54 protein-coding genes, 2 rRNA genes, 1 other RNA gene and 1 pseudogene (2 of these 58 only partly in view) are annotated in these 56,867 nt (G+C 53.2%); 47 read left to right on the forward strand and 11 right to left on the reverse strand.

The genetic code is table 11. The annotated features are described in order from the left end of the window. Positions 1-2,121, forward strand: a 23S ribosomal RNA gene (locus ACQYWX_RS04395) (it extends 770 nt beyond the left edge of the window). 116 nt (positions 2,122-2,237) lie between these two features. Then, positions 2,238-2,351 (forward strand): 5S ribosomal RNA (gene rrf / locus ACQYWX_RS04400). A 139-nt stretch (positions 2,352-2,490) separates the two neighbouring features. On the opposite strand, the pseudogene ACQYWX_RS04405 reads toward rrf, so the two are convergent. Continuing rightward, a pseudogene (locus ACQYWX_RS04405) lies at positions 2,491-2,647 on the reverse strand (IS3 family transposase); the annotation flags it as partial. Between the two features lie 96 nt (positions 2,648-2,743). Between ACQYWX_RS04405 and ACQYWX_RS04410 the strand changes: the two are divergent. Next, positions 2,744-3,772, forward strand: a complete 1,029-nt coding sequence (locus ACQYWX_RS04410) for an IS630 family transposase (protein WP_431688012.1) — start codon at positions 2,744-2,746, stop codon at positions 3,770-3,772. Between the two features lie 537 nt (positions 3,773-4,309). On the opposite strand, the gene ACQYWX_RS04415 is transcribed toward ACQYWX_RS04410, so the two are convergent. Continuing rightward, the gene (locus ACQYWX_RS04415; RefSeq protein ID WP_431688013.1) at positions 4,310-4,432 is read right to left on the reverse strand and encodes a transposase; all 123 of its coding nucleotides are present in this window, start codon (positions 4,430-4,432) and stop codon (positions 4,310-4,312) included. A gap of 285 nt (positions 4,433-4,717) precedes the next feature. Then, on the reverse strand, positions 4,718-5,752 hold the full coding sequence (locus ACQYWX_RS04420; protein ID WP_431688014.1) for a PEP-CTERM sorting domain-containing protein: 1,035 nt from the start codon (positions 5,750-5,752) through the stop codon (positions 4,718-4,720). Between the two features lie 562 nt (positions 5,753-6,314). Here ACQYWX_RS04420 and ACQYWX_RS04425 point away from each other — a divergent pair. The 13 genes from ACQYWX_RS04425 (at position 6,315) to ACQYWX_RS04485 (ending at position 17,332) form a co-directional block, all read left to right on the forward strand. Beyond that, entirely contained in the window at positions 6,315-7,859 is a 1,545-nt protein-coding gene (locus tag ACQYWX_RS04425; protein ID WP_431688015.1) for a 2-isopropylmalate synthase, read from the forward strand. 21 nt (positions 7,860-7,880) lie between these two features. Continuing rightward, positions 7,881-8,657: a hypothetical protein gene (locus tag ACQYWX_RS04430; RefSeq protein WP_431688016.1), complete on the forward strand. Its 777-nt coding sequence runs from the start codon at positions 7,881-7,883 to the stop codon at positions 8,655-8,657. A gap of 28 nt (positions 8,658-8,685) precedes the next feature. Next, positions 8,686-9,120, forward strand: a complete 435-nt coding sequence (gene rimI, locus ACQYWX_RS04435) for a ribosomal protein S18-alanine N-acetyltransferase (RefSeq protein WP_431688017.1) — start codon at positions 8,686-8,688, stop codon at positions 9,118-9,120. Positions 9,121-9,123: 3 nt separating this feature from the next. Then, the gene (locus ACQYWX_RS04440; RefSeq protein WP_431688018.1) at positions 9,124-9,783 is read left to right on the forward strand and encodes an energy-coupling factor ABC transporter permease; all 660 of its coding nucleotides are present in this window, start codon (positions 9,124-9,126) and stop codon (positions 9,781-9,783) included. 66 nt (positions 9,784-9,849) lie between these two features. Continuing rightward, on the forward strand, positions 9,850-11,427 hold the full coding sequence (gene prfC / locus ACQYWX_RS04445) for a peptide chain release factor 3 (RefSeq protein WP_279506775.1): 1,578 nt from the start codon (positions 9,850-9,852) through the stop codon (positions 11,425-11,427). 11 nt (positions 11,428-11,438) lie between these two features. Next, entirely contained in the window at positions 11,439-12,221 is a 783-nt protein-coding gene (locus ACQYWX_RS04450; RefSeq protein WP_431689498.1) for a TatD family hydrolase, read from the forward strand. A gap of 230 nt (positions 12,222-12,451) precedes the next feature. After that, positions 12,452-12,880 carry a 50S ribosomal protein L13 gene (rplM, locus tag ACQYWX_RS04455; RefSeq protein ID WP_011399611.1) on the forward strand — a complete coding sequence of 143 codons (429 nt, stop codon included), beginning with the start codon at positions 12,452-12,454 and terminating at the stop codon, positions 12,878-12,880. A gap of 11 nt (positions 12,881-12,891) precedes the next feature. Beyond that, entirely contained in the window at positions 12,892-13,284 is a 393-nt protein-coding gene (gene rpsI, locus ACQYWX_RS04460; RefSeq protein ID WP_127968618.1) for a 30S ribosomal protein S9, read from the forward strand. A gap of 248 nt (positions 13,285-13,532) precedes the next feature. Beyond that, a complete protein-coding gene (petA, locus tag ACQYWX_RS04465; protein WP_279506780.1) occupies positions 13,533-14,114 on the forward strand; it encodes a ubiquinol-cytochrome c reductase iron-sulfur subunit in 582 nt (193 codons plus the stop codon). Then, positions 14,114-15,346, forward strand: coding sequence for a cytochrome b (locus tag ACQYWX_RS04470; protein ID WP_431688019.1), 1,233 nt, complete (start codon positions 14,114-14,116; stop codon positions 15,344-15,346). The genes petA and ACQYWX_RS04470 overlap by 1 nt, the downstream gene beginning before the upstream one ends. Beyond that, the gene (locus ACQYWX_RS04475; RefSeq protein WP_216736729.1) at positions 15,346-16,104 is read left to right on the forward strand and encodes a cytochrome c1; all 759 of its coding nucleotides are present in this window, start codon (positions 15,346-15,348) and stop codon (positions 16,102-16,104) included. The genes ACQYWX_RS04470 and ACQYWX_RS04475 overlap by 1 nt, the downstream gene beginning before the upstream one ends. 111 nt (positions 16,105-16,215) lie before the next feature. Then, positions 16,216-16,848 carry a glutathione S-transferase N-terminal domain-containing protein gene (locus ACQYWX_RS04480; RefSeq protein ID WP_011399606.1) on the forward strand — a complete coding sequence of 211 codons (633 nt, stop codon included), beginning with the start codon at positions 16,216-16,218 and terminating at the stop codon, positions 16,846-16,848. A gap of 61 nt (positions 16,849-16,909) precedes the next feature. Further along, complete coding sequence (locus ACQYWX_RS04485; protein ID WP_127968623.1) at positions 16,910-17,332, forward strand: ClpXP protease specificity-enhancing factor; 423 nt, start codon at positions 16,910-16,912, stop codon at positions 17,330-17,332. Between the two features lie 70 nt (positions 17,333-17,402). Here the strand turns inward: ACQYWX_RS04485 and ACQYWX_RS04490 are convergent, their stop codons facing one another. The 3 genes from ACQYWX_RS04490 to ACQYWX_RS04500 are packed head-to-tail and all read right to left on the reverse strand — an operon-like array spanning position 17,403 to position 20,275. Further along, on the reverse strand, positions 17,403-17,996 hold the full coding sequence (locus ACQYWX_RS04490) for a phosphoheptose isomerase (RefSeq protein WP_279506789.1): 594 nt from the start codon (positions 17,994-17,996) through the stop codon (positions 17,403-17,405). A 48-nt stretch (positions 17,997-18,044) separates the two neighbouring features. Further along, complete coding sequence (locus ACQYWX_RS04495) at positions 18,045-18,419, reverse strand: YraN family protein (protein WP_216736731.1); 375 nt, start codon at positions 18,417-18,419, stop codon at positions 18,045-18,047. After that, the gene (locus tag ACQYWX_RS04500; RefSeq protein ID WP_279506792.1) at positions 18,419-20,275 is read right to left on the reverse strand and encodes a penicillin-binding protein activator; all 1,857 of its coding nucleotides are present in this window, start codon (positions 20,273-20,275) and stop codon (positions 18,419-18,421) included. The genes ACQYWX_RS04495 and ACQYWX_RS04500 overlap by 1 nt, the downstream gene beginning before the upstream one ends. Before the next feature lie 182 nt (positions 20,276-20,457). Between ACQYWX_RS04500 and rsmI the strand changes: the two genes are divergently transcribed. The 18 genes from rsmI to lpxC all read left to right on the forward strand — a co-directional run bounded on the left by rsmI (position 20,458) and on the right by lpxC (position 40,209). Further along, positions 20,458-21,306, forward strand: a complete 849-nt coding sequence (gene rsmI, locus ACQYWX_RS04505; RefSeq protein WP_431688020.1) for a 16S rRNA (cytidine(1402)-2'-O)-methyltransferase — start codon at positions 20,458-20,460, stop codon at positions 21,304-21,306. A gap of 72 nt (positions 21,307-21,378) precedes the next feature. Continuing rightward, an RNA gene (rnpB, locus tag ACQYWX_RS04510) (RNase P RNA component class A) lies at positions 21,379-21,744 on the forward strand. A gap of 436 nt (positions 21,745-22,180) precedes the next feature. Then, positions 22,181-22,585: a division/cell wall cluster transcriptional repressor MraZ gene (gene mraZ / locus ACQYWX_RS04515; RefSeq protein WP_011399600.1), complete on the forward strand. Its 405-nt coding sequence runs from the start codon at positions 22,181-22,183 to the stop codon at positions 22,583-22,585. Positions 22,586-22,589: 4 nt separating this feature from the next. After that, positions 22,590-23,519 (forward strand): 16S rRNA (cytosine(1402)-N(4))-methyltransferase RsmH, encoded by a 930-nt coding sequence (gene rsmH / locus ACQYWX_RS04520; RefSeq protein ID WP_279506796.1) that lies wholly within the window; start codon positions 22,590-22,592, stop codon positions 23,517-23,519. Continuing rightward, entirely contained in the window at positions 23,519-23,914 is a 396-nt protein-coding gene (ftsL, locus tag ACQYWX_RS04525) for a cell division protein FtsL (protein ID WP_279506797.1), read from the forward strand. The genes rsmH and ftsL overlap by 1 nt, the downstream gene beginning before the upstream one ends. After that, entirely contained in the window at positions 23,911-25,683 is a 1,773-nt protein-coding gene (locus ACQYWX_RS04530; protein WP_431688021.1) for a peptidoglycan D,D-transpeptidase FtsI family protein, read from the forward strand. Before ftsL ends, ACQYWX_RS04530 begins: the two co-directional genes overlap by 4 nt. A 1-nt stretch (position 25,684) precedes the next feature. Then, positions 25,685-27,202: a UDP-N-acetylmuramoyl-L-alanyl-D-glutamate--2,6-diaminopimelate ligase gene (locus ACQYWX_RS04535; RefSeq protein ID WP_431688022.1), complete on the forward strand. Its 1,518-nt coding sequence runs from the start codon at positions 25,685-25,687 to the stop codon at positions 27,200-27,202. Positions 27,203-27,244: 42 nt separating this feature from the next. Beyond that, the gene (locus ACQYWX_RS04540) at positions 27,245-28,576 is read left to right on the forward strand and encodes a UDP-N-acetylmuramoyl-tripeptide--D-alanyl-D-alanine ligase (protein ID WP_431688023.1); all 1,332 of its coding nucleotides are present in this window, start codon (positions 27,245-27,247) and stop codon (positions 28,574-28,576) included. A 47-nt stretch (positions 28,577-28,623) separates the two neighbouring features. After that, a complete protein-coding gene (mraY, locus tag ACQYWX_RS04545; RefSeq protein WP_127968633.1) occupies positions 28,624-29,706 on the forward strand; it encodes a phospho-N-acetylmuramoyl-pentapeptide-transferase in 1,083 nt (360 codons plus the stop codon). A 7-nt stretch (positions 29,707-29,713) separates the two neighbouring features. Next, positions 29,714-31,054 (forward strand): UDP-N-acetylmuramoyl-L-alanine--D-glutamate ligase, encoded by a 1,341-nt coding sequence (murD, locus tag ACQYWX_RS04550; protein ID WP_431688024.1) that lies wholly within the window; start codon positions 29,714-29,716, stop codon positions 31,052-31,054. Next, the gene (gene ftsW / locus ACQYWX_RS04555) at positions 31,051-32,244 is read left to right on the forward strand and encodes a putative lipid II flippase FtsW (RefSeq protein ID WP_431688025.1); all 1,194 of its coding nucleotides are present in this window, start codon (positions 31,051-31,053) and stop codon (positions 32,242-32,244) included. The genes murD and ftsW overlap by 4 nt, the downstream gene beginning before the upstream one ends. Continuing rightward, entirely contained in the window at positions 32,241-33,323 is a 1,083-nt protein-coding gene (murG, locus tag ACQYWX_RS04560) for an undecaprenyldiphospho-muramoylpentapeptide beta-N-acetylglucosaminyltransferase (protein WP_431688026.1), read from the forward strand. The genes ftsW and murG overlap by 4 nt, the downstream gene beginning before the upstream one ends. After that, on the forward strand, positions 33,316-34,749 hold the full coding sequence (murC, locus tag ACQYWX_RS04565; protein WP_431688027.1) for a UDP-N-acetylmuramate--L-alanine ligase: 1,434 nt from the start codon (positions 33,316-33,318) through the stop codon (positions 34,747-34,749). The genes murG and murC overlap by 8 nt, the downstream gene beginning before the upstream one ends. 39 nt (positions 34,750-34,788) lie before the next feature. After that, positions 34,789-35,736 (forward strand): D-alanine--D-alanine ligase, encoded by a 948-nt coding sequence (locus ACQYWX_RS04570; RefSeq protein WP_431688028.1) that lies wholly within the window; start codon positions 34,789-34,791, stop codon positions 35,734-35,736. Between the two features lie 123 nt (positions 35,737-35,859). Continuing rightward, positions 35,860-36,690, forward strand: a complete 831-nt coding sequence (locus ACQYWX_RS04575) for a cell division protein FtsQ/DivIB (RefSeq protein ID WP_431688029.1) — start codon at positions 35,860-35,862, stop codon at positions 36,688-36,690. A 29-nt stretch (positions 36,691-36,719) separates the two neighbouring features. Further along, a complete protein-coding gene (gene ftsA / locus ACQYWX_RS04580) occupies positions 36,720-37,952 on the forward strand; it encodes a cell division protein FtsA (RefSeq protein WP_216736744.1) in 1,233 nt (410 codons plus the stop codon). A 91-nt stretch (positions 37,953-38,043) separates the two neighbouring features. Next, positions 38,044-39,207 (forward strand): cell division protein FtsZ, encoded by a 1,164-nt coding sequence (ftsZ, locus tag ACQYWX_RS04585; protein ID WP_127968639.1) that lies wholly within the window; start codon positions 38,044-38,046, stop codon positions 39,205-39,207. A gap of 93 nt (positions 39,208-39,300) precedes the next feature. Beyond that, positions 39,301-40,209: a UDP-3-O-acyl-N-acetylglucosamine deacetylase gene (gene lpxC, locus ACQYWX_RS04590; protein WP_127968640.1), complete on the forward strand. Its 909-nt coding sequence runs from the start codon at positions 39,301-39,303 to the stop codon at positions 40,207-40,209. Positions 40,210-40,214: 5 nt separating this feature from the next. Here lpxC and ACQYWX_RS04595 read toward each other — a convergent pair whose 3' ends face one another. After that, entirely contained in the window at positions 40,215-40,625 is a 411-nt protein-coding gene (locus ACQYWX_RS04595; protein ID WP_279506809.1) for a DciA family protein, read from the reverse strand. Between the two features lie 172 nt (positions 40,626-40,797). Between ACQYWX_RS04595 and ACQYWX_RS04600 the strand changes: the two genes are divergently transcribed. From ACQYWX_RS04600 to ribA, 8 genes are all read left to right on the forward strand, one after another. After that, a complete protein-coding gene (locus tag ACQYWX_RS04600) occupies positions 40,798-41,733 on the forward strand; it encodes a M23 family metallopeptidase (RefSeq protein WP_431688030.1) in 936 nt (311 codons plus the stop codon). A 318-nt stretch (positions 41,734-42,051) separates the two neighbouring features. Continuing rightward, entirely contained in the window at positions 42,052-44,778 is a 2,727-nt protein-coding gene (gene secA / locus ACQYWX_RS04605) for a preprotein translocase subunit SecA (protein WP_431688031.1), read from the forward strand. A gap of 5 nt (positions 44,779-44,783) precedes the next feature. Next, positions 44,784-46,004 (forward strand): bifunctional glutamate N-acetyltransferase/amino-acid acetyltransferase ArgJ, encoded by a 1,221-nt coding sequence (gene argJ / locus ACQYWX_RS04610; RefSeq protein ID WP_431688033.1) that lies wholly within the window; start codon positions 44,784-44,786, stop codon positions 46,002-46,004. 30 nt (positions 46,005-46,034) lie between these two features. Further along, positions 46,035-46,439: an 8-oxo-dGTP diphosphatase MutT gene (mutT, locus tag ACQYWX_RS04615; RefSeq protein WP_431688034.1), complete on the forward strand. Its 405-nt coding sequence runs from the start codon at positions 46,035-46,037 to the stop codon at positions 46,437-46,439. 21 nt (positions 46,440-46,460) lie between these two features. Then, complete coding sequence (moaC, locus tag ACQYWX_RS04620; protein WP_127968646.1) at positions 46,461-46,940, forward strand: cyclic pyranopterin monophosphate synthase MoaC; 480 nt, start codon at positions 46,461-46,463, stop codon at positions 46,938-46,940. Between the two features lie 3 nt (positions 46,941-46,943). Further along, positions 46,944-47,195: a molybdopterin converting factor subunit 1 gene (gene moaD / locus ACQYWX_RS04625; protein WP_431688035.1), complete on the forward strand. Its 252-nt coding sequence runs from the start codon at positions 46,944-46,946 to the stop codon at positions 47,193-47,195. Positions 47,196-47,300: 105 nt separating this feature from the next. Further along, positions 47,301-48,287 (forward strand): GTP 3',8-cyclase MoaA, encoded by a 987-nt coding sequence (moaA, locus tag ACQYWX_RS04630; RefSeq protein WP_431688036.1) that lies wholly within the window; start codon positions 47,301-47,303, stop codon positions 48,285-48,287. Positions 48,288-48,419: 132 nt separating this feature from the next. Beyond that, positions 48,420-49,043 carry a GTP cyclohydrolase II gene (ribA, locus tag ACQYWX_RS04635; protein ID WP_216736752.1) on the forward strand — a complete coding sequence of 208 codons (624 nt, stop codon included), beginning with the start codon at positions 48,420-48,422 and terminating at the stop codon, positions 49,041-49,043. A gap of 84 nt (positions 49,044-49,127) precedes the next feature. Here the strand turns inward: ribA and dxs are convergent, their stop codons facing one another. From dxs to ACQYWX_RS04650, 3 genes are all read right to left on the reverse strand, one after another. Beyond that, positions 49,128-51,059, reverse strand: a complete 1,932-nt coding sequence (gene dxs, locus ACQYWX_RS04640; protein WP_431688037.1) for a 1-deoxy-D-xylulose-5-phosphate synthase — start codon at positions 51,057-51,059, stop codon at positions 49,128-49,130. A 131-nt stretch (positions 51,060-51,190) separates the two neighbouring features. After that, entirely contained in the window at positions 51,191-52,090 is a 900-nt protein-coding gene (locus ACQYWX_RS04645; protein ID WP_431688038.1) for a polyprenyl synthetase family protein, read from the reverse strand. Continuing rightward, on the reverse strand, positions 52,074-52,352 hold the full coding sequence (locus tag ACQYWX_RS04650) for an exodeoxyribonuclease VII small subunit (RefSeq protein ID WP_431688039.1): 279 nt from the start codon (positions 52,350-52,352) through the stop codon (positions 52,074-52,076). Before ACQYWX_RS04650 ends, ACQYWX_RS04645 begins: the two co-directional genes overlap by 17 nt. A 246-nt stretch (positions 52,353-52,598) precedes the next feature. On the opposite strand from ACQYWX_RS04650, the gene pomA reads away from it, so the two are divergent. The 3 genes from pomA (at position 52,599) to ACQYWX_RS04665 (ending at position 55,062) form a co-directional block, all read left to right on the forward strand. After that, positions 52,599-53,357: a flagellar motor protein PomA gene (gene pomA / locus ACQYWX_RS04655; RefSeq protein WP_127968653.1), complete on the forward strand. Its 759-nt coding sequence runs from the start codon at positions 52,599-52,601 to the stop codon at positions 53,355-53,357. 14 nt (positions 53,358-53,371) lie between these two features. Further along, a complete protein-coding gene (locus ACQYWX_RS04660) occupies positions 53,372-54,352 on the forward strand; it encodes a flagellar motor protein MotB (protein WP_216736756.1) in 981 nt (326 codons plus the stop codon). A 122-nt stretch (positions 54,353-54,474) separates the two neighbouring features. Continuing rightward, entirely contained in the window at positions 54,475-55,062 is a 588-nt protein-coding gene (locus ACQYWX_RS04665; protein ID WP_431688040.1) for a hypothetical protein, read from the forward strand. On the opposite strand, the gene ACQYWX_RS04670 is transcribed toward ACQYWX_RS04665, so the two are convergent. Beyond that, positions 55,004-55,792: an NRDE family protein gene (locus ACQYWX_RS04670; RefSeq protein WP_431688041.1), complete on the reverse strand. Its 789-nt coding sequence runs from the start codon at positions 55,790-55,792 to the stop codon at positions 55,004-55,006. The genes ACQYWX_RS04665 and ACQYWX_RS04670 overlap by 59 nt on opposite strands. Before the next feature lie 116 nt (positions 55,793-55,908). On the opposite strand from ACQYWX_RS04670, the gene ACQYWX_RS04675 reads away from it, so the two are divergent. Then, entirely contained in the window at positions 55,909-56,709 is an 801-nt protein-coding gene (locus ACQYWX_RS04675) for a sulfite exporter TauE/SafE family protein (RefSeq protein WP_216736759.1), read from the forward strand. Beyond that, positions 56,706-56,867, forward strand: the 5' end (the start) of a protein-coding gene (gene lgt / locus ACQYWX_RS04680; RefSeq protein ID WP_216736760.1) for a prolipoprotein diacylglyceryl transferase. The gene runs 660 nt beyond the window's last position; the window shows 162 of its 822 coding nt (coding positions 1-162); its start codon is at positions 56,706-56,708; its stop codon lies beyond the right edge, outside the window. Before ACQYWX_RS04675 ends, lgt begins: the two co-directional genes overlap by 4 nt.

Here is a 56,867-nt window from a genome sequence, read left to right on the forward strand (position 1 = left end):
AGGCCAATCAAACTCGGAGATAGCTGGTTCTCCCCGAAAGCTATTTAGGTAGCGCCTCGGACGAACACCTACGGGGGTAGAGCACTGTTTGGGCTAGGGGGTCATCTCGACTTACCAACCCCATGCAAACTCCGAATACCGTAGAGTGATATCCGGGAGACACACGGCGGGTGCTAACGTCCGTCGTGAAGAGGGAAACAACCCAGACCGCCAGCTAAGGCCCCCAAGTCCATGTTAAGTGGGAAACGATGTGGGAAGGCAGAGACAGCTAGGAGGTTGGCTTAGAAGCAGCCACCCTTTAAAGAAAGCGTAATAGCTCACTAGTCGAGTCGGCCTGCGCGGAAGATGTAACGGGGCTCAAACATGGCGCCGAAGCTGCGGATTCATCCAATGGATGAGTGGTAGGGGAGCGTTCTGTAAGCTGATGAAGGTGTGTCGAGAGGCATGCTGGAGGTATCAGAAGTGCGAATGCTGACATGAGTAACGATAATGCGGGTGAAAAACCCGCACGCCGGAAGACCAAGGGTTCCTGCGCAACGCTAATCGGCGCAGGGTGAGTCGGCCCCTAAGGCGAGACCGAAAGGTGTAGTCGATGGGAAATCGGTTAAAATTCCGATACTTTGTATTGCTGCGATGGGGGGACGGAGAAGGCTAGGTCAGCCTGGGATTGGTAGTCCAGGTTTAAGCCTGTAGGCAGTGTGTTTAGGCAAATCCGGACACACAATGCTGAGGGGTGATGACGAGCTCTCTTTAAGAGAGTGAAGTGATTGATGCCCAGCTTCCAGGAAAAGCCTCTAAGCTTCAGGCAATACAAAACCGTACCCCAAACCGACACAGGTGGTCAGGTAGAGAATACCAAGGCGCTTGAGAGAACTCGGGTGAAGGAACTAGGCAAAATGGTGCCGTAACTTCGGGAGAAGGCACGCCGTCATGTACGTGAAAGCCCTGCGGCTGGAGCGGAAGGCGGTCGAAGATACCAGGCCCCTGCGACTGTTTATTAAAAACACAGCACTCTGCAAACACGAAAGTGGACGTATAGGGTGTGACGCCTGCCCGGTGCCGGAAGGTTAATTGATGGGGTTAGCGTAAGCGAAGCTCTTGATCGAAGCCCCGGTAAACGGCGGCCGTAACTATAACGGTCCTAAGGTAGCGAAATTCCTTGTCGGGTAAGTTCCGACCTGCACGAATGGCGTAACGATGGGGGCGCTGTCTCCACCCGAGACTCAGTGAAATTGAAATCGCTGTGAAGATGCAGTGTATCCGCGGCTAGACGGAAAGACCCCGTGAACCTTTACTATAGCTTCACAGTGGACTTTGAACCTGCTTGTGTAGGATAGGTGGGAGGCTTTGAAGCGAGGACGCCAGTTCTCGTGGAGCCATCCTTGAAATACCACCCTGGCATGTTTGAGGTTCTAACTCTGACTGGTAATCCCGGTCGAGGACACTGTGTGGTGGGTAGTTTGACTGGGGCGGTCTCCTCCAAAAGAGTAACGGAGGAGCACGAAGGTGCGCTAAGTACGGTCGGACATCGTACGGTTAGTGTAAAGGCAAAAGCGCGCTTAACTGCGAGACAAACACGTCGAGCAGGTACGAAAGTAGGTCTTAGTGATCCGGTGGTTCTGTATGGAAGGGCCATCGCTCAACGGATAAAAGGTACTCCGGGGATAACAGGCTGATACCGCCCAAGAGTTCACATCGACGGCGGTGTTTGGCACCTCGATGTCGGCTCATCACATCCTGGGGCTGAAGCCGGTCCCAAGGGTATGGCTGTTCGCCATTTAAAGTGGTACGCGAGCTGGGTTTAGAACGTCGTGAGACAGTTCGGTCCCTATCTGCCGTGGACGTTGGAGATTTGAGGAGAGTTGCTCCTAGTACGAGAGGACCGGAGTGAACGAACCGCTGGTGTTCGGGTTGTGATGCCAATCGCATTGCCCGGTAGCTACGTTCGGACGGGATAACCGCTGAAAGCATCTAAGCGGGAAGCCCCCTTCAAGATAAGATCTCCCTGAGGACTTGATCCTCCTAAAGGGCCCTTGTAGACCACGAGGTTGATAGGCTGGGTGTGTAAGCGCTGCGAGGCGTTGAGCTAACCAGTACTAATTGCCCGAGAGGCTTGACCATATAACACCGAAGTAATTTACCGGTATTGATTGAGTATAACTGCTTATCCAAGTTAAAGGTCTTCTGACCAAGCGCCAACTAGACAAGCTAGACTAAGACAAAGCTTAACGGTTTTGCCTGATGATCATAGCGGACTGGAACCACCTGATCCCATTCCGAACTCAGAAGTGAAACAGTCCAGCGCCGATGGTAGTGTGGATTACCCATGCAAGAGTAGGTCGTCGTCAGGCTCTTAATACGAAGAACCCGTCCTCGTGACGGGTTTTTTTATGCCTGAAATTTAGAGCCAGGCCCTGCGCCACAGCTATCCCTTCTGCAAACACTCAGTGAAAGTCCCGCGAGGGCGACTCCAGGCCTTCCGGCTGTGGCGTCAGACGGCTCTATTGAGATAGATTCAGGGCTGTTATCGATGTAACTTACTGGGGTTGCCTAGCCATGCCACCGATCTCTTCAGTACTCGAATGATTAGGGGCGCTGGCAGACTCAGGTCAACTTCAATGGTCAGCGTCTCACGATTAAAATCATCACAAAGTTACTAATCCGAAACAAAGTAGGCGAACACAGAAATAGTCTATATTCAAGCATGTCATGGACCCGACTTTAGATAAACAGAGTGGATGCTATGCCCTCAAATGATGGAAGAAAGCTTGATCATAAAACACTAGAAGTCATTCGCATTCGCGCAGTACAGCAAGTCCAGGCAGGAGAAAGCCCGGAGGCAGTTATACGGGCGCTAGGCTTCAGCCGGCCGCGTATTTATGAATGGCTGGCGGCTTATCGGGAAGGCGGCTATGACGCACTTAAAGCGAAACGCCTATATGGCCGTCCCCGCAAATTAAATGGTCGACAGCTACGCCAGATCTATACCTGGGTGGTGGGATATCAGCCACAGCAGTTTAAGTTTGAATATGCATTGTGGACTCGCGGACTGGTGCGGGACCTGATCAAGCGGAAATTTCGGGTTAGCCTGTCTGATGTATCGGTGGGACGACTCCTGAGGGCAATGGGGCTGACGCCGCAGAAGCCGCTTTTTCGCGCTTACCAGCAAGATCCAGATAGGGTTGCTCGCTGGAAACAAGAAGAATACCCACGCATTCGCCAGTTGGCGAAAGCAGCGAACGCGGAGATTCTCTTCGCGGACGAGGCGAGCATTCGTTCGGACTATCACAGCGGAACGACGTGGTCGATCAAAGGGTTGACTCCGGAAGTGAAGACGACAGGGGCGCGCTTTGGGCTTAACCTAATTTCCGCAGTGTCGGCCAGAGGCGAGTTTCATTTCAAGGTGATAGAAGGCAAGCTCAACGCGGAGAGCTTTATCGGATTTTTAGAGGACTTGACGTATAAGTCTGAACGACCAGTCTTTCTAATCGTCGATGGACACCCAGCCCATCAAGCCAGGAAGGTAAAGGAATATCTCGCCACCCAGGAAGGCAGGTTGCAGCTATTCTTCCTGCCGCCTTACTCCCCTGAACTCAATCCAGATGAGTCCGTGTGGAGCTACTTGAAACATCAGCGACTGGGAAAGATGAAGATTGCAGGTCCAGACCAATTAAGAAAGATGGCTTTAAAAATCCTTCGGAGCATGAAAAGAACGCCATCATTGATTCAAAGTTTATTTAGGCATCCAGAACTTAAATATATTATGGCTTAGTGATCGGATACTTATTTACGGGTTAGTAAATGTTCTTAAGTGACGCCCGCATAGTAAACTGTCATTCATGAAGCCCAATGACCAGCACTAGTTAGCCCGTGTTGGTGATGCTAGAGGCTCTGGATGCCGTGTCGGCAGACATTTTTTACCTCGACGACATTTGTTGAGATTAAGCTCTCGGTACACCCGATACATGCTTCAGCGAAGGCCCCAACGCCGAAGAATGGTGAGAGGTTTGCAGAACTTATATGCAGGCTGGCGCTCAACCTCTTCCTGACGCTTGGCAGTCAGCTGATCATTTCGATTGCGGTCAGGTTGGTAACGGTAGACGGAATCGCTGAGGCCAACGGTGCGACAGGCATTTGTAAACTGGCGCCATGCCGCTGTCGCGTATCACGTTGGCTTTACAGCTTTTTTCCACAATATCCGATGCTCCAGACTCAGGTCAGCATGCATGGTTTGTAGTCGGCGACTCTCTTCCTCAATTTCGTTGAGCCGCTTGATATCCTAAGCCTCCATGTCCCTGTATTTTGACTTTCAATTGTAATAGGTGGCGTCAGAAGCTCCATATTCCCAGCAGGCATCATTCACTTGGCGACTGGTTTCCGTTTCCTTCAAAACCTTCACGATCTGATTTTCTATGTATCGAGATTTTTTCATTGGATGTTCTCCGTATTGCGCTAGTGTACGCTGGAGAGCTCTAGAAGAATGTGTTCGATATGCACAAGTGCTAGGTCAAATATCAAGGGCCGGGAGCTCTAAATGCGAGTGGCACTAATTAGGAAAGGTTTACAGAGAGTTTTCTTTGTTGAAGCAGAATGTCGCTGCATTTGGGCAGACTAACTTTGCTGCAAACCAAGTTTTCGAGGAGTGATATATAGTTGAGCTGATTGAACTTTCTAGAAGTAAAAGGGCGTTTCATAACGCCCTTCATAGTGGGAAAAATTAGCTCTTTCTACGGCGGACGAACAAGCCGGCCAGGCCAAGTCCCATCAATGCCAAGCTTGTTGGCTCGGGTACATTTGAGGCTACAACAATGTGGTCTTTTTCTGTGGCGACTCGACCGCCGTCAACAGTCGCGTAGATGTCAAAGTCGTATGTTCCTGGAGTTGTGCCAGTAAATGTGACTTCAAACTCGTATGATGCTGCGCTGTCTCGAGTGAAAGATCCGGTGTAAGCGCCAGGGGATACTGACACCATGCCCGCAGGAGCGCCTGAAATATCCAATGCTACTTCAGTGTATGAGGAGATAGCATTTGAAATTGCTTCATTGATAGTGTCAACCAATGTGCTAGTGTCTATGCCAGCGTGATAGGTGCCGCCAGTAGCGGCTGTGATACGTGAGGCTTGGCCTGTGCCGTCAAGGCAGTAGCCTGTTCTACAGCTAGATGCTACATCGATTGCTTCCACTTGAATGCTAGCAGCCTGAAGCGCGCCCGTAGCGCTGGCTTCTGTCGAACCCAGAGATGGGTCGTGGCCTGTGGCGTCGCCGAACCATAAAAGTATCCGCTCAGCGTCTGGGCGCCATGAAACTGTGCTTGCTACTTGCTCAAGGGCGTAGATATTGGCTTCCGGAAAGTCATAGCCTCCAGATGCGGTCCAGCTATTGATCGCTGCTTGCGTTGCAGAGGTGTCAGAGGTCATATCAGTAAGTGTGCGATACGTGAATGCGTCGCTGATATCTCGGTAACCGCCAACTCCGAAGTTGATGTCCCCAAAGCCAGCTGCAGTGCTTAATATTGAGCTTGCCGCTGCTTTTACGGCTGCTATTTCTCCGCCCATGCTTCCGGTTTCATCCATGAGAAAGAATACGTCAACTTTTGATGTGGTGGCTTCTGCATCAATAGTGACAGTCTTGGTAATGGTTACGCTTTCACCTACTCCTAAAGTTGCGGAGTAGGATGAGGGGGAAATAGAGTCCGCCATTGCCGAAAGTGGCAATAGCGCAGTTAGCGCAAAAGAGCACGCCAATCGTTTCATTGTTATCTCCTGATGTCGATTGTAGTTAGTGAGCTTATGAAAAAATGAAGTGTTTGGAATTGACTCGATGCCCCAATAAGCACAAATCTGGCCACATTTATTGAAATGCTAGTTAAGATAATGACTTACTGTTTATTTTCTTGATGTTTGGTTTTTAAACAGATGTAAATCCATTGGACATGAAAAATGGAAGTATTCTCGGTGAATTTATGACGGGTTATTCTTAAAGGCTTATTTCCATATGGCAGGGGGCGGGTGCTGGACTAGGTCATAATGTTCGGATTTGTTTTTATAAAGCAGACTTTTCAAGATACTCTGCATTTTTAGGTATTTTTTATTCCTATTTATTATAAGGGTGGGGCAATAGGAAACGCTGATAAAGTGTAAAGTCTTTGAACGGTGTGGTGTTTTTTGCCGACAGCGCCTACAAGCATAGATATGGGGTGAGGCTCACAGGCTCATATAAGGGCTCTTATGACATACTAGTAGCCGTGTTTATGTCTGAGCGTATAATATTTTCTGACAGTGGCGGACGCCTTTTAAATGAAGTGGGAGAGTCGCGATGAGCAGCGGACATTTGGTGATATTTGATACAACCTTGCGTGATGGAGAGCAAAGCCCTGGGGCTTCCATGACAAAGAATGAAAAGCTGCGTATCGCCAAGGCGCTGGAAAAAATGAAGGTGGATGTCATAGAAGCAGGCTTCGCTATCGCCAGCCCTGGAGATTTTGAGGCGGTTAAAGCGATAGCAGAGTCTGTCAGTGAATCCACCGTATGCAGTTTGGCGAGAGCGTTGGATAAAGATATAGATCGTGCGGCTGAGGCTTTAAAGCCAGCTAAATTGGCTCGTATTCATACGTTCATCGCCACCTCCCCAATCCATATGAAATACAAATTGCAGATGCAGCCTGATCAAGTCGTGGAACAGGCTATCAGGGCGGTTAAACGCGCCAGGATGTACACAGACGATGTTGAGTTCTCTTGCGAGGATGCGGGGCGCTCAGAGATAGATTTTCTCTGTAGAATCATAGAGGCGGCAATAGCCGCTGGTGCGAGAACAATTAATATCCCTGACACGGTAGGCTATGCGATTCCGCAGCAGTTTGGCGAAACAATTCAAATTCTATTGGAGAGGGTGCCAAATGCTGATAAAGCAATATTCTCTGTGCACTGCCACAATGACTTGGGGCTGGCCGTAGCGAACTCCTTGGCGGCGGTGATGAACGGCGCTCGTCAGGTGGAATGTACTATCAACGGTCTGGGAGAGAGGGCTGGAAACGCGGCGCTTGAAGAGATCGTTATGGCGGTGAGAACACGAAAAGACCTGTTTGCTGTTGAAACCCGTTTGGATACGCAATTTATCGTGCCGACTTCTCGCTTAGTTTCGACAATTACAGGGTTTCCTGTGCAACCCAATAAGGCGATAGTCGGCGCCAATGCGTTCGCGCACGAGTCTGGCATCCATCAGGATGGCGTGCTTAAGCATAGGGAAACTTATGAGATCATGCAGGCGCAGGATGTAGGTTGGCGCACGAACAGTCTGGTGTTGGGCAAGCACTCTGGTCGTAATGCTTTTCGCACCAGGCTGCATGAGCTTGGCTATGAATTTGACTCAGAAACTGCACTTAACGAAGCTTTTGCTCGCTTCAAAGATTTAGCGGATAAGAAGCACGAAATTTTCGATGAAGATTTGCAGGCTTTGGTTAGTGCTGTAGAGCTATCAGAAGATGACGAAATTTATAAATTGGTCTGTATGTCTGTTTGCAGTGAAACAGGCGTCACGCCTATTTCGAAAGTTACCTTGATGATAAATGGTGAAGAGCGAACAGCTTCTGCGGAAGGGGGCGGGCCTGTTGATGCAACTTATCGGGCGATAGAAGAAATCGCCTCTTCTGGTGTGAACTTGCAGCTATATTCGGTTAATAACATAACCAGCGGGACCGACTCACAAGGGGAGGTGACTGTTCGTTTGGAGCGTGGTGGCAGGATTGTAAATGGCGTTGGCGCGGATACTGATATTGTGATTGCTTCAGCAAAAGCTTATATAAATGCCTTAAACCTAATCTCTTCAGATAAGAGGAAGCAACATCCGCAGAGTGAAGTGTGATTCTTTTCTGCGCATAAAATTATGAATTTTTTGTACGAGAACGACAGACAGACATATTTGACCGAAATGGGAATTGCGGTGTGGTATGCGCGCAGCCCATTGCCGAATGCTGCGCCTTCCAACTTGTTTGAATTCGATGAGGCATCAGAGGAGCTAGATAACCGGGATGTAGAGCGACGCGCGAATAAGATCAGCCCGCCCAAAACGCCATCATTAAAAAGCGCTCAGCAGGCAGCCGCTCTTCGCCAAACGATGTCTGCTATCGCTCAGCCTGAGCCAGCTAAACAGAAGAAGGTCCAGGAACAGGATAAGAAAGACGCTTCTCCAACACCTGTATTGGTAAAGTCGTCCCCTGCAACCATCGATAAGCTACGTGCGATGAGTATAAAGGCTGGCGATATTTGTATGGTGGCGCTGTCTAAGGGGGAAGTGGATATTACTCCTGAGTCGCCCAGCGGCCAGCTTCTTGCCAATATTGCGTTAGCGGTTGGCCTGGGGGAGGAGTGGAAAGATGCATATAGCCTTTTTGCCTGGCCGCCATTTGAGCGTAAAGGGTTGCCGATGCAAGACGACGCGATGCTGGCTAGAATTCTGGCGCGTTGGTCAGCCCCCGGTGGAATGAAACATTGCATTCTATTCTGTGATGCGGGCATCGCAGGGACTTTGGGCGGTTTAGACCCTGTGTGGAAGGGCGACAGGCTCCTACAATTGCCGTCTCTAGACGAGATGCTTCATAACCCCTCTATCAAAAAACTCGTGTGGCGCAAGCTTCGTCAATATCTCTACTCCAATGACTGATCCAAAACCTAATCTCGCTTTCAGGTTAATGACCGAAGCAGACTTATCCCTAGTCTTAAATAATGAGCGAGGGGCTTATTCCCATCCTTGGACTGAAGGCGTTTTTAAAGAGTGCCTTGCGGGAGCTTCCGAATGTTGGGTCGCCGTATATAACGACGAGGTAGTCGGACACGCGGTGACCTCCATGATTATAGATGAGGCGCACTTGCTTAATCTATGTGTCGCGCGAGCGTTACAAGGGAACGGCATGGGGTTGTCCTTCATGGCGTTTTTGCTGGAGCGCTTTCGTGCGCAAAATATGGTGGAGCTATTTTTAGAGGTGCGCGCCAGCAACACCGCAGCCGTGCAGTTGTACAGAAAATTGGGCTTTAATGACATTGGTTATCGAAAGGCCTATTACCCGGCATCCGACGGTCGCGAAGACGCCATCGTGATGTCGATGAAGCTGGGGCGCGAAGAGTAAGTCGTGGAATATGTTCGCGCTGATTCGCTGCCTTTAGCTGTAGAGCTGGGACTGTGGGGAGCGATACTTGTCTGTATTGCTCTGCTGTGGGTTAGGCGCTGTCATGTTTATCTGCGGCGAGATAATAAGCTGCAGCATATTTTCTGGGGTTGCGCGTTGGCCCTGGGGCTGTTTTGGCGTCTCAGAATTGATGTCGATTTTGGCGTTTCTCTTCATTTTCTCCTTCTAAGTGCATTGACCTTGATCCTGGATTGGGAGTTGGCGATATTTGCCGGCTTTATCGGGCTATTGCTTCTTGCGCTTCAGGGCGCAACGCCTTGGCTATTGCTCCCTTTGAATTTTCTAGGGGTGGTGCTGATCCCTGTTATTGTGACCAAATGGGTGGTGGACAGGGAAAAGAAGTCTGGCGGAAGGTTATTTTTTGCTTACCCTTTAGTGAACGGCTTCTTGGGTGGAGGGCTGTCGATAGTCGCCAGTATCCTGTTTGGAATGACTGTCTGCTGGCTAGTAGATGGGGAGTGGAGTCAGGATCACTCTTTAATGTTCGCTTACCTCCCTTTGATTGCCTTGCCTGAAGGCGTAATTAATGGGATGTTGGCGACAGGTATGATGGTTTATTTCCCGGACGTGCTTAGAACCTTTGATTCCAGTCGCTATCAATAGCTTTTGACACTCTGTTTGCGGCGCTATAATGTTCGCCCTCAATTCGCCAGATGTTCAAGGTTTGTCATGGGACTTCGTGAAGAAATCAAACGCCGCCGTACATTCGCCATTATCTCTCACCCTGATGCGGGTAAAACCACTATTACTGAGAAAGTACTCTTGCATGGCGGTGCGCTGCAGAAAGCCGGTACAGTAAAAGGTAAAAAGTCCGGTCAATTTGCGAAATCCGACTGGATGGAAATGGAAAAAGAACGGGGCATCTCCGTAACCACTTCCGTTATGCAGTTTCCTTATGACGACTCTCTGGTAAACCTGCTTGATACCCCGGGTCACGAAGACTTCTCTGAAGACACCTATCGTACTTTAACTGCGGTTGACTCATGCTTGATGGTTATAGACAGCGCAAAAGGCGTTGAGGAGCGCACCATCAAACTTATGGAAGTGACGCGGCTGCGCGATACGCCAATCATTACTTTCATGAATAAGCTCGACCGAGATATTCGAGACCCAATGGAATTGCTGGATGAGGTCGAGGACGTACTGAAAATTAAGTGCGCCCCTATTTCTTGGCCTATTGGAATGGGCAAAGGCTTCAGAGGTGTATATCACCTTCTTCGGGATGAGGTCATTTTATACCAGACTGGTAAGGGGCATACTCTCCAGGATGGTCGCACGATTAAGGGTCTGGATAACCCTGAATTGGATCAGGTGCTTGGCTCGGACGCAGAGAACTTGCGCGGTGAAATCGAATTACTGCAAGGCGCTTCTCATGAGTTTGATCATCAGGCCTTTTTGGCAGGCGAGTTGACTCCAGTATTTTTTGGTACTGCGCTAGGTAACTTTGGCGTTGATCATATGCTTGATGGCTTGGTTGCGTGGGCCCCTTCCCCCCAGCCCAGAGAGACTGATAAGCGCGTTGTTGAAGCGGAAGACGAGAAGTTTTCTGGCTTTGTATTCAAGATACAGGCGAATATGGACCCGCTTCATCGTGACCGTATTGCTTTCTTGAGAGTCTGCTCAGGACGCTACGAACAGGGGATGAAAATAAAGCATGTGCGACTGGGCAAGGATGTTCGTATTGCTGATGCGCTGACATTCATGGCGGGAGATCGAACTCGGGCGGAAGAGGCATTCGCGGGCGACATTATTGGTTTGCACAATCACGGCACTATCCAGATTGGCGATACGTTTAGCGAAGGGGAGGAGTTTAAGTTTAGCGGTATTCCTAACTTCGCCCCTGAACTATTTCGCCGTATTCGCCTGAAGGACCCTTTGAAGTCCAAACAATTGCAAAAAGGTCTGATTCAGTTGTCTGAAGAGGGCGCTGTGCAGGTATTCAGACCGCTCAATAACAACGACTTGATTGTTGGAGCGGTGGGAATGTTGCAGTTTGACGTGGTAGTTCATCGTCTCAAATCTGAGTACAAAGTGGACGCGGTGTATGAGCCGGTAAACGTCGCCACTGCGCGTTGGGTTGAGGCGAAAGATGTGAAAAAGCTAGAGGAGTTTAAGCGGAAAGTGTCCGAAAACTTATCTCTGGATGGGGGCGACAGTCTGACCTATCTGGCCCCGACGAATGTCAACTTGCAGCTGGCGATGGAGCGTTATCCAGATGTTCAGTTCAGGAAGACAAGGGAACATTAAGGGCATTGGCGATGGCGGTTTACATTGACAGCCATTGCCACTTTGACTTTCCCGACTTTGATGACGATAGAGAAGAGGTTCTGCGCAAAGCTCGGGAGTTGGGTGTAAAGCGCATTATTGCGCCCTCGGTAGGCGTCCAAAATTGGGCGCGCATATCTCAGATGGCTGCGCATTATGACGAGCTCAATTTTGCGCTGGGTATTCATCCTTTATACCTGCACGAGCATTCCGTGTTTCATCTGGACGAACTGGCTGAGAGGTTGCGTACTCAACGTGCGGATATTTCAGCGGTCGGGGAGTGCGGGCTTGACGCAACAGTAGGCATCGACTTTGACGTGCAGCGGTTTTTTTTGCGCGAACAGCTGAGGATGGCTAAAGCGAGTGATCTTTCCGTCATTCTTCACTCAAGAAAGACCCATAGCCAGCTTGCCAGGCTGGTCAAGGAATCTGGCGTTAAGAGTGGGGTGGTGCACGCCTTTTCGGGAAGCTACGAAGAGGGGATGCAGTTTGTGAAACTGGGGCTCAAATTAGGGGTTGGCGGCGTTATCACCTATGACCGAGCCCAGAAAACCAGAAAAGCGATCTCCAGGTTTCCATTGGAGTCTCTGCTGTTGGAGACCGATGCCCCTGATATGCCTTTATGTGGCCGGCAAGGGCGGCGTAATTCTCCTGAGCTTATTCCTCAAATATTTGATGCGTTGTGCGCTATGAGAGAAGAAGCCCCAGAACAGATATCCGATATTGTTCTGCAAAACACAATCGAGACATTCGGCCTGCCAAATCTTGATGTGTGACCTTGGCGTTGCGCTACCGTGTAATTAATTGGATTTAGAGTAGCAATTGAACAGGAAGTGCCATATAATCCTGCGCCCGGATTTGCAATATAGTAAGGAACTTTGGCGAAGCCCCGAAGCCCAAGTTCCGAAAAGTCAGAACGTCGTTGTAAATTTCCTCGAAGGAAAGGATCAGCGTGCGTTTTATTTGGATTAATCAGCCGAGAATTTAAGAGTAAGGCGGGATTTAAATGAAAACGATCAGCGCTAAGCCAGAAACCGTAAAGCGTGACTGGTATGTTATAGACGCGACCGACAAGACGCTTGGACGTCTTTCTACTGAAATCGCCCGTCGCTTGAGGGGCAAGCACAAAGCGGAATATACCCCTCATGTGGACACTGGGGATTACATCGTTGTAGTAAACGCAGAAAAAGTGCGTGTTACTGGCAACAAAGCACAAGACAAAATGTACTATCGCCACACAGGCTATCCTGGCGGCTTGAAAGAAATGTCTTTCGATAAGCTGATTCAACATGCTCCAGAGCGTGTTATCGAAACAGCTGTTAAAGGCATGATGCCGCGCAATCCTTTAGGTCGTGCGATGCTGAAAAAGCTCAAGGTATACGCTTCGGCTGAACACCCGCATACCGCTCAGCAACCGATTGAACTGAAAATTTAAGGAAGGTGGATATGTCTGTTACTCAATACTACGGTACCGGTCGTCGTAAAACTTCGACTGCTCGCGTCTTCCTGAGACCCGGTAGCGGAAAAATCACTGTGAACCAGACTGATCTGGATTCTTACTTTGGTCGCGAAACCGCTCGCATGGTTGTGCGTCAGCCTTTAGAGCTGTTGGAGGCTATCGGCAACTTTGACGTTTTTGTTACCGTTAAAGGCGGCGGCCCTTCTGGTCAAGCGGGCGCAATTCGTCACGGTATTACTCGTGCGCTGATTCAATATGATGAAGCGAATCGCTCTCCGCTGCGTAAAGCCGGTTACGTTACTCGCGATGCTCGTGAGGTTGAGCGTAAGAAAGTCGGTCTGCGTAAAGCGCGTAAGCGTCCGCAATTCTCCAAGCGTTAATCGATACGCTAAAAATAAAAAGCCCGGTAATCCGGGCTTTTTTGTTTCCGCTGAGCATAAGCGAAAACCGTCCGACGGATATTTAACTTGGGTCAATATTGTTGAGACAACGCCATGCCACGCGCGCGTCGTCCTTGTATCGATAAGGCATTTTAATTAGTATGTCAGCCGGATTTTACGCCTGAAGAAATAAGAGCATAATGGCCTGATTTTGGCCTCAAATTGCTGCCTGATGGGAGAAACCTAGTATGACGAAAGACGACGTGAACAAGAGCCGCCGTCGTTTTCTGGTGGGAGCAACCTCGGTCGTTGGGGGTATCGGCGCCATTGGCGCAGCGGTGCCTTTTGTCGCTTCCTGGAACCCAAGCGCTAAAGCGAAAGCCGCTGGTGCGCCTGTTAAGGTTAATATCAGTAAACTTGAACCCGGTCAACAAATGACGGTTGAATGGCGGGGCAAGCCTGTCTGGGTAGTGCGCAGAACGCCAGAAATGCTGAAAGGGCTGGATTCGATTGCGGACGATTTGCAGGACCCGCAATCTGAAAAGCCGCAACAACCCGCTTACGCTCAAAACGCCCACCGCTCAATCAAAGATGAATACGTCATACTCGTAGGAATCTGCACTCACTTGGGTTGCTCTCCGAAATTCATGCCGGAAGTTATTCCTGATGAAACTGTTGGTGGTTTTTACTGTCCTTGTCACGGCAGCAAGTTTGACTTGGCTGGAAGGGTCTTCAAAGGCGTACCTGCTCCCAAGAATCTTGAAGTGCCTCCCCACATGTATGTTGACGACGTGAACCTCATCGTAGGTGATGACAAGGAGAACGCATAATGCAGAAGCTTATCCAGTGGATCGACGATCGTCTGCCTGTCGTCGATGCCTTCGAAAAGCACATGAGCAAGTACTATGCGCCTAAAAACTTTAACGTATGGTATTTCTTCGGTTCGTTGTCTTTAGTTGTACTTGTTAACCAGCTGCTTACAGGTATTTGGTTGACCATGAGTTACAACCCGACTGCTGAAGGGGCGTTCGCTTCAGTAGAATACATTATGCGTGATGTGGAGTTCGGGTGGCTCATTCGATTGATGCACTCAACCGGCGCATCAGCATTCTTTGTCGTTGTCTACCTGCATATGTTCCGCGGGCTCATGTATGGCTCATATAAAAAGCCTCGTGAGCTGGTTTGGATTTTTGGTATGACAATTTATCTGTGTTTGATGGCTGAGGCTTTCCTTGGCTATTTGTTGCCTTGGGGGCAGATGTCATACTGGGGTGCGCAGGTAATCGTTTCTCTGTTTGGCGCGATACCCTATGTGGGTGAAGATCTGGCTCAGTGGATCAGGGGCGACTACCTGATTTCGGGTATTACTCTTAACCGATTCTTTGCTCTGCACGTTATCGCTTTGCCAATCGTACTGCTTGGTTTGGTTGTTCTGCATATTCTTGCTCTCCATGAGGTCGGCTCTAACAATCCTGATGGCGTTGAGATCAAGAAGAACAAAGATGAGAATGGTATTCCGAAAGACGGTATTCCCTTCCATCCATACTACACGGTGCATGACATCGTGGCCTTGGTTGTCTTCCTCTTTGTATTCTGTGTGGTAGTGTTCTACTTCCCTGAAATGAATGGGTATTTCCTGGAGAAGCCGAACTTTGAGCCGGCCAACCCCCTGAAGACTCCTGAACACATTGCTCCTGTTTGGTATTTCACGCCTTTCTACGCCATGTTGCGGGCAATTACTTATCCGTTGTTTGGGGTTGATGCGAAGTTCTGGGGTGTGGTTGTCATGGGTGCCGCGATTGCGATTCTCTTCGTGTTGCCGTGGCTGGATCGTAGCCCTGTTAAATCTATTCGTTACAAAGGTGTGATGAGTAAGGTCGCGCTGTTGATATTTGCGGTGAGCTTCGTGATTCTGGGCGTTTGCGGCGCACTGCCCGCTAATGAGCAACCCAGCTGGATGGCGCCTCTGTTTACAGGCTTGTATTTCGCTTACTTCCTATTGATGCCTTGGTATACCAGAGCTGAAAAGACTAAACCTGTACCAGAGAGGGTGACTCACTAATGAAAAGCATACTGAAAGTTCTGCTTCTCTCGTGCGTGACGTCTCTTGCTTACGCATCCGGCGGCGGAGATGTTCACTTAGACCATGTGGATGTTGATATTCGTGATAAGCCTTCCATGCAAAGAGGGGCTGCGATGTTTACCAACTACTGCATGGGCTGCCACTCTTTAAAATACTCTCGTTATGAGCGTGTGGCGGACGATATTGGTATTCCACACAATCTTTACGAGGAGAATCTGATCTTCGGCGATGCGAAGATTGGACAGCTGATGGATATCGCTATGGCTCCTTCTATGGCGAAAGGCTGGTTTGGCGCTGCGCCTCCTGACCTGACATTGATCTCCAGATTGCGCGGACCAAATTGGTTGTATAGCTACCTGCGAGGCTTCTATAAAGATGAGTCTCGTCCATGGGGGGTCAACAACGTTGTGTTTAAAGACGTTGGTATGCCCCATGTCCTGGTCGGTCTGCAGGGCTTGTGCGCTGAAAAGCCGGAACTGGGCAGTAAAGCGGGTATAGATCCTCTAAGTGGTGTAGTAGTTGGTGCGCCAGGTTGTAAGTCATTTGCTACAACGGGCAGCATGGAGCCGCAAGAGTATGATGCTGCGATTCGCGACATGGTCAACTTCCTGGCCTATGTGGGTGAGCCCTCAAGGCTGGAAAGTGAAGACATCGCTCCGTTTGTATTGTTGTTCCTGGTGATTCTGTTCGTTCCTGCATACCTCCTCAACAGAGAATATTGGAAAGACGTTCACTAGTCTTTTCGTGTATAATGTTCGACCTTGGATAAAAGCTCCAGCATCGGGTTGCCCCGGTGCTGGAATTTTTCTTTCTGAATAATCTGAGTTACAAGCGACCGAGGTAATTCTATGGGAGTCGTGACCAAACGGTCATCAATGACATTTTTTTCTGATCCGCAGAGCCACTACAGTCATAGAGTCCGTATTGTTTTGGCTGAGAAAGGTGTGGCGGTAGATATCATCGATGTTGATCCTGATGATAAGCCTGCGGAGATTGCCGACCTAAATCCTTATAACACGCTGCCAACCCTGGTGGATCGTGAGCTGTCGCTGTACGAACCAAACATCATGATGGAGTATCTGGATGAGCGTTTTCCTCATCCGCCGCTTTTGCCGGTTTATCCGGTTGCGCGGGCGCAGAGCCGTTTGTTGATGTATCGAATCCAAAAGGATTGGTGCAGTCTGGCGGATATCGTTCTGCAAGGTAAATCTGATACAGCAGAGGTTGAAGAGGCGCGCAAACAGCTTCGTGAAAGTTTGATAGCCGCCGCCCCGATCTTTTCGGAGAAGCCGTATTTCATGAGCGAAGAGTTTACAATTGTAGACTGCTGCGTCGCTCCACTGTTGTGGCGTCTGAAGCTCATGAAGATTGAGCTTCCTGAAAAGCCGGCTAAACCGCTGATCAAGTATATGGACCGCCTGTTCTCCCGTGAGTCCTTCAAAGCTAGCCTGTCCGATATCGAACAGGAAATGTTTAGCTGATACTTCTAACTGAAGGGGTCTATGCAGGGCCCCTAAAGCTCAAATTGAATTGGCAATACCAATGACTCCCAGTCGTCCCTATTTGTTGCGAGCTCTGAACGAGTGGATTCTTGATAATCATCTAACGCCATACGTGGTTGTGGATGCGTCGCTTCAGGGCGTAGATGTGCCACGTGACTTTGTAAGCAACGGCCAAATTGTGCTTAACATCAGTCCGCAAGCGGTGCGCGGCTTGAACATAGGTAATGATTATCTTGAGTTTAGCGCTCGTTTTGGTGGCGTGCCGCGTCAAGTGTCCGTTCCGATAATGGCGGTGCTGGCGATATACGCGAAGGAAAATGGTCAGGGCATGGTCTTTGGTTCTGAACCGGGCGGGGCTCCAGAGCCGCCTAGCAATAAGGGTAAGCCAGGATCTTCTCCAACGCCTCCACCGAAAGGCGGAGGGCGAGATGGCTCCAAGCCGAGCCTGAAGATAGTCAAATAAGAGATTAGAGCTTTAGAGTCTGAAGAGCCGGAAGCATGGTGAAAGTCGTGCTTCCGGCTTTTTTGTTGCGTTAGTCTATTGGGCCAAAAATTTCGCGGTCGATGTAGTCGCAAAGAGTATGGATTGTTAACAGGTGTACTTCCTGAATACGTGCGGTAGAGGTCATTGGAACTCGGATTTCAACATCCTCGGCCTGGAGTAAGGAGGCCATGTTTCCGCCATCTTTTCCTGTCAAAGCAACCACTCTCATCCCCCTGTCATGGGCTGCCTGTATCGCTTGAATTACATTCGCAGAATTGCCGCTTGTGGAAATAGCTAAAAGTACGTCGCCTTCAGAGCCCAGGGCGCGTATCTGCTTGGAGAATACTTCGTTGTAGCTGTAGTCGTTAGCGATGGATGTCAGTGTCGAAGTGTCAGTCGTCAGAGCGACTGCTGGTAGGCTGGGGCGCTCACGCTCAAAGCGGTTTAGCAGTTCTGAGGAGAAGTGTTGCGCATCTCCGGCGGAGCCGCCATTGCCGCAGGAGAGAATTTTGTGATCGCTAAGAAGAGCGTGAACCATCAACTGGCCTGCCGCCTCAATCAGTGGGGGGAGTGATTGTGCGGAAACTTGCTTCGCTTTAATGCTTTCTTCGAAGAGGTGGATGATGCGTTCAATACTGTTCATATAAAAATCCGGAATTAACGGTGGTGTACGTTGGTGCGAAAGGTGGCGTCACCAGCAGCTAAATGCGTCTGGTATCCATTGAAAGCCGGTATTTGATTTGAGGTTTCCCACGATAACATCAAATCGGCATGGCATGTCTGTTAAACCTTTCTTCTGAAGGTATATGTTTGCGGCAAGGATAATGCGTTGCTGCTTTTTTTGAGTAATAGATTCTGCTGCGCTGCCAAACTTATCGCTGCTGCGGTGGCGCACCTCTATAAATACCAAGTGCTCGCCGTGTTTGGCGATGAGGTCAATCTCTCCCCCTTTGCAGCGGAAGTTGCGCTCAAGGATGGTGAATCCTTGGGCGCGTGCGAAACTTTCCGCTTGGCTCTCTGCGGCGCGGCCAATATCAATAGACTTGATCAGGCGCTTAAAGGGCATTATTGGGAGATTGGCTCAGGGCTGTTTAACTCCGCTTTCGCCACGCCTCTTTCAAATATCGCCCATTCCAGTATGCGGCGAATTTGCTGGGCGTCATTCATAAAAAGGTTGCCTGTCGCGCCTTGTATCTGGCTGTCAGGAAATTGGCGCATGAGGCTGAGTCGTGGGGCGATAGTGTAAGCATCGGCGCCCATTGCATACAGCCTTTCGTAGCGCGTGGTGTCTGCGACATAACGAATATCTTGTTTGAGTGGCAATGACTGGCTCAATAACCAAGGCGTTTCCGTAAAATGAATGCCATTCAAGTCGTGGTCTTTATCTGGCTGAGGGACGCCACCGTAAATTTGTGATGTAGCGTAGACTGGCAGGTCGCTGGCGTAGTGAAACAGCAGTAAGGGTTTTAGCTGTCTGGCTACATATGGCGTAGAGATCATGATGATGGCATCAATATCCTGTCGGCGACGCGGTTCATACTCAAATTTGCCTGCAACTGACTTTAGCTTTCTGGCTCTTTGCTTGCTTGCGTTGATCTGCAACAGGTGGGCGATGCCGTCTGAATAATTTTCGCCCTCAACATATTTGTATGGGATAGGTAAAGGCAGGTTGGCTGCCTCGTATTCTCTGTCCAGCACGCTGGCGAGTTTTATCGCCCAGGGTGAGTCAGGGTAAATCACTGCGACGCCGCGCTTTCCTTCCGACATCAGCTTTCTGGCTATCTGGCGCACTTCGTCTTCGGCGGCGAGTCCGTATTGGTACATTCCGGGAGGCGGAGTGACGCCTTCGTCCAGGTAGTTCAATGCTAGTACAGGAGGATCAAGTTCAGGGAAGCCGGCAAGCTGGGCGACGGCCTCTTTTTCCAGAGGGCCAATAATCAGGTCGTAACCTTCCAGCTGCAGCGAGAGATAGAGGTCGGCGATATTTTCGATAGAGCCTGAGTCTATAATCTGAATTTCCGGGCCTTGTCCGTTGCTCTCGCTGCTGTTGATATCTTGATAGTAGGCGGCTAGGAAGCCGTCACGAATAGCTTCTCCTGCTTTAGCCAGATTACCGCTTAGCGGCGCCAGTAGTGCGATTTTGCTGGGGCGCTCATTGGGCAGTTCCGCCAGCATCTTGAGCTCGGCAGGGAGTCTTTTGGCTGCAGGGTGGTCCGCCCATTGCTGGCGCCAGCTTTTTAGCGCCGCCAATTGCATTTCCAGGCTGAACTGGTTCTGACGTACGGCGGTGATCAGTTCAAGCCAACCGCGCCAGTCGTAGTCTTGCGCCGTTTCCAGCGCGCGGCTCAGCTCAAGGCTGGGCGTGGCGCGCAAGGCGTTCCAAACGTCATCCAGCACCCGCCAATACTCTTCGCCAGTATAGAGACCTGATGCGTAAACCAGAAGTTGTGCGGCGTCCAATGAGGAGCCTGTCGCCATAAGCGCTTTGGCGTGCAGTTCATTGGCGCGAAGCTGAATATCCACGGGCCGGCTGGCGAAAGCGCCGGATGGGGCGGCGTTGAAATAAGAAAGAGCTTGGTCTGGTCGATTCTGCTCCAGGGCCAGTGTCGCGCCGAGGATAATATACTGCTCCATCTGGGGCTGAGTCAGGGTGGTGGAGTTGATGGACTCCACCACTTTTTGTGCGTTTGCGTAGTCGCCTCGCGCCAAGTAAATGTCCAGTGCTTTTAATTTGTGGTTGGCTTGCTCGGGCGGTAGCGTATTTTGAGCAAGCTGAAGCTCTCTTTCCGCTTCGTCCTGAGAGGTTGCGCCTTGCGAGCTGGAGTCGCCGCCTCTGACGGATAAGCCCTCACAGCCGCTTAAAAAAGACAGGAGTAATGTTAAAAGCAGGACGTGAAATGGATAATTATGTTTTCGCTGCATGCGCTTACCAGAGAGCAATAGTTATAAGTCAGGCCGGTTTTATGGTTAACTTAGGCCGGCCGCGGCGGTTATATAATGGCGGCGATATGCGAGAAGCCGAGTGTAAATATAAAAGCAACGGCCATTCTAGCAAAGGCCAAGGTTGGGGTGGAAATTTCAGTTATTAACAAGATGAAAGAATTATGAGCGAAGCAAAGGGTGTTTTATACATTGTAGCGACCCCGATTGGTAATTTGGATGACATGACTCCCAGGGCGATCGCCATATTGAAATCGGTGGACCTGATTGCGGCGGAAGATACTCGGCACAGTGGCAAGTTGTTGAGTCACTTTGGCGTTGATGCGCCGATGACCTCTTTGCATCAGTTCAATGAAGAGGCGAAAACAGAGCGCTTGTTGTCAGAACTGGCGGCAGGTAAGTCCATCGCTCTGATATCTGATGCAGGGACGCCGTTGATATCGGACCCGGGGTTTCCGTTGGTGCGAGCGACCAGAGAGGCTGGCTTCGCCGTCACGCCAGTTCCCGGCGCCTGTGCGTTGGTGGCGGCTTTATCCGCTTCCGGCATGCCGAGTGAACGGTTTGTCTTCGAAGGGTTTCTGCCCGCCAAGGGTTCTGGGCGGCGTGGGCGTTTGCAGGAGCTGGCTGACGAACCCCGGACCATGGTGTTCTATGAGTCTCCTCATCGGATCTTGGCGATGATGGAAGATTTAGAGGCGGTGATGGGGGCCGCCAGGGAGGTGGTGATCGCCAGAGAGCTGACCAAAACCTTCGAGACGATAAAAGCGGGCTGTGTTCAGGAGGTTAAAGCCTGGATGCTGGCGGATGGAAATCAGCAGCGCGGGGAGTTCGTCGTGTTGGTGAAGGGGGGGCGCAAAGAGCAAGGCGACTCTGTGGAAATCAAAGTGTCGCAATTGCTGCAGGCGTTGCTCAAAGAATTGCCTGTTAAAAAGGCGGCGGCGTTGGCGTCTTCGTTGACGGGTGTCGGTAAGAATGAGCTTTATCAGCAGGCGCTGGCGTTAAAGGGCGAGTAAGTTTGCGACTTCTTTAATGACTTGCTGGCGCAAAGCTTGTGTCGGAAGAGGGAAATCGCTAATCTTGCCGCCAGAGCTTGTTAGGCAGTCGCTGTTTCGCATCCTTTATTGGGCGCGGGATGGAGGAAAGTCCGGGCTCCACAGGGCAAAGTGCCAGGTAACGCCTGGGCGGCGCGAGTCGACGGAAAGTGCAACAGAAAGTATACCGCCTAAGTCTGCTTCGGCAGAACGGTAAGGTTGAAATGGTGCGGTAAGAGCGCACCGCATGGCTGGTAACAGTCCATGGCGATGGAAAACCCCACTCGGAGCAAGACCAAATAGGGATCCAATGGCGTGGCCCACGCTGGATCCGGGTAGGTCGCTAGAGGTGCATGGCGACATGCATCCCAGATGAATGACTGTCCACGACAGAACCCGGCTTACAGACAAGCTCTTCTTTTCTCTTTTTAACCCTGAAACTCTTGCGTATGAGAGTTTCAGGGTTAACTTCTCTTAACAATGAAACTGTGCGGCCGATAATTGGGCGTGCACATACCTCGTTTTATTTACCAATGCGGTCTTTATAGCTAAATATTCTTAGATGCGAGCTTGTATCTAAAGAAATTCCTCTAGCGCTTTGATTGCAAAGCTATTTTTGTCTCAAATCTGTCTATTTTTTCCCCTTTTTTTCTGTAACTACTTGTCTTTTAAGAGGAAATTATTGACCCATCCGTAACTTAATCATCTTGAAATAATGCCTTCCGCTTTCTATAGTGTGTAAAAGTGGGTAAAAGTGGATGATTGTGGTTTTTTGTGGCGAAAACCTTCTGAGATGGGCAAATAAGTGTTTAGAGGGGTCAATGCGATCAACATGGATTCAAAGGGGCGCTTTGCTATGCCGACGCGTTACCGGGATCGTATTGCCGAAATAAGCAATAACCAAATGATTGCGACCATTGATACACAAGAACGCTGCCTTCTGATTTATCCATTGCCGGAGTGGGAACAGATTGAAAGCCAGATCGCCGCGCTTCCCGCGTACAACCCGGCGACTCGGCGCATCCAGCGGCTCTTGTTGGGCCACGCCACTGAACTTGAAATTGATGGTGCGGGACGCGTGTTGTTGTCTCAGCCGTTACGTGAATACGCATATCTGGATAAGAAATTGATTCTATTGGGTCAGGGTAAGAAGTTTGAGTTGTGGGACGAAGATCACTGGACGAAGCGGCGCGATGAATATCTGGACGAGGATGCGCTTGGTCAGGATGTCCCAGAAGAACTGATGAACATCGCGCTATAACACTATGGAAAGTAATCAATACGGACACGTAACGGTTTTATTGGCCGAGGCTGTTGAGGCTCTGGGCGTCAAGGCGGATGGGCTTTATATAGACGGCACCTTCGGGCGCGGCGGACACAGTGCGGAGATATTGAAAGCGCTGGGGCCGCAAGGGCGACTGCTGGGTATCGACAAAGATCCACGTGCGAGGCGGACGGCGATGGAAAGGTTTTCTGGCGATGACAGATTTCTATTCCGGCAAGGCTCCTTTGCTGACATGGCCTCGTTTGTTGCGGAACTGCAATGGCCTGGCGTTGACGGCGTACTGCTTGACTTGGGTGTTTCCTCCCCGCAGTTGGATGAAGCCGAAAGGGGCTTCAGCTTTATGCAGGACGGGCCATTGGATATGCGGATGGACCCGGACAGCGGACAGTCTGCTTCAGAATGGGTGAATACCGCAAAAGAAGAAGAAATTAGCAAGGTGCTTTGGGACCTGGGCGAAGAGCGTTTTGCGCGGCGGATGGCGAAGGCCATCGTGGCGGCGCGTCAGACTCAGCCCATTACCCGGACCTTGCAGCTGGCGGAAATTGTCGCGGCGGCTAATCCCCGCTGGGAGAAAGGCAAGAATCCGGCGACGCGAGCGTTTCAGGCTATCAGGATATACATCAACAGGGAGTTGGACGATCTGGCCCAGGGGCTGGAGCAGGCGTTTGGAGTGCTAAAGCCAGGCGGACGCCTGACGGTTATCAGCTTCCATTCTCTCGAAGATCGCATGGTCAAACAGTACATGCGGGATATTGTACGAGGGCCCAAGACTCCGAAATGGCTGCCGGTGGTGGATGATGCGCCGCCAAAAGCCAAATTGGTAGGTAAGAAAATCCGCGCAGGCGAAACTGAACTCGCGGCCAATGTACGGGCGCGCAGCGCCGTAATGCGTGTATTGGAGAAATGTTGATGATTTTGATTCGTTCTACAGGTCAGGCTACGCCACTGACGACAAGACGCAGCAAAACGGTTCGTGAGCCGATTTTGCCCGTCGTACTGGAGTGGTGGGGTGAGACGTGTCGCCTTGCCGCAAGCATGATCAAGGGGCGGGCGTTGATCACTTTGTCATTGTTGGCGGCTCTGGTGGTGTCCGGCGTCGCCACGGTGTACGCCGTGCATTTGAACCGGCAGCAGTTTATTGAACTACAGACGCTGCAGCGGGATAAAGACCGCTACGAGCGCGAATGGACCCAGCTATTGCTGGAGGAAAGCGCCTGGAGCGCGCACAGCCGAGTGGAGCAGATTGCGGATCAGCGTTTTGGCATGCATGTGCCTGACGCCACCAAGATAGAGATTGTGAGATGAAAGCCAACGACCGGCGGACAGCTCAACGAGGCGCCATGGAGCAGACTGAGAGCGGGCAAGCAGCCCCGGCCATGCTCTGGCGCTATTACGCTGTGGCTATCGTGTTGGTCGCGTGTTTTATCGTGCTGGTCTGGCGCGTTATTGACTTGCAGGTGATTAATCATGAGTTCCTGCGTTCGCAAGGCGATATGCGCACAGTACGGGTTGAGCCGATTCAGGCGACCCGCGGCAAGATACTGGATCGCAACGGCGAGCCTTTGGCGGTCAGCGCGCCGGTTGTGACCTTATGGGCGAACCCGCAAGAAGCGCAGGAGAATGATGAAGGCTGGCGTAAGCTGGCGGATTTGCTGGGCATGCAGTCCGACGAGATGGTGAAGCGGCTGCGTCGTCATAAAGGCAAAGAGTTTATTTACGTACAGCGCCAACTATCGCCGGAAACCGGGCGCTTGGCGATGGACCTGAAACTGCAAGGGCTGTACGCAAAACGCGAATTCAAACGCTATTACCCTGCTGGGGAAGTGGCGGCGCATATCGTTGGCATCACGGATATCGACGAAAAAGGTCAGGAAGGCATTGAGCTGGCTTTTGATGAGTATCTGCGCGGCGTTAATGGCAGCAAAAAGGTGCTGAAGGACCGCCGTGGTTATGTGATTAAGGACTTGAGCCTGCTGCAGGACGCGCAATCCGGTACTGACCTGCGGCTCAGTATCGATTTGCGTTTGCAGTATATGGCGTATCGGGAATTAAAGGCGGCGGTTGAGGCGCACCACGCAAAATCCGGGTCGCTGGTGATACTGGATGTGAGGACCGGAGAAGTGCTGGCGATGGTTAACCAGCCTTCGTTCAACCCCAATAATCGGGACAGTATGAACCCCTCGGGGTTGCGAAATCGGGCGGTGACGGATTTGTTCGAGCCCGGGTCCACCGTCAAACCCTTGTCGATAGCCGCAGCGCTTAAGACAGGGAGTTTTACAACGGAAACCCGGATCAACACCAGTCCGGGTTTCCTGCGTTTGAATGGGCAGACTATTCGCGATGCTCGCGACTACGGCACGTTGGACCTGGTTTCTATCATTACCAAGTCCAGCAATGTCGGAACTAGCAAGGTGGCGTTGAAAATCGGCGGAGAAGCGGTTTTTGAAACTTTCTACCAAGCTGGCTTTGGACAGTCGTCTGGCATTGAGTTTCCAGGGGAAGCGGTAGGCGTGTTGCCGAATTTCACCAAATGGCAGCCGATTCGCCTGGCGACGCTGTCATACGGTTACGGACTGTCAGTCACTACGCTGCAGCTGGCTCAGTCATACATGGCGATCGCCGCCGATGGCGTGCGCAGGCCAGTAAGTTTGATTAAGGGCGGACAGCAAGGAGTTTCTCCGCAGGAGGTTATGTCGCCGGGCATTTCCAAGCACATCAGGGAAATGCTGGAGACAGTGGTGTTAAAGGGCGGTACAGGAACCCGGGCGCATGTCGCGGAGTATCGTGTGGCGGGTAAAACCGGCACCACTCACAAAGTTGGCGAGCATGGCTATGCGGATGACGCCTATAACGCGGTGTTTGCAGGTTTGGCTCCGGTTGAGAAGCCCAGACTGGCGATGGCGATCTTGATGAATGAACCGCAGGGCTCTGAATATTACGGCGGAGAAGTCTCCGCGCCGGTTTTCGCCAGAGTGGTGGCCAATGCGTTGCGCCTGCTGAATGTGGCGCCGGATCGGGCTATCCCTATGGTCGCAGGAGCAAGCGGCTCCGATAGCAAAAGGAATGGAGGCTGATATGCCGGGTGTCGCGCAACAACGACTGGCGGAACTGTTAAAGGGAATCACGGAGGTGCCAGCCGCTTTGGACTGCTGGCTGTCTGATATCCAGCAAGACAGCAGAAAAGTCACCAGTGGCGCTTTATTTGTCGCGGCTGAGGGCGTCAGTTCAAATGGCGCTCAATATGTGGAGGATGCGCTGGCCAGAGGCGCTCGTGCAGTGCTGCTGCCAGGAACGCGTCAGCATGTTTATGAAAAAGGCGATGTTGTCTTTATTGAGCTCGATAATGTGCGGCCAGTGGTCGGGATTATCGCGCACCGGTTTTTTGGTCAGGCGACGCATCGCATGAAAGTGGTGGGAGTCACCGGTACTAACGGTAAGTCCTCCGTCACCCATTACGTTGCGCAACTGGCGGAAGGGCTGGGGATGTCGGCGGCGGTAGTCGGCACGCTTGGCTACGGTCGCCCGAACAGTCTGAAAGCGACGACGCATACCACGCCGGATGCAGTGTCTCTGCACCGGGTGCTGGCGGAGTTGCGTGATGAAGGCATTGAACTGGTGGCGATGGAGGTGTCCTCCCATGCGCTGGATCAGGACAGAGCGGCGGGCGTTAACTTTGATGTCGCGGTGTTGACCAACATCACCCGGGATCACTTGGATTATCACGGCACGCTAGAGGCGTACGCTGAAGCAAAAAAACGGCTGTTCCTGTCGGACTCAGTGCGCTGGAAAGTCTTCAATCAGGATGACCCATATGGCGCGCGCTGGGCGCAAGAGCTGCAAGGGCCGAAAACGCTGACGTTTAGCGTCGGAAAACGAGATCAGTCCGCGGCGAACGTATGTGCGGAAGACGTACATTTTGACGCCGATGGAATGAGCTTTGAGCTTGATCTTGGCGCAACCCGTGAACCCGCGCGCTTGGCGCTGGTTGGTGAATTTAATTTATCCAATGCGTTGGCTGCTTGCGCGGCCATGTCGGCATTGAAGGCGGAGCCGCAGGCTGTACGTCAGCAGATGGCGCGATTGACGCCAGTGGCGGGACGTATGCAGCCGCTGCATGAAGATAAGGCTCCGACCGTTGTGGTGGATTACGCGCACACGCCGGATGCCCTGGAAGTTGCATTGAAGGCGGCGCGCAGGCATTGCCCTGGACGTCTCTGGTGCGTGTTTGGCTGCGGCGGCGACCGAGATCCAGGCAAGCGGCCTTTGATGGGGGCCGTCGCTGCGCAATATGCGGATGAGGTGGTGCTGACTGATGACAATCCTCGTGGAGAAGATCCGGAAAGTATTGTCGCGCAGATTGTGAAAGGCGCGGAACAAGGCGCGCACTTTCAAGTGGTGCGTCCCAGAAATGACGCCATCCGTTTCGCAGTGGAGCATGCCGCCCTGGAGGATGTGATTTTACTGGCCGGCAAAGGACACGAGGATTACCAGGAGATTCAAGGGCGGCGCATGCCGTTCTCGGACATTGAGATAGCCCGCGACTGTTTGGCCTCTGTCGCTGGCGTGAGAAGCTCCGCCAACGGCGAAATTTGATGAAGAGATGAAAAAGAGATAGAGACGATGATCGGAGACTGGTTGACAGATGACATAGCGAAAGCGGTCGACGGAACGGCTGAAGGCGACAATGTTGCTTTCACGCGCGTGACGACCGATTCCCGGGCGGATTGCTCCGGCGCTTTGTTCGTCGCGTTGAAAGGCGACCGCTTCGATGGCCATGAATATATAGACGCCGCTGTTTCTAAGGGCGCTGTCGCCGTACTGGCGCAACGCAAAGTGGCGGCGGACGCGGCGCAGATTATCGTGCCCGATAGCTTGGTTGGTCTGGGACGGCTGGGCGCCCTGAACCGGAGTCGCTTCGACGGACCAGTGGCGGCTGTCACCGGCAGCGCGGGTAAGACCACGGTGAAAGAGCTGCTGGCTTCTATATTGTCCCAGCGCGGCGAGGTCTGTAAGACCCAGGGCAACTTCAACAATCACATTGGCGCGCCATTGAGCCTGCTGCAGTTGACTGACGCTCACAAAAGCGCGGTGTTTGAGCTGGGAGCCAGTGCGGTGGGAGAGATCGCCTACACAGTGGCGCTTGCGCGCCCGCAGGTGGCGATTCTGAATAACGCCGCCGCCGTGCATATCGAAGGGTTTGGCGATCTGGCGAGCATTGTTAAAGCCAAGGGCGAGATCGTCTGTGGTTTACCTGAAGATGGCGTGGCGGTGCTGAACAAAGACGACGCTAACTTCTCCGCATGGGTGGAAATGGCGGGGGCGCGCAAAGTTATCAGTTTTGGTATGGATGAGTCTGCGATGGTGAGAGCGCAAGACGTGAACCTGGAGCTAAACGGCTCCACGTTTCAGTTGTGCGCGCCAGAGGGTGACATTGATGCGACGCTGCCGTTGCCGGGTGCGCACAACGTGCGCAACGCGTTGGCCGCTGCAGCTGCTGCATTGGCGTTGGGATGGACGTTGAATGAAGTCCGCGACGGTCTCGCGTCAGCGGTTCCTGTAAAAGGCCGCATGAACAAGTTACTGGGAATTAATGGGAGTGTCATTCTTGATGACACATACAATGCCAGCCCAACTTCAGTGAAGGCCGCGATTGACGTCCTGGCCCGCTATCCAGGGCGTCGAATCGTTGCGCTGGGGCACATGGGAGAACTGGGCTCCGTTGCGGAGGAAGCGCATAGGGAGGTCGCTCAATACGCCAGGGACAATGGCGTAGACATGTTATTGGGAATAGGCCGCTGGGCGGCGGAATATCGTGAAGGTTTCGGGGATGCGTCCCCGGTTGTTACTACTCATGACGACATCGCCGCATGGTTGCGCGAGCGCCTGGATTCTAACACTACGGTGCTAGTGAAAGGCTCACGGAGCGCGGCGATGGAAAACGTTGTGAAGCAGATTGTGGAGAAATGAAATCGTATGAACGTCCGTTCATCAAACGCGATGGGAGACGGGGCTAAATGCTAGTCTGGTTAGCTGATTTTCTAGCGCAGTATTTCAGCATTTTCAGTGTGTTCCAGTACCTCACGCTGCGTGCGATCCTGGGTGTCTTAACGGCGCTGCTGATCTCTTTGCTGGTGGGTCCGGTGATGATTCGCAAGCTCAGCTATTACCAGATCGGGCAAGCGGTCAGAGACGATGGCCCTGAGAGCCATTTCAGCAAAGCCGGCACGCCGACTATGGGCGGCGCTTTGATTTTGGTGGCGATTGCAGTGAGCACATTGTTGTGGGCGGACCTGACGAATCGCTACGTGCTGATCACATTGGGCGTGACCCTGTTGTTCGGCGCCATCGGCTGGGTGGATGACTGGCGCAAAGTCGTCGAGAGAAACCCTAAAGGTTTGCCGGCGCGCTGGAAGTACTTCTGGCAGTCCGTGTTCGGCTTTGGCGCGGCCGTCGTGTTATTCAAGACCGCCCATTTGCCGCAGGAAACGACGTTGATCGTTCCTTTCTTCAAGGACGTCACCCTGGCGCTTGGAGTGGGGTTTGTGCTGTTGACTTACTTTGTCATCGTGGGCGGCAGTAATGCCGTCAACCTGACTGACGGCCTGGATGGGCTGGCGATTATGCCAACCGTAATGGTGGGCGGCGCCTTGGCCGTGTTCGCTTATTTGTCCGGTCACGTGAAGTTTGCAGAGTACCTGCATATTCCTTATCTGCCGGGAACCGGTGAACTGGTGATATTCCTGGGTGCGCTAGTTGGCGCAGGGCTGGGCTTTCTCTGGTTCAACACTTATCCGGCGCAGGTGTTCATGGGGGATGTTGGCGCATTAGCGCTTGGCGCCGCGCTTGGCGTTGTGGCGGTTATCGTCCGTCAGGAATTGGTGTTTTTTGTAATGGGCGGCGTGTTCGTAATGGAGACGGTGTCCGTGATTCTACAGGTGGCGTCATACAAGCTGACCGGAAGGCGTATCTTCCGCATGGCTCCGTTGCACCACCATTTTGAGCTCAAAGGCTGGCCGGAGCCGAGAGTTATCGTGCGGTTTTGGGTCATAACCGTAGTGCTGGTGCTGATTGGTTTGGCGACGTTGAAGATCAGGTAATTCGTTCATGTCGATTTTGGCGCGCGACCGTAATATCGCTGTTATCGGGTTAGGTAAGACCGGGCTGTCCTGCGCGGATTATCTGACACGGCGCGGTTATGGCTTTTGCGTGATGGATACGCGCGAAAATCCTCCTGGGCTGGCGGAGCTTAATGCGATCAATCCGGATGTGCAGGTGGTGACCGGCGGGTTGGATCAGGACATGTTGGCGCGCGCCGACGAAATCTGGTTGAGCCCTGGCGTGCCATTGAGTCATCCAGACCTGCAGGCGGTGAAAGGGCAAGTCAAGATCTGTGGCGACGTAGACGTATTCAGTCGTGAAGCCAATGCGCCCATTTTGGCGATCACCGGCTCCAACGGCAAAAGCACTGTGACCACGCTGGTCGGCGAGATGGCGAAGGCTTGCGGCGTGAACGTCGCCGTAGGCGGCAACCTGGGAACGCCAGTGCTGGACTTGCTGGCGGACGGGGTGGAGCTGTACGTGGTGGAGCTGTCCAGTTTCCAGCTGGAGACGACTGATCGCCTGGGCGCACTGGCGGCCACTGTGTTGAATCTGTCTGAAGACCATATGGACCGCTATGCGGACATGATGGCTTACCACCTCGCCAAGTTGAGAGTGTTCTATGGCTGTCGTCGTCAAGTGCTGAATCGTGATGATGCGTTGGCGCAACCGCCCCTGAGCCGGGACGCGGAAGTTACCTGGTTTACGTTGAAGAAGCCTGAGCCAGGACAATATGGCGTGCTGGAGGAAAATGGCGACGCCTGGCTGGCGTATGGCGCGGAAAAGCTTTTGCCAGTGGAGCAGATGCGCATTCGCGGCAAGCACAACTGGAGCAACGCCCTGGCCGCACTGGCGCTGGCGGATGCCGCAGGTTTGGAGTGCGAGCCCTGTCTGCAGGCGTTGAGAGAATTTACGGGGCTGACCCACCGTTGTGAGTGGGTGGCGGATAAAGACGGAGTTGCCTACATCAATGACTCTAAAGCCACTAACGTGGGAGCGACTCAGGCGGCATTGGCCGGATTGGGTCCTGTTACGAACGGTGGAATCGTGTTGATTTGCGGCGGACAAGGGAAAGGTCAGGACTTTGCTCCTTTGGCTCCGGCGGTGAAAGAGTGGGTGTCCACGTTGATCATCATTGGTGAAGACGGCCCCAAATTAAAAGAAGCACTCGCTGGCGGCGCAATGACGTTGTCAGCTGAAACGATGGAAGAGGCGATTAAGCTGGCGGCGGAAACATCCTCTGCTGGCGATCTGGTGTTGCTGTCTCCAGCCTGCGCCAGTTTTGACATGTTCAAAAACTACGAGGATCGCGGCGACCAGTTCAAGCAATGGGTGAGGGCGTTATGAGTACGTTAACGCTTACCGCTTCCAAAAACACCCAGACGATGACGCTGGATATGCCGTTGCTGGGCTCCGCCCTGGCGTTGGCGGCCATTGGCTTGATCATGGTGACCTCGGCGTCGGTTGACTTCGCTGACGACGCTAATGGACAGGCCTTGTACTACATGTGGCGGCATTTATCGTACCTGCTGGCCGGCGTTGCAGTTGGCTTTGTGATTTTGCGGCTGCCTCTGCAATGGTGGCACAAGCAAAGCTGGATACTGCTGGTGGTGGCGCTGGGTTTCCTGGTGGCGGTGCTGATTCCCGGCATCGGGAGGACAGTTAACGGCAGCACCCGCTGGATCAGTCTGGGAGTGATCAATATCCAGGCGTCGGAAATCGCCAAAGTGTGCCTGGCGATATACACCGCCAGCTATCTGGTGCGCCGCCTGGACGAAGTGCGCGGCAGCTGGTGGGGCTTCGCCAAGCCGTTGCTGGTGCTGACGCTGGTGGCGTTGCTGTTGCTGATGGAGCCAGACTTCGGCGCCTTGGTTGTCACCATGTGCGCGGTGGTCGGAATGATTTTCTTAAGCGGCGTGGCGTTAAGCCGGTTCGCCGCACTGTTGATGTTCTGCGTGGGTAGCGTGGCGTTGTTGGCGGTATCACAGCCCTACCGCTTGAAGCGGTTGACGGCTTATACCGACCCCTGGGCGGATCAGTTTGACAGCGGTTATCAGCTGACTCAGGCGCTGATCGCTTTCGGGCGCGGCGAGTGGAGCGGCGTAGGTCTGGGTAACAGTATACAAAAGCTTTTTTATCTGCCTGAAGCGCACACCGACTTCGTGTTCGCGATTATCGCGGAAGAGCTGGGTCTGCTGGGTAGCTTGTTGATTATCGTGTTGTTTGGCGTGTTGCTGTGGCGCGGCATGCATGTGTCGCGGATGGCGGAACGTGCGGGTCAGCTGTTTAACGCCTACACCGGCTATGGCGTCACGCTGTTGCTGGGCGGTCAGGCGTTGATCAACCTGGGCGTGAACACCGGACTGTTGCCAACCAAAGGTTTGACGTTGCCGCTGATCAGTTACGGCGGCAGTAGTTTGATTATCAGTAGCCTGTGCGTGGCGATTTTGCTGCGAATTGGCTCCGAGGCGGTGAGCGGCGAACAGAATGAAGAGACGTCGCCAAAAGTGAAAAACCGGGGAGGCGCCCAGCGATGAGCGGCAAGACTTTCCTGGTTATGGCGGGTGGCACCGGCGGGCATGTATACCCAGCGCTGGCGTCTGCGCTGGCGTTGCGCGAACAGGGAGCGAAGGTCGTCTGGCTGGGCGCACGCGGAGGAATGGAGGAGCGTATTATCAGTGGCACTGACATTCCTATGCGTTTAATCACAATTGGCGGCTTGCGGGGCAAAGGCGCGGTTGCATTGTTGATGGCGCCGGTCAACCTGATGCGCGCCCTATGGCAGGCATTCAGCGTATTCCGTAAGGAAAAGCCCGATTGTGTGTTGGGAATGGGTGGATTTGCGTCAGGACCTGGCGGCATCGTGGCCTGTTTGACCGGCACGCCTCTGGTGATTCACGAACAGAATGCGATTGCGGGAATGACTAACCGTTGGCTGGCTCGCGGCGCGCGCTATGTATTGGAAGCTTTCCCGCAGACCTTTGCTCAGGCGCAATCGGTTGTGACCGTGGGTAATCCGGTCAGAGACGAACTGGTGGCGTTGCCCTCGCCGCAGGAGCGGGGAATCGGCTCAAGAAAACCCACGCTGCTTATTCTTGGCGGCAGTCGCGGCGCTCTGGCTTTAAATGAAGCGGCGCCTAAAGCGATTGCGGCCTTGCCAGAGGCTTTGCGTCCACGAATCGTGCATCAAGCGGGCGAGGGTAAGGACCAAGCCTGTCGCGAGCTTTATGCGAGCTTGGGAGTGGAGGCGGAAGTCCACGATTTTTTACAAGACATGGCCAGCGTATATGCAAATGCTGACCTGGCTTTATGTCGAGCAGGGGCGTTGACCCTTGCGGAGCTTTGTACTGTGGGACTGGGAGCCCTGCTGGCGCCTTACCCACATGCGGTGGACGATCACCAGACCGCGAATGCCCGACACTTGGAACAGGCGGGAGCGGCGAAGATATTTCAACAGGATCATTTAACAGTGGAAAGATTGGCAGAGACTTTGACTTCCCTGCTCGGGCAGCCGCAAAAACTGCTGGAAATGGCGAACGCCGCACGGACGTTAGCCAAGCCCGAAGCGACCAGAGAAGTGGTCAAGTATTGTTGGGAGGCATGCGCCAATGACTGAGACAACTATGAAGAATACCGTTTGGGGACCGCCCGAAATGCGCCGTATCAGACGCATACATTTTGTGGGCATTGGCGGCTCCGGTATGTGCGGCATCGCGGAAGTGCTGCTGAACCAGGGTTATGAAATCAGCGGCTCAGACCTGAAAGAGTCCGCAACGACCAGACGTTTGAGCGATATGGGGGCGATCATCACCTTCGGCCATACCGCGCAGAATATTGCCGGAGCGAATGTGGTGGTGACATCCAGCGCCGTAGCCAAAGACAACCCGGAAGTGACGGCGGCCAACGAGCAACGTATTCCGGTCATCGCCCGCGCGGAAATGCTGGCGGAGTTGATGCGTTACCGACATGGCGTCGCCATCGCAGGCACCCACGGCAAGACAACGACAACCAGTCTGATGGCGTCCGTTTTAGGTGAAGCGGGTCTGGACCCAACGTTTGTTATCGGTGGTCGTCTGAACAGCGCAGGAACCAACGCCAAGCTGGGCGCCTCTCGATATCTGGTGGCCGAAGCGGACGAGAGCGACGCGTCGTTCCTGCACCTGACGCCAATGGTGTCAGTTGTGACAAACATAGACGCAGACCACATGCACACCTATGGCGGCGACTTTGAGAAGCTGAAGCAGACCTTCGTCGACTTCCTGCATAACCTGCCTTTCTACGGCGTGGCGGTGATGTGTTACGACGATCCGGTGGTGCGTGAAATTATTCCCCGCGTAGGGCGTTCCGTCATCACCTATGGATTTAACGAGAAAGCGGATGTGCGGGCCGTGGATATCGCACAGCAGGGGATGCAGACATCCTTTACTGCGAAGCGCCCTGGCGATCAGCCCGACTTGCGCATCAGCCTGAACATGCCGGGCAAGCACAATGTACTGAATGCGCTGGCGGTGATAGCGGTAGCGTCTGACGAAGGGATTGCCGACGAAGCGATTGTCTCTGCGCTGAATAAATTTCAGGGCGTGGGGCGTCGGTTTCAGGTTTACGGAAATTATCCGGTGGCTGATGGCTCGGTCATGCTGGTTGATGACTATGGTCATCACCCGAGAGAGGTGGACGCCACCATCAAAGCCATTCGCGACGGCTGGCCGGATAAGCGTCTGGTGACAGTATTCCAGCCCCACCGGTACACGCGCACCCGCGACCTGTACGAAGACTTTGTGCAGGTGTTGTCCAAAGTGGATGTGTTGGTGCTGATGGATGTTTATCCCGCGGGGGAAAAAGAAATCCCGGGGGCGGATGGACGCAGTCTCTGCCGCAGTATCCGGCAGCGTGGACAGCTTGACCCAATATTTATCGAACGTGGGCAGGATGTAAAAGCAGTGTTGAGCGGCGTGCTTCAGGACGGCGATCTATTACTGACGCAAGGCGCGGGAGACATCGGCTCAGTGGCCGGGGTATTGGCTGAAGGCGGGCTGCAATAGCGGCTGGCGTAACGAAGCAACAAGGTAATTAAAGCGTATATGACGGTCCTCAGTTGGGAAAAAGTAAAAGACCTGCCGCCCGCCGATTTCGGCAAAGTGGCGGTGCTGTTCGGAGGCGCATCCGCTGAGCGGGACGTGTCTCTGAAAAGTGGCGGGCAAGTGCTCGCGGCCTTACGTAACGCTGGTGTGGACTGTTTTCATATCGATCCGCGCGATGGCTTGCAGCCCTTATTGGACGGCGATTTTGATCGCGCATTCATCGTATTGCACGGCCGTGGCGGAGAAGACGGAACCATGCAGGGACTGTTAACCCTGCTGAACAAGCCCTACACCGGTAGCGACGTTCTCGCGTCCGCCTTGGCCATGGATAAGCTGCGCACCAAACAGTTGTGGGAAACCATGGGTATCCCGACGCCCAAGTATGCCGTGTTGGACGCCGAATGTGACTGGAATGCCATCGTGCAGGAAGTGGGCGCGGGACATCCGTTGATGGTGAAGCCTGTTCATGAAGGCTCCAGTATCGGTATGCGTAGAGTGGCTTCCGCTGAAGAGTTGGAGGCGGCATATCTGGAAGCGGCGAAATTTGATTCAGTCGTGATCGCAGAGCAGTGGATAACCGGCGCGGAATACACAGTCTCTATTCTGGGTGAGGACGCGTTGCCGGCCATCAAGCTGGAGACAGACCGCCAGTTTTACGACTACGAAGCCAAGTATCTGGTGAACGACACGCGTTACATTCTGCCCTGTGGCTTATCTCAGGACAAAGAAGACGAGCTCAAAACGCTGGCTCTGCACGCCTATCGCGCCATTGGCTGTTCTGGATGGGGGCGGGTGGACGTCATGTGTGACGCATCCGGCCAGCCTTGGCTGCTGGAAGCGAATACGGTGCCTGGGATGACGGACCATAGTCTAGTTCCCATGGCCGCAAAAGCCTCTGGATTAAGCTTTGAACAGCTGGTTTTGAGCATACTTGGTACGACATTGTAACCAGGACGACGATCGACCTGGATGGCAGTCAAGGACGACTGGACAAAATTGAAATGTACGGACGTGCGTAACGACAGTTGCGCCAAGGCAAGTAACTGAGAGTCGCTACAGCTAATGACGCCAATGAAGAAGCAGCTCGACAAATCGCTTGGTTCCCGACGCGGCGCAACTGCGACCCGCGCAAGGGAGCGCGCCGACAACCGGAATACCGGGCCGGCTGCGATCGTGCGACTGCTGGCCTTTATCCCGTGGAATCGGGTACTGCTGCACGTATCGATCTTCTGCTTTTGGCTGTTGGTGTTAAGCGCGTTGATCGCTGGCGTCAAATGGTTGGACCGTCCAGTCGCCACGGTTCAGGTGGTCGGTGAGTTGAATTACGTGAGCCGCGGAGAGGTGAAAGAGCTGCTAGCGCCGTTGCTCAACGCCAGCTTTTTCACATCCGATCTGGAAGGCGTGCGCAAAAGCCTGGAAACCCATCCCTGGATAAAGAGGGCTTCCATCTCGAGATTGTGGCCGGACGCTGTGCAAGTGGATCTGGAAGAGGAAGAGCCTTTTGTCAGATGGCGCAACCAGGGCTATATCAACGAAGCCGGGCGGTTGTTCGTTAAAGAAACCGGCGTTGTGGTGAACGGCCTGCCTTCGCTGATTGGACCGCCGCACAGCGAGCGACTGGTCTTTGATAACTTCCAGAAATGGAAGGCGGAGCTAGCCAAAGTGGGACTGGATGTGAACGGCGTGATTATGGAGTCCAGAGGCGCATGGCTGATCAGCTTTACGGATGGGTGGGAGCTTAACCTTGGGAAACAGGATGTTGAGGGACGGCTACACCGTTTTACTGTGCTGTTTGATAAGAAACTGCACCAGGAGCGAGAAAAAATAGCGAGTGTTGACGCACGATACACCCGGGGGGTGGCGGTGAAATGGAAAGCAGACGTTACTCCGGAACAAGGTTGAATGTGAACTTTAAGACAGAGTCGAAATATATGGCGAGTTCGAGTGGGAATATGATTGTGGGGCTGGACATTGGCACATCTAAGGTGGTGGCCATTGTCGGGCAGAGAAATCAGGAAGGAGCGATTGAAGTCGTTGGCATCGGTTCCCATCCGTCACGCGGACTCAAACGGGGCGTTGTCGTCAATATAGAAACAACGGTCCAGGCCATACAACGTGCGGTGGAAGAGGCTGAGCTGATGGCCGGTTGCCGCATTCACTCCGTCTATGCGGGCATCGCCGGCAGCCACATCCGCAGCATGAACTCCCACGGCATCGTTGCGGTGCGCGACCGGGAAGTGGTGCAGGCGGATCTGGAAAGAGTTCTGGACGCGGCGCAGGCGGTGGCGATTCCCGCTGATCAACGTGTGCTTCACGTCGTGCCGCAGGAGTACGTCATCGACAACCAGGAGGGCGTGAAAGAGCCTGTAGGGATGTCTGGCGTGCGCTTGGAAGCCAAGGTTCATCTGGTTACCTGTGCGGTCAACGCTTATCAGAACATCGAAAAGTGCGTGAAGCGCTGCGGTCTGGAAGTAGACGAAATCATTTTGGAGCAGCTCGCCTCCAGCTACGCGGTGCTGACGGATGATGAAAAAGAGTTGGGCGTGTGCGTTGTCGATATCGGCGGCGGCACGACTGATATCGCAATATTCACGGGCGGCTCTATTCGTCACACGGCGGTAATTCCTATCGCTGGCGATCAGGTCACTAACGATATTGCGATGGCTTTGCGAACGCCAACGCAGAATGCAGAGGAAATTAAAATCAAATACGCCTGCGCGCTGACTCAGCTAGCGGGCGCGGATGAGACGATCAAGGTGCCGGGTGTGGGAGATCGCCCGTCGCGGGACTTAAGCCGGCAGTCGTTGGCGGAAGTTGTGGAGCCGCGCTATGAGGAGTTGTTCACCTTGATCCAATCAGAGTTGCGACGCAGCGGGTATGAGGACCTCATCGCCGCTGGCGTCGTGCTCACTGGAGGAACCTCCAGTATGGAGGGGGTCGTGGAGTTGGCGGAGGAGATTTTCCACATGCCGGTAAGGCTGGCGGTGCCGCAATGGGTCACCGGCCTGAGCGATGTGGTTAGCAATCCTATGTACTCCACCGCAGTCGGATTACTGCTCTATGGATTTAAACAGCAAGAACTCGGCCGGGGCTCCCAGCACCGGGGAGAACCTGCAGAAAACCTGTTCCAACGGCTGAAGAACTGGTTTATGGGGAATTTTTAATCAGCCCAAATAGAGTCAACTCAAAGGTCTATACCAACTTGCGGAAATTAGTTTCAGGTCGCAGGTACTATAACGAAGAAGGAGAAGGGGAATGTTTGAGCTCGTAGATAACGTACCACAAAATGCAGTCATTAAAGTTGTAGGCGTTGGCGGCGGCGGCGGCAACGCAGTTCGTCACATGCTCGCCTCTTCGGTGGAAGGCGTGGAGTTTATCTGCGCGAACACCGACGCTCAGGCGTTGCGTGATGTCGACGCCAAGCACGTGATTCAACTCGGCGGCAGCGTCACCAAAGGGCTGGGCGCCGGAGCCAATCCAGAAGTCGGTCGTCAGGCGGCGATGGAAGACAGAGAGCGCATCGCGGAAACGCTGAGAGGCGCGGACATGGTCTTCATTACTGCTGGCATGGGCGGCGGCACCGGAACGGGCGGCGCGCCGGTTGTAGCGGAAATCGCCCGTGAGATGGGCATCCTGACGGTTGCAGTAGTCACCCGTCCGTTCCCGTTTGAAGGCGGCAAGCGCATGAAAGTTGCGGAAGCCGGCCTGCGTGAATTGGGACAACACGTCGATTCACTGATTACGATTCCCAACGAGAAGCTGTTGAGCGTCATGGGCAAAAACACCAGTCTGCTGGATGCTTTCGCCGCGGCTAACGATGTGCTTTTGGGGGCTGTACAGGGAATTGCGGATTTGATTATCCGTCCTGGAATGATAAACGTAGACTTTGCGGACGTTCGCACCGTTATGTCCGAAATGGGCATGGCGATGATGGGCACTGGCGTTTCCAGCGGCGACAATCGCGCTCGTGAAGCGGCGGAAAGAGCCGTACGCAGCCCGCTGCTTGAAGATATCAATCTGCAGGGCGCGCGTGGGATTCTGGTCAACATTACTGCAGGCATGGATCTGTCTTTGGGCGAGTTTTCTGAAGTGGGCGCCACCATTGAAGAATTCGCTTCCGACGCTGCGACAGTGGTTGTTGGAACGGTAATCGATCCAGAAATGAAGGATGAGTTGCGGGTGACAGTGGTCGCCACGGGTTTGGGCGGTGTGCATGACCGGCCGACCAAGGTGGTGGACAACTCTTCCCGGACTATGAACGGCACAACTGATTATCATCAGCTGGAGCGTCCGACTGTGATGCGTAAACGCGCTACTTCAGTTGTGGGCAATGCGGCGGTGGATCGTCGGGCCGTAGGGGATGAGCAAAACGTGGACTATTTGGACATACCTGCGTTTTTGCGTCGTCAGGCGGATTAAATGAGAATGAGTTCGGTCTTTTAGGTTGGTGCACCTAATACCTTTCTGGTATGATTTGGCCGAATTTTATCCAGATTTTGGTAAATCATTGAAATGATAAAACAGCGCACACTTAAAAACATCATCCGAGCCACTGGCGTTGGTCTGCATTCAGGGGAGAAGGTCTACCTGACCTTGAAACCGGCCCCAGTGGACACGGGTGTTGTATTCTGCCGTACAGATCTCGATCCTATCGTGGAAATCCCGGCGCGTGCTGAGAACGTAGGCGAAACCCTTCTCTCTACGACTCTCGTAAAAAACGGAGTGAAGATAGCAACCGTTGAACACTTGCTGTCAGCTCTGGCCGGTCTTGGTATCGATAACTGCTACGTTGAGTTGAGCGCAGCCGAAGTGCCTATTATGGATGGCAGCGCCGGTCCGTTTGTATTTCTGATTCAATCGGCGGGCATTGCTGAGCAGGACGCGCCCAAGAAATTTATCCGCATCAAGCGCGAAGTAACGGTGACTGACGAAGACAAGCGGGCTACCTTTGTACCGTTCGACGGTTTCAAAGTGACTTTTAGCATAGACTTTGATCATCCTGTGATCAAAGGCCGCTCACAAGAGACAGTTATCGACTTTTCCAGCACTTCTTTTGTTAAGGAAGTTAGCCGTGCGCGGACATTTGGATTCATGCGCGATATTGAAAAATTGCGTGCAATGAATCTGGCTTTGGGTGGCAGCATGGATAACGTTATCGTTGTCGATGACTTCAAAATTCTCAATGAAGACGGCTTGCGCTACGAAGACGAATTCGTCAAGCACAAGGTGTTGGACGCGATTGGAGATCTGTACCTGTTGGGCAACAGCCTGATCGGTGAGTTTAAAGGTCACAAGTCGGGTCACGGCTTAAATAACAAACTTCTTCGTGAGCTTATTTCCCAAAAGGATGCTTGGGAGGTTGTGACCTTTGAAGACGCCAGTGAAGCGCCGATTTCCTACCTGAAACCGGTGCTGGCCTAAGATTTCTAGTCCGCTGTATGAGTTGAAAGAGCCTCCAGAGCTTTCTTCAACTCAGGATCGTCACAGAGCTGAGCTTCTTGTTTGAGAAGCTCAGCATTCTTTTGCGAAATTGGTTTCGCCTTCCTTTTTGTCTTCGCTTTAACTTCCGTTGGCTCCACGCGAATTTTGAACTGATAAGCAAAATCGAAATCTTTATGTTTGCGTAGTTCCGGCAGGGACGTGTGTTGATTCATGCGCAACTGGGTTGCGGTGACGGCATCGGGGACAGTTACGCGAATAACGCCATCTTTAACTGATGACAGAGTTACTTTGCCCCGTAGTTGGTCGGGCAGGCATTGTGAGAATATCTGCTGCAGCTTATCCAGATGCAGAGCCCGATGAAAAAGAGACTCCAGCGTAGGGGAGGATGACGACAAAATATCTCCCAGCTTTCGATCTCTATTAGGCATTACAGTTAACCAAAGATTAAAGGTTCGTTACATTTGCAGACATCAACTATCACAACATCTGTTACAATTTACAAGTATAGTATTTTTAGATAACCTCCGTCGTTTATATAATTCAGGCAACTCAAAACCCTGGAAAAGCATGAATATTATCTTCCTGAGAGATGGACATGGTCAGTCACGCGCCCGTTCTATGGGCGCGCGCGCAGTTGTGCTGACGACGGTCCTTGCGTTGTCTCTGGTGGCTGCATTGTCGGCGGCGGCGTTTTGGCTTGGACGGCAATCCGCCGCGTCGGACGCTTCTATCACTCCTGAACTGGTTAAAACCTGGCAGGAAAATCTGAAACAACAGAAAGAAGAAATCCGCACTTATAAGTCCCTTGCGCAACAGAATATAGATGCCCTGACGCTGCGTATGGGCGAGTTGCAGGCGAGACTATTGCGCCTTGATGCGCTTGGGCAACGTCTTACCGATGTCGCTGGTCTGGATGAAGGGGAGTTTGACTTTGAATCTTCGCCCGCATTAGGTGGACCTGAAGAGCCTGCCTTAGAGCAATCTTTTTCTGTTCCAATGCTAACGCAAGTGCTTGAGTCCATTGAGCAGCAGGCTGAGTCCCGTGAGCAACAATTGCGGGTGATGGATGAGCTATTCGTCAATCAACGCTTTCAACGAGAGCAGTTTGTCGCGGGTCGTCCAATCAAGAAGGGCTGGTTGTCTTCCCATTATGGCTTTCGTTCAGATCCGTTCACTGGTAAGCGGGCGTGGCATTCTGGCGTAGACTTCGCTGGCAAAGAGGGCAGCGATATCGTTGCGGTCGCTGGTGGGGTTGTGACCTATTCGGAAGAGCGCTTCGGCTACGGTAATCTGGTTGAGGTTAATCATGGCGGAGGTTTGGTCACTCGCTATGCGCATTGCGCCAAACTCATGGTTAAAACCGGGGATGTCGTGCAGAAGGGACAAATTTTGGCGAAGATGGGGAGCACAGGGCGTTCTACTGGGCCCCATGTTCACTTTGAAGTTCTTCAGGATGGGCGTTCTGCAAATCCCACAAAATTTATTCACCGCGCAAGTCGGTAACACTTTTTTAGGGCCTTGATGTAACCCACGTCAAGGCCTTGCCATTACTGGCTTTCCCCCACATTCAGTCTAGCCAATTTAAGGCGTTTCTATCTCCCTACCGCGCGCATTGCTTGTTACTAGGGGTAACAAGTGTGCACTAATCCCTTTATTGCTGTAACAAATTGAGGTTAGAATGCGGAGCTTGGAATTACGCTCCCGCTGAATTTATATCTCCTTCGGCAAGGTGGCTCCAAATCCATAAAGTAACGAGTAAGCGATTCCGCCACGAGCGGAGCCTCCATAAACGCTTCAAAGAGACAGGTAATTTCGTTAGTTATGTTTTCATCTATCGCCAGGAAAATTTTCGGCAGCAAAAATGCCCGCGAAATTAAGCGCATGGGCAAAGTTGTCAAACGCATCAACGAACTGGAAGAGTCAATCAGCGCATTAGACGAAGCCGCTCTTAAAGCAAAAACTCAGGAGTTTCGCTCTCGACTTGAGAAAGGAGAAACGCTTGATCAAGTGTTGCCGGAAGCATTTGCGGTAGCGCGAGAGGCCGGTAAGCGTGTGATGGGCATGCGCCATTTTGATGTTCAGTTGATCGGCGGTATGGTGCTGCATGAAGGCAAAATTGCAGAGATGCGTACCGGGGAAGGTAAAACGCTGGTAGCAACGCTTCCCGTATACTTGAATGCCCTGACCGGAAAAGGCGTACACGTAGTCACCGTAAACGATTATCTGGCGCGTCGTGATGCGGACTGGATGAGGCCTCTGTACGAATATTTGGGGTTGAGCGTTGGCGTCGTGGTGAGCGGGCAGGATAGTGAGACCAAGCGCGCCGCTTATGCATCAGACATTACTTACGGAACCAATAACGAATTCGGTTTTGATTACCTGCGTGACAACATGGCGTTCAGCCTCACCGACAAGGCGCAACGCGGACAGCATTTTGCGATTGTCGACGAGGTTGACTCGATCCTGATTGATGAGGCGCGGACGCCTTTGATCATCAGTGGCCCAGCTGAAGACAGCTCTGAGTTGTATAGAAAGATTAACGAGCTGGTTCCTCAGCTCAAGAAAGGTGAGCAGCCAGAGGAAGGGCAGCCAGTTGATGGGCACTTCACTGTTGATGAGAAAAGTCGCTCAGTTGAGCTGTCGGAATCAGGCCACTCTTATGTAGAAGATCTGCTAACCAAAAACGGTTTGCTGGAAGAAGGCGACAGTCTCTACGCCGCCACGAACCTGGGTCTACTGCACCATATCAGTTCTGCTCTGCGCGCCCATCATTTATATAGTAAAGACGTTGACTACATCGTGCAGAACGGCCAAGTGGTCATTGTTGACGAACATACAGGCAGAACCATGCCGGGCCGCCGTTGGGGTGAAGGTCTGCACCAGGCGATTGAAGCGAAAGAGCGCATCAAAATCCAAGCTGAAAGCCAGACACTTGCTTCTACTACCTTCCAGAATTACTTCCGTCTTTATGAAAAGCTTGCCGGTATGACCGGCACCGCTGATACCGAAGCCTTCGAGTTTCGCCAGATTTATGGTTTGGACGTCATTGTTATTCCTACCAATAAACCGATTAAGCGTATTGATTACAATGACTTGGTATATCTGTCCGTGGATGAGAAGTTCCAGGCGGTTATCGACGATATCAAGGATACAGTGACGCAAAATCGTCCTGTGTTGGTGGGTACGGCCTCTATCGAGGCGTCCGAATATTTGTCGGCCATGCTGAAAAAAGAAGGCATCGCTCACAACGTTTTGAACGCGAAGCAGCACGAGCGTGAAGCGCATGTTATTGCGCAAGCGGGTCGTCCTGGCGCAGTCACCATCGCCACTAACATGGCGGGTCGCGGTACCGACATCGTCTTGGGCGGAAACTGGGAAGCCGACGTCGCTGAGTTGGAAGATCCAACACCAGAACAGATTGCTCAACTCAAAGCCGATTGGCAGAAGCGCCATGATCAAGTAATCGCTGCGGGTGGTCTGCATGTCGTTGGCTCTGAGCGCCATGAGTCTCGGCGTATCGATAACCAGCTACGGGGACGCTCGGGTCGTCAGGGCGATCCTGGCTCGACCCGTTTCTACCTGTCTCTGGAAGATAACCTGATGCGTATTTTCGCCTCTGACCGGGTGAAAAATATTATGCAGGCGTTGGGTATGCAGAAAGGCGAAGCGATTGAGCACCGGATGGTGAGCAACGCTATCGAAAAAGCTCAGCGTAAAGTAGAAGGCCGCAACTTCGACATTCGTAAATCGCTGCTGGAATATGATGACGTGGCGAACGATCAGCGTCATGTCGTTTACGAACAGCGTAACGAAATTATGGCGACCGACGATATTTCGGAAATGATCGATGCGATCCGCGGCGACGTGGTCAACGCTACGGTCAGCCAGTTTATCCCGCCGCAAAGTTTGGCCGAACAGTGGAATATTCCAGGGCTTGAGAAGCAATTGGAGTCTGATTTCGGCGTTGATTTACCTGTGCAGCAGTGGCTGGACGAAGACAAGCGTCTGCATGAAGAGACCTTGCGCGAGAAAATCCTGCAGGCGGTAGTTGATTCTTATCGTGAGAAAGAAGAAGTGGTTGGCGCATCCGTTATGCGCAACTTCGAGAAGCAGGTATTCCTGCAAGTCCTAGATACTTTGTGGAAAGAGCACCTTTCCAATATGGACCTGCTGCGTATGGGTATTCATTTGCGTGGTTACGCGCAGAAAAACCCCAAACAAGAATACAAACGTGAAGCCTTTGAACTGTTTCAGAACATGCTGGATACCATCAAGCATGACGTAGTCCGAGTGATCTGCCATGTCAGGGTGCAGAAACAGGAAGAAATGGAAGAGCTGGAGCGCCGTCGCCGTGAAGCGTTGGCGCAACAAATGCAGCGCGCTCAGGCGACTCACCCTGAAGCCTCAGAAGAAGACGCCGATGCGGAAGAACAGGATGAAAGCTCTGATGCGCCTTATGTTCGCGATCACAAGAAAGTCGGTCGTAACGAGCCTTGCCCATGTGGCTCCGGCAAGAAATATAAACAGTGTCATGGTCGCCTGGAGTAACTGAGATGGCTGTGGGGCACGCGCCTTTACCTGAGTTTCACCCTGTTGCGGGCGTTCGTATCGGGGTTGGGTCCGCTGGCATTAAAAAGCCGGGCCGTAAAGACCTGGTTGTGTTTGAGCTATGTGAAGGAGCGCGAACAGCCGCTGTTTTTACCAATAACGCTTTTTGCGCTGCGCCAGTCACGCTGGCTAAGCGTCACCTTGCTGAGGGCGCGCCTCGTTACTTGTTAATCAACACTGGCAACGCCAATGCGGGCACGGGTCGGCAAGGTCTGGATAACGCCATGCGATGCTGTCAGACGTTGGCGCAGCTTGGCGAAGTGGCGTCTGAGCAAGTATTGCCGTTTTCCACGGGGGTCATTGGCGAGCCGCTGCCTGTCGATAAAATCGTAGCAGGGTTGCCCAGCGCACTGGGTAATCTCAGTGACAACGCCTGGGCTGAAGCTGCTCAAGGGATAATGACGACGGATACCCGGCCTAAAGGCGCCACTGTGCGTCTTGAAATTGATGGCGTGGCGGTTCATATCAGCGGCGTCAGTAAAGGCGCTGGGATGATTAAGCCGAATATGGCCACAATGCTGGGCTTCGTCGCGACGGACGCAGATATCGAGCCGGAACTGCTGCAACGCATGCTGACTGCCGCCGCCAATAAATCTTTTAATCGCATCACCGTAGATGGAGATACCTCCACCAATGACGCTTGTGTACTGGTGGCGACAGGGCGTTCCGGCGCACTGAGATTTACTGAGGCGAATGCTGAGCTTTGGCGGCCATTTCAGGAAGCGTTGGATGACTTGATGCAACGGCTTGCTCACGCCATTGTCAGGGACGCGGAAGGAGCGACCAAGTTCGTCGCCGTCAACGTTCAGGGCGCGGCGGCGCTTAGCGAAGCGCTTGATGTCGCCTACACCATCGCCCATTCTCCATTGGTCAAGACCGCATTATTCGCCAGCGATCCTAATTGGGGCCGCATACTGGCGGCGGTTGGGCGCGCAGGCCTGCAGGACCTTGAGGTTGAGCGTATCAATATTTACCTCAACGAAGTATGCATTGTTGAGGGCGGCGCCAGGGCGGCTTCATATACGGAAGAGGCCGGACAAGCGGTGATGGATCTTGAGGACATTACAATTCGAGTCGATCTGGGTCGCGGAGAAGTAGAAGATACTGTCTGGACCTGCGACTTCTCCCATGAATACGTCACTATCAATGCTGAATATCGCACCTGATCGCTGTGACAGGTGCTGTGGAGACGGAGAATGAAAGCCGTTCATGTCGCTGTTGCTGTGGTTCTCGACCAGCGCAATAGAGTGTTGGTAGCCCGCAGACCTGACCATTTGCATCAAGGGGGGCTGTTAGAGTTCCCTGGAGGTAAAGTTGAACCTGGTGAAACGGTTTTGGCGGCGTTGCAGCGTGAACTTTTTGAAGAAGTTGGCGTCCAAGTGGATGTATCTGAGGACGCAGCAAACCCTTTGATCCAAATAGAGCATCACTATCCCGATAAGCATGTATTGCTGGATGTGTGGCGCGTATCCCGATTTTCTGGCGAAGCGCAAGGCCGTGAAGGTCAATATGTGGCCTGGCTGGATCTGAATGAGCTTGACCCCGAGGCGTTTCCCGCCGCTAATCGTGAGATCATCGCGGCGTTGCGGCAAGCCAGTTAGTGACCTGAGTGAGGAGTGCGGATGGCGGAACTCACCCATCTTGATGAGAAGGGCGCAGCGCATATGGTGGACGTTTCCGATAAGGAAACGACAACCAGAGTAGCGCGAGCGGAGGCATTGATTCGAATGCAGCCGGAAACCCTGGCCATGATTACCGAAGGTCGGCACAAAAAAGGCGATGTCTTTGCGGTCGCCCGTATCGCTGGTATTCAAGCGGCGAAAAAAACGTCTGACCTGATCCCCTTATGCCATAGCCTTAATCTGACTTCGGTGAAAGTAAACCTGGAGGCGGATTCAAGCGCTTCCCTGGTACGCATTGAAGCGATATGTAAGCTTGATGCGAAAACCGGTGTGGAGATGGAAGCGCTGACAGCGGCCAGTGTGGCGGCCCTGACCCTTTATGATATGTGCAAGGCGGTGGATAAAGGGATGGTGATCGAGTCGGTGCGCCTGCTGGAGAAGCAAGGCGGACGCAGCGGCCATTGGCAGGTGCAGGAGTAAGCCATGATAAAGGTATTGTTTTTCGCGAAGTTGCGGGAGCAGGTGGGTCGTTCTGAAATAGAGCTACCCGCTTTGGATTCCGGGAGCAATGTAGCTGCGCTGTTAGATGCACTGGTCGCGGAAATTCCAGAGGCCGAGCCCGTCTTGAGGCAGGGAAATATTCTGGCGGCGATAAACCAGGAAATGGCTCCCTTGAGCGCGACAGTTGCAGATGGTGATGAGGTCGCATTCTTTCCGCCAGTGACCGGCGGGTGAGAGCCCGCCGTTTGTAGTTCGCCGCCTGTTGGGCTGGATTTGTTTCGGCAGGTCAGGTGGCGTATAAATGGAGTTGGTAGTTATCGAGGGGGAGTGCGTCTCGCTATGTCTTCAGCCCGCCTGATTGATCGATTTGGCCGTGAAGTAAATTACGTACGGCTGTCTGTAACCGACCGGTGCGACTTTCGTTGTGTGTATTGCATGGCGGAAGATATGACCTTCCTTCCCCGTGAACAGATCCTTTCGTTGGAAGAGCTCTACGACGTGGGCAAAGCGTTTGTTGAGCTTGGCGTTCGTAAGTTGCGGCTGACCGGGGGGGAGCCCCTTGTACGGCGTAACATTCTGGAGTTGGTGGAGAAGCTTGGGCGCTTGCAGGAACTGCATGAATTAACCCTGACTACCAATGGCTCCCAGCTTGTCAAAATGGCGCCGGATCTTCGTAAAGCTGGCGTCAAGCGCATCAATGTCAGTCTCGACAGTCTCAATCCCGATCGTTTCAAAGAGTTGACCCGCACTGGGGATTTGCAGCAAGTGTTGGCGGGAATTGACGCCGCCAAAACTGCCGGTATAGAGAGAATCAAGCTTAATGCAGTGGTTCTGCGCGGGCGCAATGAAGACGAGGTGATGGACCTGGTGCGATATGCGCGAGCGGAAAAGCTGGATATTTCTTTCATTGAAGAAATGCCACTGGGCGCAATCACAGAGCATAATCGTCAACTTTCTTTTGTTTCCAGCGCTGAATTACGTGAACGTATCAGTCAGGATTATGAGCTGTTTCCCTGCAGTGAAAATACAGGGGGGCCTTCTCGTTATTACAGAATGTCCGACAGCATATCCAGAATTGGCTTTATTTCACCTCACAGCCATAACTTCTGTCATTTGTGCAACCGGGTTCGCGTGACGGTGGAAGGGCGCCTGTTGCTATGTCTGGGCAATGAACATTCCGTTGATTTGCGTGAAGTTTTGCGTGGTAGACCTGATCAATTGAAGCTGGCGATTGTCGACGCCATGACGATTAAGCCGGAACGGCACTATTTTAATCTTGAGGAAGAACCTCAGATCGTACGCTTTATGAATATGACCGGCGGTTGACGCCAGTCTTATGGGGCGAATCATTGGCGCAAGTTATTGACGCCATAGATTGCGCCCATGAGTCTAAGTGTTGGGGTGGGGCGGCGCATCTGGTAGAATTTCCGCCCCGCCAAGTTTTAGAGAGAGTATCGAGTGTCTGTCACCTATGTCGCCAGTTGCAAGCTGCCAACTCCCTTTGGTGTATTCGATATGCACGGATTCCAGGAAGCCGGCACGCAAAAAGAACATATTGCCCTGACTTTGGGAGATATTGGCGACGGAGCGCCGGTGTTGGCGCGTACGCACTCAGAATGCCTGACTGGTGACGCGCTGTTCAGTATGCGCTGTGACTGCGGCTATCAGCTCGACGAAGCGTTGCGCAGCATCGCCGCCGAAGGGCGGGGCATTTTGCTGTACTTGCGCCAGGAAGGTCGTGGGATTGGCTTATTGAATAAGATTCGCGCTTATAATCTGCAAGATCAAGGCGCTGATACGGTGGAAGCCAATGAGCAACTGGGGTTCGCGGCGGATTTACGCGACTACAGTATGTGCAAACCGATGTTGTATCACCTGGGAATAAGCCGTATTCGGCTGATGACCAACAATCCTCGCAAGGTCAATTCGCTGACTAATTTAGGAATTGAAGTGGTTGAGCGGGTGCCTCTGGAAGTGGGAAGAAATCCCCATAATCGCAACTATCTGGCCACTAAAGCCGGCAAATTAGGGCATTTGCTGACGACGCACCAAGACGACGATTACGTTGTCGCTGCGAAATAATGCGGACGGGTAGTAAAAAAGACTTCAAGACAGACAGTTTTGAGAAAGGTTAAGCGGGGCGCATAGTGCGCCCCGTTTGCGTTTTCAGGCGATGGCGCCAGCCTTGGGCGACGCCAGATTCAGGCTCTGCAGGCGCTTTTTGATAGCTGCGGCGATGCCTTGCGTATCCAGACCGACTTCTTTGTGCAATTCTGCAGGCTTGCCGTGTTCGATAAACTCATCGGGTAGACCCAGCTGCAATACGGGCATGGCGATGCCTTGCGAAGCGAGAAACTCGATTACGCCGCTGCCTGCGCCACCAAGGATGCAATTCTCTTCAAGGGTTACCAAAAGATCATGGCTTCCCGCCATCTCCAGAATCATATTTTGATCCAGAGGTTTGATAAAGCGCATATCAACGACGGTGAAATTATTCTCTTCCGCGACTTCCAGAGCTACAGGCAACAAGGCGCCAAAGTTCAGGATGACTGTCTGCGCGCCACGGCGACGCAGGTTGGCTTTGCCTATCTCCAATGACTCCAGCCCTGGGCTGATTTCCGCGCCTGGTCCGTTGCCTCTGGGGTAGCGCACTGCAGCGGGGCCTTTGAACTGGTGTCCAGTAGTCAGCATTTTGCGGGTTTCATCTTCGTCCGACGGCGCCATGATCACCATGTTGGGGATGCAACGCAGGTAGGTGAGATCGAAGCTGCCAGCGTGAGTAGGGCCGTCTTCGCCGACCAGCCCCGCGCGATCAATCGCGAAAAGCACATCCAGGTTTTGAATCGCGACATCGTGAATGAGCTGGTCGTAAGCGCGCTGCAGGAAGGTGGAGTAAATGGCCACTACCGGCTTGGCTCCGTCGCAAGCCAAGCCTGCGGCTAACGTCACTGCGTGCTGCTCTGCGATGGCGACATCATAATAACGCTCAGGAAAACGTTTGGAGAACTCGATCAGATCGGAGCCTTCGCACATGGCGGGAGTGATGCCCACCAGACTGGGGTCCTGTTCCGCCATGTCGCACAACCATTGTCCAAAAATATTGGAGTATCGCGGCTTTTTCGGCGCTTTAGCGGTGTCCTGCACCTTGGGCTTAGGTTCAATTTTATTGATGGCGTGATAGCCAATAGGGTCGCTTTCCGCGTGGGCGAAGCCTTTGCCCTTTTTCGTGACCACATGCAGAAACTGAGGCCCGCTCAGTTCCTTGATATTGTTCAGGGTCTCCACCAGACGAGGCAGATCGTGGCCGTCTATGGGACCGATATAGTTAAAGCCAAGCTCCTCGAACAGAGTGCCTGGAGCGACCATGCCTTTGAAGTGCTCTTCTGTTTTGCGAGCCAGCTCCATCAGACCCGGCGCGCCCTGCAGCACACGCTTGCCGCTGTCGCGCATCTGGTTGTAAGTCTTGCTCGCCAGCAAACGGGCGAAATAGTTGGACAGTCCGCCGACATTGCGGGAAATCGACATGTCGTTGTCGTTCAGAATCACCAGCAGGTCCGCTTTGGTGTCGGCGGCGTGGTTCAACGCCTCGAACGCCATACCGGCGGTCATGGCGCCGTCGCCGATAACGGCGATGGCTTTCCGGGGCTGGTTCTGCATGCGTGCAGCGATCGCCATGCCCAGTGCGGCGCTGATAGACGTGCTGGAGTGGCCAACGCCAAAGGTGTCATATGGGCTTTCTTCGCGGCGAGGAAAAGCGGCGAGACCATCCTTTTGACGAATAGTGAGCATTTGCTCACGGCGACCGGTAAGTATTTTGTGGGGGTAAGCCTGATGGCCCACGTCCCAAACCAGTCGGTCGTCGGGAGTGTTGAAGGCGTAATGCAGGGCTACGGTTAACTCCACCACGCCAAGGCCTGCGCCGAAATGGCCGCCGGACTGGCCTACGCTGTACAGCAAAAATGCACGTAGTTCGTGCGCCAACTGCAGGAGTTCGGCTTCATTGAGAAGACGCAGTTGGGCCGGAGAGTCGATTTTGTCGAGCAGCGGCGTGTTGGGCCGGTGCACTGGAATTTCTTGAAATACGTATGGTTTTTGCATTCTTGCAGTTGTAGTCGCTCGGTTCTAAGGGATTAGCCGCCGGATCATAGCCTCGGACGCAAAAAATTTGCCTATAAAAGCAATCGGCCATTATAAGCGATGTTGGGGTGGAGAACACGGGCAATTGGCGATCAATGCGTGCGCTCGATCATGAAGCTGGCAAGATCCTGTAAGCGGGAGTTCTGCAATCCCAGCGCCTGCAGCTGCGCGAGGGCTTCGTCATACAACTGGCGCGCTTTCAGTTTCGCCGGTTCAAGGCCCAACAGAGACGTGTACGTGGGTTTGTTACGCTCCGCGTCTTTCCCGGCGGTTTTGCCCAATACGCTGGTGTCGCTTTCCACGTCGATGATGTCGTCACGAACTTGGAACGCCAAGCCAATGGCCTGCGCGAAGCGGCGTAAGCCTTCAATGGTTTTAGCGTCAGCCCGACCGCTGGACAGTGCGCCCAATACGATGCTCGCCTCTATCAACGCGCCGGTTTTTTCCAGGTGCATGCGCTCCAACTCTTCGAGCTTGAGTGTATGGCCTTCTGAGTAAATATCGATGGCCTGTCCGCCAACCATGCCCAGATGTCCGCTGGCGCGGGCGAGTTCCCGCACCATTTGCAGCATGCTATCCGCGGATGCGCCAGAGGGCTCGGTGAGTGCGCTGAACGCCAGCGTTTGCAGGCCGTCGCCGACCAGGATGGCGGTGGCTTCGTCGAAAGCGATATGGCAGGTGGGTTTACCCCGGCGCAGAGAGTCGTCGTCCATGGCCGGTAAATCGTCATGCACTAGAGAGTAGGCGTGAATCAGCTCTACCGCGCAGCAGGCGGGCAACGCCTGTTGCAGGTCTCCCCCCAGCGCTTCCGTCGTAGCGAGCAATAATAAAGGACGCACTCGCTTGCCGCCGTTAAGCACGCAATAACGCATAGCCTCATTCAGCCTGGCCTTGGGGCCTTCCGGACTGGGAAGCAGGTTGGCTAGGGCTTGGTCGATCTGGGCGCGGTTACGCTGGAAAAAGTCGTCGAGAGAATCAGTCTTCGGCGTCATTCTGGTCAAAAGGTTTGGTTAGCGGGGTTCCGCGCTCTTCAATTAACTGTTGAACCTTTTGTTCCGCAGTCTGCAAGGCGGTTTGGCATTGGCGAGTAAGTTGGACGCCTTCTTCAAAAGCAACCAGAGCCTCTTCCAGTTTAAGATCGCCTTGCTCCAGCTTTCTCACCAGTACTTCCAGACGTTGTAATGCGTCTTCGAAATCGGGCGTTGAGCCGCTGGTGGAGGGGCTTACATCAGAGTTGGCGTTTTTTTCAGTCATGGTGTTCTTATGCCGGGTTTTTGCGCAGAGCCACCCTACCTGAGAGCGTCGCCAGGGTCAATCGGTTGCCGTTAAAATTCAGTCGCGCCGGGCTTTTCAGGCGTTCGTTTCAACAAACTAACACCCGGATAAGTCAGCAGTTTTTAAATTCCCTGTCTATACTTTGGGGAAGCCCGGCGCGGCCTGTTCCAGCGCTGGGCTTCCTCTGGGTTTATTCTGTACTGTCCACCCGTAAAGGAGCGCTTTGTGGATTTAGCTACGCTTTTGGGCCTCATCGGCGGTTTCGCGATCGTGACGATGGCGATGATGTTAGGCGGCTCAATTGGAATGTTTGTTGATGTGCCGTCGCTTCTCATTGTATTTGGCGGCACGCTATTGGTTGTTTTGATGAAGTTTTCGCTTGGTCAATTCCTTAGCGCGGGCAAGGTGGCGGCCAAGGCTTTTATGTTCAAGCTGGATAAGCCCGAAGAATTGATCGAGCAGGTCGTGGAACTGGCGGACGCCGCCAGAAAAGGCGGCTTACTCTCTCTGGAAGGTAAGGAAATTCCCAACGCGTTTCTCTCCAAAGGCATTCAACTGCTGATAGACGGTCACGATGGCGATGTGGTGAAAGCGTTGCTGACTAAAGATCGTAATCTTACCGTGGACCGGCATAAGCAAGGCTCTTCCGTATTCACCTCCATGGGGGATGTGGCTCCGGCGATGGGAATGATCGGCACACTGGTGGGGTTGGTGGCGATGTTGTCCAACATGGATGACCCTAAGTCTATCGGGCCAGCGATGGCTGTTGCGCTACTCACAACGCTATATGGCGCCATGCTGGCGAATATGGTGGCGATTCCAGTTGCGGATAAATTGAAATTGAGAATGGGGGAGGAAGAGCAGATCAAGTCCATGATCATCGACGCTCTGTTGGCGATTCAGGCGGGGCAGAACCCGCGCGTGATTGAGACCATGCTGCGCACCTATCTGCCTGAAGGTAAACGTCAGACTGAAGAAGCCTGACGGGAGTTGCGCCAATGAGTGACGAAGAAGAGCAAAAGTGCGAATGTCCTCCCGGGCTGCCTGCCTGGATGGCGACTTTCGCCGATTTGATGTCCTTGCTGATGTGTTTCTTTGTGCTGCTGCTGTCTTTTTCGGAGATGGATGCGCTCAAGTTCAAACGTCTGGCCGGCTCCATGCGGGAGGCCTTCGGCGTGCAGGCTGTCGTCAATGTGGACAATATTCCCAAAGGCACCAGCATCATCGCCCAGGAGTTCAGCCCCGGTAAGCCTGACCCAACGCCGCTGCAGACCATCATGCAGCAAACCCAGATGGAACTGCCTAACCTGGAGCAGCTCTGCGAGCAGCAGGTGGCTGACGCCTTGAAGGAAGAGTGTCCCAAGATAAAAGGGGAAGAGCTCAGCGACATTGTGCTGGAAAAGATCAAGATGTTGGTGGAGGAGACGGAGAACGACGCCATTACATTGGCTTCCGCTTTGGAGGCGGAGGTTCGCAACAATCAGGTTGAAGTGGAGACCCGGGGACGTAAGATTGTCATCCGTGTGCAGGAGAAAGGCTCGTTTAACAGCGGCTCCGCGAATTTGAATCCAGAGTTTTATCCGGTGATAGACAAGCTGGTGGAACTGCTCAAGTCCATGGATGGCACTATCGCGGTGGAAGGGCATTCGGACAGTATTCCCATTCATACCGCCCGGTTTCGCTCCAATTGGGATCTCTCCGCCGCACGGGCGCTGGAAGTAGCCCATGCGTTGTTTGAGTCGGGAGAGCTGGACCCCTCCCGTTTCAGCGTCGCCGGTTATGCGGACACCAAACCCCTGGCGCCGAACGACTCGGCGGAAAACCGCGCTCGCAACCGACGGGTGGAAATTATTCTGCAACAGCCTCTGGATGCTGAAACCAAGAAAGAAATTCAGAAGGCGAGAGATGTCGCCCCCGGCATTTTGCCTAGTGATCAATCGGAAGAGTGGCAGGGCTTGGCGCCGGACGAAATATTCTGATCTGGCTGATAGTTGAGCGGTTCGCTTTAGATTGAGCGAAAGCGTATAAATAGAGAGACGAGATGGGAGCAAAAAGCAGGAGGCGCATGAGAGTATTGGCGTATGAGCGCGGGTGAGAGTCTATGTCTGAGTTAGATGAAAGACGTCGCTTCTTTCGCATTAGCGATACAGTAGGTTTGGCGTATCGGGTATTGCAGCGCGGAGAGGCGACGGAGAAAGAGTCATCGGAATCCCACGTAAGTTCGGCCTCTTTGTTGACGCTGGAGAATGATATCTCCAAAGCGCTGGAGAGCATGCGGGCGGCGAACGCCGGGTTGGCTCATATGCTTGAGTTGTTCAACCGCAAGATCAACCTGGCGCTGACCCTGGAAAACCGCAGTGACGGCGTATGGTCGGAACCCCGACGCGCCAAGCGGGTCAATCTCAGCGCCTGTGGCATTGCTTTTCCGGTGGAGGATCATCTGGATGTCGGCGTGACGCTGCAACTCCACATGATCTTATATCCCAGCAATATCTCCATGTCCCTGCGCGCGCTCGTTATTGCCTGCGACAAGCCCAGAGCTGACGATGAGGACAAAGATGGCTTTGTCCTGCGGGCGGACTTCACGGACATTGAAGAACAGAATCAGGAAATCCTGATTCAGCATGTTCTCAAGTGTCAGACCCGTCAGTTGCGGGAGCGGCGAGAGGAGAAGGAAAAGAAAGGCTGACTTCACTCTGGTATACGCCCTTCTCAAACGTCTTTTCCCACATCTGCGTAACGCCGTTTGCATCATGCAGCAACAGCGTACTGCTGCGGGTGCCGTAATCCTTCGAGGTAATAAAGGCGGAGGACAGCAACCGCTCGACCTCAACCCCAACGCCCGTATCCGGCAACAGATAGTCCGGCGCGGCGGCGTCATCCGCCAGTAACGTCCAGAGTTCATCCTGACTAGGTCCATTGATCGCAGTGGCGAATCGGCGCTTGCCGGCGGTTAACTTGGGCCAGGGCGTATTCAAAAATCCGTTGCTCAAACCGTATACGCCTGGCGTTAAGCGCTGATATTGAGGCTCCTTGCGATTGCTGAAATAAGCCAGAGTGGAGCCTGCGAGCATCATCAAGTTGAAACCGCCATAGGAGTGACTGGTCGGCTCTAGGGCGGCGGCGAAATCGTCCACTGACAATTCCGACTCCAGGAAGCTTCTGACCAGAGCGCCTCTAGAAAGCTGCGCCGCTTCGCGGGGGCCGGAGCGGTGATTGGTGATGGCGGCGAATCGGCCGTTGGTGGTTGCGCCCATCCAGGTTCCTCCTTCCTGCAAATCGCGTCCGGCGTAAATGCGCGGGCGCTCAGGCCATTGCGTGAGAGGCTGGGTGGGGCGGGCGTAGAACTCGTCGCGATTGGCGGCGACGATCAGCGGAAACCGGGGATTCGCTTGGTAAGCGACAAATAGTAGGCACATAGGCTTGCTCCCAGACGTGCGTGGAATTCGAAAAGCACAGAGTCCTTAATTTATGTATCATACCACCTTCTTTATACGGGGCTCCTGGCGGAGCGGCCTGATCCTATGGGGGCGAAATGGTATTCCTGGCGTATTTGGCTTTGGGCGCGCTAGCGGGAGTGTTGGCCGGACTGTTCGGCATCGGCGGCGGATTGATTATTGTCCCTGCATTGATTTTCAGCTTCGAACTACAGAACGTGGCCCCAAGCGTCGCTACGCATTTGGCCGTCGGCACATCCCTGGCGACAATTATTTTCACATCTATCAACTCGATCCGGGCGCATCATCAGAAGCAAGGGGTGAATTGGCGCGTGTTTCGTCCTATGGCGGTAGGACTGATGGTGGGCGCGGTATTGGGCGCGCAGACGGCCTCATTGATGCCCGCGGCGCAGTTGAAACTGGTCATCGGGATATTCGCTATCACTATCGGCGTGCAAATGGCGTTGGCGTTGAAGCCCAAACCCCATAGGAGCCTGCCTGGCGACGGTGTATTGGCAGGCGTTGGCGGCGGCATCGGCTGGGCGTCCGCCATATTCGGCATTGGCGGCGGCTCCCTGTCGGTGCCTTATCTGACATGGTGTAACGTGCGCATGCAACAGGCAGTGGGCACCTCAGCCGCTTGCGGGTTGCCGATCGCGCTCATGGGCGCCGTTACAAATATCTGGGAAGGATGGAGCGAAGCGTCGCTGCCGGAATATAGTCTGGGGTTCATCTATCTGCCGGCTTTGGCGGGGATCGCGATCACCAGCATGCCCTTCGCGAGCCTGGGCGCTAAATTGGCTCACCGTCTGCCTGGAGACGTGCTTAAACGAATTTTCTCAGTGCTGCTGTTTGTTGTGGGCGGCCGGTTTCTATATCAAGCGTGGGGACAATTGTGACAGAACGTTGGTTTGACTATCCGAATATCGACCCGGTGGCTTTTTCCGTTGGGCCGCTGAGCGTGCATTGGTATGGCTTGATGTATCTGCTGGGCTTCGCCGCGGCCTGGATGCTGGGTAAGCACCGTTCGCATCAGCCGCATGCGCCTATGCAGGAG

This window comes from Hahella sp. NBU794 (genome assembly GCF_050749805.1).
Lineage (GTDB): Bacteria > Pseudomonadota > Gammaproteobacteria > Pseudomonadales > Oleiphilaceae > Hahella.

Coding starts and splice junctions, on each gene's coding strand:
- ACQYWX_RS04410 (WP_431688012.1), top strand. CDS start 2,744: ATGCCCTCAAATGATGGAAGAAAGCTTGATCATAAAACACTAGAAGTC.
- ACQYWX_RS04415 (WP_431688013.1), bottom strand. CDS start 4,432: ATGAAAAAATCTCGATACATAGAAAATCAGATCGTGAAGGTTTTGAAG.
- ACQYWX_RS04420 (WP_431688014.1), bottom strand. CDS start 5,752: ATGAAACGATTGGCGTGCTCTTTTGCGCTAACTGCGCTATTGCCACTT.
- ACQYWX_RS04425 (WP_431688015.1), top strand. CDS start 6,315: ATGAGCAGCGGACATTTGGTGATATTTGATACAACCTTGCGTGATGGA.
- ACQYWX_RS04430 (WP_431688016.1), top strand. CDS start 7,881: ATGAATTTTTTGTACGAGAACGACAGACAGACATATTTGACCGAAATG.
- rimI (WP_431688017.1), top strand. CDS start 8,686: ATGACCGAAGCAGACTTATCCCTAGTCTTAAATAATGAGCGAGGGGCT.
- prfC (WP_279506775.1), top strand. CDS start 9,850: ATGGGACTTCGTGAAGAAATCAAACGCCGCCGTACATTCGCCATTATC.
- ACQYWX_RS04450 (WP_431689498.1), top strand. CDS start 11,439: ATGGCGGTTTACATTGACAGCCATTGCCACTTTGACTTTCCCGACTTT.
- rplM (WP_011399611.1), top strand. CDS start 12,452: ATGAAAACGATCAGCGCTAAGCCAGAAACCGTAAAGCGTGACTGGTAT.
- rpsI (WP_127968618.1), top strand. CDS start 12,892: ATGTCTGTTACTCAATACTACGGTACCGGTCGTCGTAAAACTTCGACT.
- petA (WP_279506780.1), top strand. CDS start 13,533: ATGACGAAAGACGACGTGAACAAGAGCCGCCGTCGTTTTCTGGTGGGA.
- ACQYWX_RS04470 (WP_431688019.1), top strand. CDS start 14,114: ATGCAGAAGCTTATCCAGTGGATCGACGATCGTCTGCCTGTCGTCGAT.
- ACQYWX_RS04475 (WP_216736729.1), top strand. CDS start 15,346: ATGAAAAGCATACTGAAAGTTCTGCTTCTCTCGTGCGTGACGTCTCTT.
- ACQYWX_RS04480 (WP_011399606.1), top strand. CDS start 16,216: ATGGGAGTCGTGACCAAACGGTCATCAATGACATTTTTTTCTGATCCG.
- ACQYWX_RS04485 (WP_127968623.1), top strand. CDS start 16,910: ATGACTCCCAGTCGTCCCTATTTGTTGCGAGCTCTGAACGAGTGGATT.
- ACQYWX_RS04490 (WP_279506789.1), bottom strand. CDS start 17,996: ATGAACAGTATTGAACGCATCATCCACCTCTTCGAAGAAAGCATTAAA.
- ACQYWX_RS04495 (WP_216736731.1), bottom strand. CDS start 18,419: ATGCCCTTTAAGCGCCTGATCAAGTCTATTGATATTGGCCGCGCCGCA.
- ACQYWX_RS04500 (WP_279506792.1), bottom strand. CDS start 20,275: ATGCAGCGAAAACATAATTATCCATTTCACGTCCTGCTTTTAACATTA.
- rsmI (WP_431688020.1), top strand. CDS start 20,458: ATGAGCGAAGCAAAGGGTGTTTTATACATTGTAGCGACCCCGATTGGT.
- mraZ (WP_011399600.1), top strand. CDS start 22,181: ATGCCGACGCGTTACCGGGATCGTATTGCCGAAATAAGCAATAACCAA.
- rsmH (WP_279506796.1), top strand. CDS start 22,590: ATGGAAAGTAATCAATACGGACACGTAACGGTTTTATTGGCCGAGGCT.
- ftsL (WP_279506797.1), top strand. CDS start 23,519: ATGATTTTGATTCGTTCTACAGGTCAGGCTACGCCACTGACGACAAGA.
- ACQYWX_RS04530 (WP_431688021.1), top strand. CDS start 23,911: ATGAAAGCCAACGACCGGCGGACAGCTCAACGAGGCGCCATGGAGCAG.
- ACQYWX_RS04535 (WP_431688022.1), top strand. CDS start 25,685: ATGCCGGGTGTCGCGCAACAACGACTGGCGGAACTGTTAAAGGGAATC.
- mraY (WP_127968633.1), top strand. CDS start 28,624: ATGCTAGTCTGGTTAGCTGATTTTCTAGCGCAGTATTTCAGCATTTTC.
- murD (WP_431688024.1), top strand. CDS start 29,714: ATGTCGATTTTGGCGCGCGACCGTAATATCGCTGTTATCGGGTTAGGT.
- ftsW (WP_431688025.1), top strand. CDS start 31,051: ATGAGTACGTTAACGCTTACCGCTTCCAAAAACACCCAGACGATGACG.
- murG (WP_431688026.1), top strand. CDS start 32,241: ATGAGCGGCAAGACTTTCCTGGTTATGGCGGGTGGCACCGGCGGGCAT.
- murC (WP_431688027.1), top strand. CDS start 33,316: ATGACTGAGACAACTATGAAGAATACCGTTTGGGGACCGCCCGAAATG.
- ACQYWX_RS04570 (WP_431688028.1), top strand. CDS start 34,789: ATGACGGTCCTCAGTTGGGAAAAAGTAAAAGACCTGCCGCCCGCCGAT.
- ACQYWX_RS04575 (WP_431688029.1), top strand. CDS start 35,860: ATGAAGAAGCAGCTCGACAAATCGCTTGGTTCCCGACGCGGCGCAACT.
- ftsA (WP_216736744.1), top strand. CDS start 36,720: ATGGCGAGTTCGAGTGGGAATATGATTGTGGGGCTGGACATTGGCACA.
- ftsZ (WP_127968639.1), top strand. CDS start 38,044: ATGTTTGAGCTCGTAGATAACGTACCACAAAATGCAGTCATTAAAGTT.
- lpxC (WP_127968640.1), top strand. CDS start 39,301: ATGATAAAACAGCGCACACTTAAAAACATCATCCGAGCCACTGGCGTT.
- ACQYWX_RS04600 (WP_431688030.1), top strand. CDS start 40,798: ATGAATATTATCTTCCTGAGAGATGGACATGGTCAGTCACGCGCCCGT.
- secA (WP_431688031.1), top strand. CDS start 42,052: ATGTTTTCATCTATCGCCAGGAAAATTTTCGGCAGCAAAAATGCCCGC.
- argJ (WP_431688033.1), top strand. CDS start 44,784: ATGGCTGTGGGGCACGCGCCTTTACCTGAGTTTCACCCTGTTGCGGGC.
- mutT (WP_431688034.1), top strand. CDS start 46,035: ATGAAAGCCGTTCATGTCGCTGTTGCTGTGGTTCTCGACCAGCGCAAT.
- moaC (WP_127968646.1), top strand. CDS start 46,461: ATGGCGGAACTCACCCATCTTGATGAGAAGGGCGCAGCGCATATGGTG.
- moaD (WP_431688035.1), top strand. CDS start 46,944: ATGATAAAGGTATTGTTTTTCGCGAAGTTGCGGGAGCAGGTGGGTCGT.
- moaA (WP_431688036.1), top strand. CDS start 47,301: ATGTCTTCAGCCCGCCTGATTGATCGATTTGGCCGTGAAGTAAATTAC.
- dxs (WP_431688037.1), bottom strand. CDS start 51,059: ATGCAAAAACCATACGTATTTCAAGAAATTCCAGTGCACCGGCCCAAC.
- ACQYWX_RS04645 (WP_431688038.1), bottom strand. CDS start 52,090: ATGACGCCGAAGACTGATTCTCTCGACGACTTTTTCCAGCGTAACCGC.
- ACQYWX_RS04650 (WP_431688039.1), bottom strand. CDS start 52,352: ATGACTGAAAAAAACGCCAACTCTGATGTAAGCCCCTCCACCAGCGGC.
- ACQYWX_RS04660 (WP_216736756.1), top strand. CDS start 53,372: ATGAGTGACGAAGAAGAGCAAAAGTGCGAATGTCCTCCCGGGCTGCCT.
- ACQYWX_RS04665 (WP_431688040.1), top strand. CDS start 54,475: ATGTCTGAGTTAGATGAAAGACGTCGCTTCTTTCGCATTAGCGATACA.
- ACQYWX_RS04670 (WP_431688041.1), bottom strand. CDS start 55,792: ATGTGCCTACTATTTGTCGCTTACCAAGCGAATCCCCGGTTTCCGCTG.
- ACQYWX_RS04675 (WP_216736759.1), top strand. CDS start 55,909: ATGGTATTCCTGGCGTATTTGGCTTTGGGCGCGCTAGCGGGAGTGTTG.